Origin of the sequence: [Clostridium] fimetarium (genome assembly GCF_900111235.1) — a bacterium.
In the GTDB taxonomy this organism is placed as follows: domain Bacteria; phylum Bacillota; class Clostridia; order Lachnospirales; family Lachnospiraceae; genus Clostridium_N; species Clostridium_N fimetarium.
The window spans coordinates 115,343-173,013 of the sequence record NZ_FOJI01000008.1; the positions used below are offsets into that span (position 1 = coordinate 115,343).

52 protein-coding genes and 1 riboswitch (1 of these 53 cut by a window edge) are annotated in these 57,671 nt (G+C 32.6%); of the genes, 6 read left to right on the forward strand and 46 right to left on the reverse strand.

Going from position 1 to position 57,671, the window contains the following annotated elements:
- Positions 1-91: 91 nt before the first annotated feature.
- The 7 genes from BMY18_RS11350 to BMY18_RS11380 all read right to left on the reverse strand — a co-directional run bounded on the left by BMY18_RS11350 (position 92) and on the right by BMY18_RS11380 (position 9,956).
- Entirely contained in the window at positions 92-1,348 is a 1,257-nt protein-coding gene (locus BMY18_RS11350; protein WP_092454086.1) for an Nramp family divalent metal transporter, read from the reverse strand.
- A 19-nt stretch (positions 1,349-1,367) separates the two neighbouring features.
- Entirely contained in the window at positions 1,368-2,621 is a 1,254-nt protein-coding gene (locus tag BMY18_RS11355) for a magnesium transporter MgtE N-terminal domain-containing protein (protein ID WP_092454088.1), read from the reverse strand.
- Positions 2,622-2,948: 327 nt separating this feature from the next.
- Positions 2,949-3,109, reverse strand: a riboswitch (M-box (ykoK) riboswitch).
- Positions 3,110-3,192: 83 nt separating this feature from the next.
- Entirely contained in the window at positions 3,193-5,886 is a 2,694-nt protein-coding gene (locus BMY18_RS11360; protein WP_092454090.1) for a calcium-translocating P-type ATPase, PMCA-type, read from the reverse strand.
- A gap of 180 nt (positions 5,887-6,066) precedes the next feature.
- Positions 6,067-7,539 (reverse strand): stage IV sporulation protein A, encoded by a 1,473-nt coding sequence (gene spoIVA / locus BMY18_RS11365; protein ID WP_092454092.1) that lies wholly within the window; start codon positions 7,537-7,539, stop codon positions 6,067-6,069.
- A 102-nt stretch (positions 7,540-7,641) separates the two neighbouring features.
- Positions 7,642-7,926 (reverse strand): DUF2087 domain-containing protein, encoded by a 285-nt coding sequence (locus BMY18_RS11370; RefSeq protein ID WP_092454094.1) that lies wholly within the window; start codon positions 7,924-7,926, stop codon positions 7,642-7,644.
- 172 nt (positions 7,927-8,098) lie between these two features.
- Positions 8,099-8,443, reverse strand: a complete 345-nt coding sequence (locus BMY18_RS11375) for a GIY-YIG nuclease family protein (RefSeq protein ID WP_092454096.1) — start codon at positions 8,441-8,443, stop codon at positions 8,099-8,101.
- Between the two features lie 592 nt (positions 8,444-9,035).
- Positions 9,036-9,956: a CGNR zinc finger domain-containing protein gene (locus BMY18_RS11380; protein ID WP_092454098.1), complete on the reverse strand. Its 921-nt coding sequence runs from the start codon at positions 9,954-9,956 to the stop codon at positions 9,036-9,038.
- 193 nt (positions 9,957-10,149) lie between these two features.
- On the opposite strand from BMY18_RS11380, the gene BMY18_RS11385 reads away from it, so the two are divergent.
- From BMY18_RS11385 to BMY18_RS11400, 4 genes are all read left to right on the forward strand, one after another.
- Positions 10,150-10,503, forward strand: a complete 354-nt coding sequence (locus BMY18_RS11385; RefSeq protein WP_092454100.1) for a CidA/LrgA family protein — start codon at positions 10,150-10,152, stop codon at positions 10,501-10,503.
- Positions 10,504-11,199, forward strand: a complete 696-nt coding sequence (locus tag BMY18_RS11390) for an LrgB family protein (RefSeq protein WP_092454102.1) — start codon at positions 10,504-10,506, stop codon at positions 11,197-11,199.
- Between the two features lie 78 nt (positions 11,200-11,277).
- Positions 11,278-11,862 carry a cytidylate kinase-like family protein gene (locus tag BMY18_RS11395; RefSeq protein ID WP_092454104.1) on the forward strand — a complete coding sequence of 195 codons (585 nt, stop codon included), beginning with the start codon at positions 11,278-11,280 and terminating at the stop codon, positions 11,860-11,862.
- 21 nt (positions 11,863-11,883) lie between these two features.
- A complete protein-coding gene (locus BMY18_RS11400; protein ID WP_092454106.1) occupies positions 11,884-12,567 on the forward strand; it encodes a FadR/GntR family transcriptional regulator in 684 nt (227 codons plus the stop codon).
- Positions 12,568-12,657: 90 nt separating this feature from the next.
- Here BMY18_RS11400 and BMY18_RS11405 read toward each other — a convergent pair whose 3' ends face one another.
- The 14 genes from BMY18_RS11405 to BMY18_RS11470 form a co-directional block, all read right to left on the reverse strand.
- A complete protein-coding gene (locus BMY18_RS11405; RefSeq protein WP_170841381.1) occupies positions 12,658-12,897 on the reverse strand; it encodes a hypothetical protein in 240 nt (79 codons plus the stop codon).
- A 50-nt stretch (positions 12,898-12,947) separates the two neighbouring features.
- Positions 12,948-13,565, reverse strand: coding sequence for a CPBP family intramembrane glutamic endopeptidase (locus BMY18_RS11410; protein WP_092454108.1), 618 nt, complete (start codon positions 13,563-13,565; stop codon positions 12,948-12,950).
- A 29-nt stretch (positions 13,566-13,594) separates the two neighbouring features.
- Positions 13,595-15,679, reverse strand: coding sequence for an ATP-dependent DNA helicase RecG (gene recG / locus BMY18_RS11415; RefSeq protein WP_330385977.1), 2,085 nt, complete (start codon positions 15,677-15,679; stop codon positions 13,595-13,597).
- Between the two features lie 112 nt (positions 15,680-15,791).
- Positions 15,792-16,238, reverse strand: a complete 447-nt coding sequence (locus BMY18_RS11420) for a GatB/YqeY domain-containing protein (protein WP_092454258.1) — start codon at positions 16,236-16,238, stop codon at positions 15,792-15,794.
- A gap of 72 nt (positions 16,239-16,310) precedes the next feature.
- Positions 16,311-17,087 carry a formate/nitrite transporter family protein gene (locus BMY18_RS11425; protein ID WP_242941022.1) on the reverse strand — a complete coding sequence of 259 codons (777 nt, stop codon included), beginning with the start codon at positions 17,085-17,087 and terminating at the stop codon, positions 16,311-16,313.
- Between the two features lie 202 nt (positions 17,088-17,289).
- Complete coding sequence (locus tag BMY18_RS11430) at positions 17,290-18,447, reverse strand: ROK family transcriptional regulator (protein WP_092454110.1); 1,158 nt, start codon at positions 18,445-18,447, stop codon at positions 17,290-17,292.
- A gap of 25 nt (positions 18,448-18,472) precedes the next feature.
- Positions 18,473-19,939 (reverse strand): xylulokinase, encoded by a 1,467-nt coding sequence (gene xylB, locus BMY18_RS11435; protein ID WP_092454112.1) that lies wholly within the window; start codon positions 19,937-19,939, stop codon positions 18,473-18,475.
- Between the two features lie 111 nt (positions 19,940-20,050).
- On the reverse strand, positions 20,051-21,517 hold the full coding sequence (locus BMY18_RS11440) for an L-fucose/L-arabinose isomerase family protein (protein WP_092454114.1): 1,467 nt from the start codon (positions 21,515-21,517) through the stop codon (positions 20,051-20,053).
- Between the two features lie 69 nt (positions 21,518-21,586).
- Positions 21,587-22,207, reverse strand: coding sequence for a DUF4867 family protein (locus BMY18_RS11445; RefSeq protein WP_170841382.1), 621 nt, complete (start codon positions 22,205-22,207; stop codon positions 21,587-21,589).
- Between the two features lie 329 nt (positions 22,208-22,536).
- On the reverse strand, positions 22,537-24,237 hold the full coding sequence (locus tag BMY18_RS11450; protein WP_092454116.1) for a DAK2 domain-containing protein: 1,701 nt from the start codon (positions 24,235-24,237) through the stop codon (positions 22,537-22,539).
- Between the two features lie 44 nt (positions 24,238-24,281).
- On the reverse strand, positions 24,282-24,641 hold the full coding sequence (locus BMY18_RS11455) for an Asp23/Gls24 family envelope stress response protein (protein WP_092454118.1): 360 nt from the start codon (positions 24,639-24,641) through the stop codon (positions 24,282-24,284).
- A gap of 214 nt (positions 24,642-24,855) precedes the next feature.
- Complete coding sequence (rpmB, locus tag BMY18_RS11460; RefSeq protein ID WP_092454120.1) at positions 24,856-25,041, reverse strand: 50S ribosomal protein L28; 186 nt, start codon at positions 25,039-25,041, stop codon at positions 24,856-24,858.
- Positions 25,042-25,164: 123 nt separating this feature from the next.
- On the reverse strand, positions 25,165-27,186 hold the full coding sequence (locus BMY18_RS11465; RefSeq protein ID WP_092454122.1) for an ABC transporter permease: 2,022 nt from the start codon (positions 27,184-27,186) through the stop codon (positions 25,165-25,167).
- A complete protein-coding gene (locus BMY18_RS11470; protein ID WP_092454124.1) occupies positions 27,179-27,946 on the reverse strand; it encodes an ABC transporter ATP-binding protein in 768 nt (255 codons plus the stop codon). Before BMY18_RS11470 ends, BMY18_RS11465 begins: the two co-directional genes overlap by 8 nt.
- A gap of 366 nt (positions 27,947-28,312) precedes the next feature.
- On the opposite strand from BMY18_RS11470, the gene BMY18_RS11475 reads away from it, so the two are divergent.
- Positions 28,313-28,795, forward strand: coding sequence for a zinc ribbon domain-containing protein (locus BMY18_RS11475; protein WP_092454126.1), 483 nt, complete (start codon positions 28,313-28,315; stop codon positions 28,793-28,795).
- A 285-nt stretch (positions 28,796-29,080) separates the two neighbouring features.
- Here the strand turns inward: BMY18_RS11475 and BMY18_RS11480 are convergent, their stop codons facing one another.
- From BMY18_RS11480 to BMY18_RS11585, 22 genes are all read right to left on the reverse strand, one after another.
- Positions 29,081-32,755 (reverse strand): leucine-rich repeat protein, encoded by a 3,675-nt coding sequence (locus tag BMY18_RS11480; RefSeq protein WP_092454128.1) that lies wholly within the window; start codon positions 32,753-32,755, stop codon positions 29,081-29,083.
- Between the two features lie 492 nt (positions 32,756-33,247).
- Positions 33,248-33,655, reverse strand: coding sequence for a GNAT family N-acetyltransferase (locus tag BMY18_RS11485; RefSeq protein WP_139197265.1), 408 nt, complete (start codon positions 33,653-33,655; stop codon positions 33,248-33,250).
- Positions 33,656-33,727: 72 nt separating this feature from the next.
- Complete coding sequence (locus BMY18_RS11490; protein WP_092454132.1) at positions 33,728-34,753, reverse strand: sensor histidine kinase; 1,026 nt, start codon at positions 34,751-34,753, stop codon at positions 33,728-33,730.
- A 42-nt stretch (positions 34,754-34,795) separates the two neighbouring features.
- Positions 34,796-35,467 (reverse strand): response regulator transcription factor, encoded by a 672-nt coding sequence (locus BMY18_RS11495; RefSeq protein WP_092454134.1) that lies wholly within the window; start codon positions 35,465-35,467, stop codon positions 34,796-34,798.
- Positions 35,468-35,827: 360 nt separating this feature from the next.
- Positions 35,828-36,751, reverse strand: coding sequence for a fumarylacetoacetate hydrolase family protein (locus tag BMY18_RS11500; RefSeq protein ID WP_092454136.1), 924 nt, complete (start codon positions 36,749-36,751; stop codon positions 35,828-35,830).
- Between the two features lie 221 nt (positions 36,752-36,972).
- Positions 36,973-37,389 carry a GerW family sporulation protein gene (locus BMY18_RS11505; protein WP_092454138.1) on the reverse strand — a complete coding sequence of 139 codons (417 nt, stop codon included), beginning with the start codon at positions 37,387-37,389 and terminating at the stop codon, positions 36,973-36,975.
- Between the two features lie 12 nt (positions 37,390-37,401).
- Entirely contained in the window at positions 37,402-38,619 is a 1,218-nt protein-coding gene (locus BMY18_RS20755) for a hypothetical protein (RefSeq protein ID WP_139197267.1), read from the reverse strand.
- A 25-nt stretch (positions 38,620-38,644) separates the two neighbouring features.
- A complete protein-coding gene (locus BMY18_RS11515; protein ID WP_092454142.1) occupies positions 38,645-38,968 on the reverse strand; it encodes a hypothetical protein in 324 nt (107 codons plus the stop codon).
- A gap of 23 nt (positions 38,969-38,991) precedes the next feature.
- Positions 38,992-40,416: a hypothetical protein gene (locus BMY18_RS11520; protein ID WP_092454144.1), complete on the reverse strand. Its 1,425-nt coding sequence runs from the start codon at positions 40,414-40,416 to the stop codon at positions 38,992-38,994.
- Positions 40,417-40,674: 258 nt separating this feature from the next.
- Positions 40,675-41,940: a diaminopimelate decarboxylase gene (locus tag BMY18_RS11525; RefSeq protein ID WP_092454145.1), complete on the reverse strand. Its 1,266-nt coding sequence runs from the start codon at positions 41,938-41,940 to the stop codon at positions 40,675-40,677.
- Between the two features lie 212 nt (positions 41,941-42,152).
- Positions 42,153-42,395 carry a spore coat protein gene (locus BMY18_RS11530; protein WP_092454147.1) on the reverse strand — a complete coding sequence of 81 codons (243 nt, stop codon included), beginning with the start codon at positions 42,393-42,395 and terminating at the stop codon, positions 42,153-42,155.
- Between the two features lie 23 nt (positions 42,396-42,418).
- Positions 42,419-42,604: a hypothetical protein gene (locus BMY18_RS11535; protein WP_092454149.1), complete on the reverse strand. Its 186-nt coding sequence runs from the start codon at positions 42,602-42,604 to the stop codon at positions 42,419-42,421.
- Between the two features lie 122 nt (positions 42,605-42,726).
- Positions 42,727-43,572 (reverse strand): lytic transglycosylase domain-containing protein, encoded by an 846-nt coding sequence (locus BMY18_RS11540; RefSeq protein ID WP_092454151.1) that lies wholly within the window; start codon positions 43,570-43,572, stop codon positions 42,727-42,729.
- A gap of 35 nt (positions 43,573-43,607) precedes the next feature.
- A complete protein-coding gene (locus tag BMY18_RS11545) occupies positions 43,608-44,237 on the reverse strand; it encodes a PilZ domain-containing protein (RefSeq protein WP_092454153.1) in 630 nt (209 codons plus the stop codon).
- A gap of 56 nt (positions 44,238-44,293) precedes the next feature.
- Positions 44,294-44,521, reverse strand: a complete 228-nt coding sequence (locus BMY18_RS11550; protein WP_139197269.1) for a hypothetical protein — start codon at positions 44,519-44,521, stop codon at positions 44,294-44,296.
- A gap of 49 nt (positions 44,522-44,570) precedes the next feature.
- Positions 44,571-46,052, reverse strand: coding sequence for a peptidoglycan D,D-transpeptidase FtsI family protein (locus BMY18_RS11555; protein WP_170841383.1), 1,482 nt, complete (start codon positions 46,050-46,052; stop codon positions 44,571-44,573).
- On the reverse strand, positions 45,991-47,358 hold the full coding sequence (locus tag BMY18_RS11560; RefSeq protein ID WP_092454159.1) for an FtsW/RodA/SpoVE family cell cycle protein: 1,368 nt from the start codon (positions 47,356-47,358) through the stop codon (positions 45,991-45,993). The genes BMY18_RS11555 and BMY18_RS11560 overlap by 62 nt, the downstream gene beginning before the upstream one ends.
- A 14-nt stretch (positions 47,359-47,372) precedes the next feature.
- Positions 47,373-49,841: a peptidase U32 family protein gene (locus BMY18_RS11565; protein ID WP_092454161.1), complete on the reverse strand. Its 2,469-nt coding sequence runs from the start codon at positions 49,839-49,841 to the stop codon at positions 47,373-47,375.
- 102 nt (positions 49,842-49,943) lie between these two features.
- Entirely contained in the window at positions 49,944-50,351 is a 408-nt protein-coding gene (gene zapA / locus BMY18_RS11570) for a cell division protein ZapA (RefSeq protein ID WP_092454163.1), read from the reverse strand.
- Between the two features lie 115 nt (positions 50,352-50,466).
- Entirely contained in the window at positions 50,467-51,468 is a 1,002-nt protein-coding gene (ruvB, locus tag BMY18_RS11575; RefSeq protein WP_092454165.1) for a Holliday junction branch migration DNA helicase RuvB, read from the reverse strand.
- 36 nt (positions 51,469-51,504) lie between these two features.
- Positions 51,505-52,110: a Holliday junction branch migration protein RuvA gene (ruvA, locus tag BMY18_RS11580; protein WP_092454167.1), complete on the reverse strand. Its 606-nt coding sequence runs from the start codon at positions 52,108-52,110 to the stop codon at positions 51,505-51,507.
- A gap of 222 nt (positions 52,111-52,332) precedes the next feature.
- A complete protein-coding gene (locus BMY18_RS11585) occupies positions 52,333-53,646 on the reverse strand; it encodes an ATP-binding protein (RefSeq protein WP_092454169.1) in 1,314 nt (437 codons plus the stop codon).
- Positions 53,647-54,138: 492 nt separating this feature from the next.
- On the opposite strand from BMY18_RS11585, the gene BMY18_RS11590 reads away from it, so the two are divergent.
- Positions 54,139-55,428 carry a glycosyltransferase family 2 protein gene (locus BMY18_RS11590; RefSeq protein WP_092454170.1) on the forward strand — a complete coding sequence of 430 codons (1,290 nt, stop codon included), beginning with the start codon at positions 54,139-54,141 and terminating at the stop codon, positions 55,426-55,428.
- Positions 55,429-55,555: 127 nt separating this feature from the next.
- Here BMY18_RS11590 and BMY18_RS11595 read toward each other — a convergent pair whose 3' ends face one another.
- The 3 genes in view from BMY18_RS11595 to BMY18_RS11605 are tightly spaced (each overlapping or abutting the next) and all read right to left on the reverse strand, a layout consistent with a single transcriptional unit that may run on beyond the window.
- Positions 55,556-56,269: an ABC transporter permease gene (locus BMY18_RS11595; RefSeq protein WP_092454172.1), complete on the reverse strand. Its 714-nt coding sequence runs from the start codon at positions 56,267-56,269 to the stop codon at positions 55,556-55,558.
- Entirely contained in the window at positions 56,266-56,946 is a 681-nt protein-coding gene (locus BMY18_RS11600) for a hypothetical protein (protein ID WP_092454174.1), read from the reverse strand. Before BMY18_RS11600 ends, BMY18_RS11595 begins: the two co-directional genes overlap by 4 nt.
- A protein-coding gene (locus tag BMY18_RS11605) for an ABC transporter ATP-binding protein (protein WP_092454264.1) crosses the window boundary here: on the reverse strand, positions 56,943-57,671 show its 3' portion. 123 nt of this gene lie beyond the right edge of the window; 729 of the gene's 852 nt are visible here — the last part of the coding sequence; its start codon lies off the right edge, out of view — the gene reads right to left on this strand; it ends in the stop codon at positions 56,943-56,945. The genes BMY18_RS11600 and BMY18_RS11605 overlap by 4 nt, the downstream gene beginning before the upstream one ends.

Below are 57,671 nucleotides of genomic sequence, written 5' to 3' on the forward strand. Positions count from 1 at the left end.
TAACAAGCACTATTGTTCCATATAAAAATGACCTATTGACTAAATTCAACTTGTCAATAGGTCATAATCAAAGGCTCTCACCTCTTACTTTTTATTGGAACAATGAAATTACCAAAGTAGCTGATAATCCAAATAAGATAACAATTGTAATCCATGAAATTATATTTGAAATTGGTTTGTTTACATACTTTCCCATAACTTCTTTTTTATTAATAATATTAATCATACAAAGAAGTACCACCGGAAGCAGAATGCCGTTAATCCTCTGGGACCACAAGGATATTTGAATAAGTGGAGCATTTGGTATTAAAATAATACCAGCTGATATAACAATAATACTGGTGTATAGCCAATAAAACTGAGGTGCCTCATCCCATTTTTTATCAATTCCTGCCTCAAATCCAAATGCTTCACAAACATAAAAAGCAGTTGCAACTGGTAGAATAACTGATGCAAATATAGAAGCAATGAAAAGTCCAAATGCAAATACTTGCGAAGCCAAAGCGCCCGCCAAAGGTGCCAAAGCTGCTGCCGCATCACTTGCATCATTGATTTGTGTCCCACTTACATTTAATGTAGAGGCACATGATATCATTATAAAAAAGGCAACAACAATTGTACAAATGCAACCTACAAAGACATCCAAAACAGAAAATTTCAAATCTTTTATCTGGAGGCGCTTTTCAATCACCGCCGATTGCATATAAAATTGCATCCAGGGAGCAATTGTCGTACCAATCAGACCAATCACCGTTGAGATATATAAAAAATTCGTTTCTATATCAGGTTTAATGATAGATTTTCCGACTGCGTTCCAATCCGGTTTTCCCATAAGTGCTGCAACCACATATACCAATAGACATAAACTAAAAAATAGAAAAATTCTTTCTGCCATTCGGTATGTCCCTTTTACAACCATAACCCATACCCCAATTGCAACAAGCGGGACAGATATATATTTACTAACATGAAAAATCGCCATACTTCCTGCAACACCACTAAATTCAGTCATAGTATTTAAGATATCTGCACCTAGTAAGAACACGAATATAAAAAACGTAATCTTTACGCCCATATTCTCGCGGATAAGATCAGCCAGACCTTTACCTGTTACAATACCCATTCTTGCATTCATTTCCTGTGTAACGAATAAAACAACAAAAGCTGGAATTAGGGTCCATAGAAGTTTATAACCAAATATCGCTCCTGCGACTGAGTAAGTTGTAATTCCACCAACATCGTTATCCACACTACCAGTAATAATACCAGGACCTAGAATCGCCATAAATAGTGCTAGGTTCTTCCAAAAGCTTTTCTTTTTTACAGTATTTTCAACATTTGCTAACATTCTTAATCACCTCGGTCTTTTATATCCTTCTTCTTGTTGCTCTTAGTAAGTTATAGACAATATCATCAATAACAACCATACCCATCATGATTTTGTCCTTATCGACTACTGGAACAGCAAGTAAGTTATATTTAGAAATTATCTCGGCGATAGAATCTACGTTATCAGTATCTATAACATAAATAGGTCTTTCGCTCATAATTTCGCTTAATGTAGTTTGGGGTTGCGAAACAATGATGTCTCTTAATGATACCGTTGCAACAAACCTTTCTGTCTCATCTACAATGTATAAATAGTAGATAATATCTGATTCTGGCTTGATTTTTCTAAGTTCCATAATCGTTTTTTCAACTGTCATATATTTACTAAATGCTATAAAATCAGTAGTCATTAGGCTTCCGATTTCATTCTCATCATATTTCAAAAGTTCTCTTACATCATCAGAAGCTTCGCTTTCCATCTCTGATAGCAGTTCTTCAACTTTATCCTTCTCCATCTCATCAAAAATATCCGCTACTTCATCCGCAGGCATCTTTTCAAGGACATCAGCTGCTTTTTCAATGGACATACTTTCAATGACATGTATCTGTGCATTGGTTTCTAATTCCTCCAATACATCTGCTGCTTTCTCTTCATCAAAAGAGGCAAAAACTTCAATCTGCATTTTAGCATCCATATCTTCAATAATATCTGCAAGATCTGAAACATGAAGTGTTGAGAGCTTTGAATAAGGAGAAGAAAGCTTTATACCTGCATGACCAAAATCAATCGTTTCTACTTCATCCCAAAGAATCAGTTTGTTTGGTACATTCACTTTGAAAATATCAAAAAACATCTTGACTGGTTTTGCTACCCCTAGTCTTCTAAGTAGACCCTCTAAACCTACATCAACAGCTACTACAAAAATACCGGTTCCCAAGATAGCTAGTCGCAAGTCATTGACTCTTACAAGTTTTCGACCATCAATATCAACCAACTGTCGATCTAAAACATTATTCTTTAAAAACAAAGTGTTTTCTTTCGAATCTTTTAATATATTATTTTCGTTATTGCATTGAAATGCATATTGATTTTTGATTTTTATGATTTTACAGTCTGCAAAGTCTAATATTTTTGATTTGTTACCGGTTTTTAACTTTATTGCTACTACCTGTGGTTTTAGAGATTGAACATCCACTAAGATATCCTGCACTTTACCAATTACTTGGTCGGACTTGGAGAATACTTTTCTACCTAGAACTCTACTAAGATAAAAATTTGTTACATCCAACATGATCTATTCCTCCTTTTATTGAGGAAATGTGTATTTATTAAGCATAAATTAATCATAGATCAATAAATAACGTAACTATCAATTGAAACCTAATAAATACACATTTCCTTAAAATTTTAATTTTATTTGAACCATCCGTTTATTCGGGTCGCCGTCCATTGATTACCATCTCCCTTCATTTTGTTTCAATTCTAAATACAGATAAATTATATCGGATATGTACGTTAATCTGAGTGCGTTTTATTGATTATCACCATATTTTAACGAAAAAAATCCCTTACCAAAAAAATCAGCAAGGGATATAAATTCGAACAAAAAGTACACATACATAAAATACATATCCGTTCAAGTTTTAGCATCGCAGGGCGGTGAAATTGCATTAGATTATGCCTTGTATCGACATGATCTGCTGACCAACTTATAGTGTCTCCACTATTTCGCGGTAGCAATCCGTATCCCTGCGGTAGCCTCACCTACCGTATTTATTCAATTCTTATTTAAACAGTATCACTTGCTAACTGATATGTCAACCCATTAATAACTGTAATTATATAACCATTAATCAATATAATTATATACTTCCTTTCCTCCCATTCATCCTTATAAATACCTTCCTTGCCATATCAATTGGAATGACTGTAAAAGCAAGGAGAAATACGACTTGGAGTTCAAGTAGGTTGAGCCCTGTTGTTCTAAAAAGCGTACCCCCAAAATAAATCAGTAATAATTGAACGATAAAAATAAAGAATATAATGAACATAAATGATTTATTTTTCCAAATATGAGCAAATAAATTCAATCTATATGTACGTGCATTAAAACTATTAAAGATGCTCGCAAAAATAAACAATCCAAAGAATGCAGTCATTAGAAATTGTCTACCTTCTGAACCACGAAACATTTGACTAAATATAGGAAGTTTCAAAAACAGGATACACAAAGAGGCTGTGTAGATTCCTGTGAAAAGTATTTGGTTCCACATATATAAATTAATAATGGGTTCATCTCTACGTTTTGGAGGTTCCTTCATATATTCATCCAGTGGAATTTCGCCAGAAAAGGCAAGCCCGGCTAATGTATCCATAACCATATTAATCCATAACATCTGAAGGACTGTAATTGGTGTTGGTACCCCTATAAATGGACCAATGATTGAAACTACAACGGCACATAGGTTAACTGTAAGTTGAAATATCAAAAACTTTCGAATGCTTTTAAATATAGTTCTGCCATAAAGTATCGCTTTAGAAATAGAAAGAAAATTATCATCTAAAATAACAATATCACTCGCTTCTTTTGCGATTTCAGCACCACTACCCATAGAAAAACCTACATCTGCTTTTTTTAGTGCTGGTGCATCATTCACCCCATCACCCGTCATTCCAGATACCAATCCCATTTCTTGAGATATTTTTATAAGTCTGCTTTTATCTGAAGGCAATGCACGTGCTACAACACGTAATTGGGGTAATATCTGTTTTAATTTATTGTCCCTAAGCATTGTTAACTCACTACTCGTAATGACTGCATTTTGTTGGCCGTCTTTAATCAAGCCAACTTCGCGAGCAATGGCTGATGCTGTTTCTTTATTATCACCTGTTATCATAACTACTTGAACCCCAGCATCCATTACCTTACGAATTGCACCATGTGCTTCTTGCCGTACTTCATCTCTAATTCCAATGATACCAACAAGTGTTAAGTTTTTTAAGTCTGATGCTTTTTTTACTGGAAAATCACTAGTTGCAACGGCCAAAAGTCGTATAGCTTTACCGGACATATCACTCATTATCTTTGTAAGGTCATCCATGTGAGTAATTGATTTGGTTGCCCCATACTTATCATAATAGCTACTGCAGTTTAAAAGTATTTTTTCTGGAGCACCTTTGATAAGTGTGATGTGCTTATTGTTATTCATGATGTCCGCGGTAGAGTATTTATCTGTACTATTAAATGGTATTCTTGAGAGTACTTTTACTTTTCTTTTCTCCAAAAAATGTGCACCACCAAAATCAAGAATGGCTCTCTCTGTCGTATTTCCACCGATAGCTTGAGTTTTATCATCGTTACTGCTTACTGAGGAACTAGTGTTATATACTGCCGAAAGCTTAAACAAATCATATAACCCTTGATTTTTTATTAATTCTGATATAGTGCTATATTGTGTACAATCACCACTTAAAAAAGAGATAACTTGAAGTTTACCTTTTGTAATCGTACCCGTTTTATCTGTAAACAAGATATTTAGGCTGCCAGACGTTTCTATACCCACTAATTTTCTAACAAGAACATTATCTTTCAACATACTCTTCATATTTGACGATAATACTACAGTAATCATCATAGGCAGTCCTTCTGGCACCGCAACCACAATTACGGTGATTGCAAGTGTTATCGCATGGAGAAGATTCCCTAAGATGATAGGTGGACTTTTCAAGATCTCCATAACCTTAACCATATCAAATCCCTGACTCATAAAAATGGAATTAAACAAATCAGCTATTGCTACTGTTCCAGCCCCCAAATAGCCAAAGCTGCTGATTGTTTCAGCAAGTTTTCCTAGTCGTAACTTTAAAGGACTTTCACGAGTTTCTTCTTGAATTTCATATGCAATATGTCCATAAAAAGTGTTATTTCCGACTTGGGTAACAAGCATTACACCTTCTCCAGTACACACGATACTGCCTCGAAAAAGCTTGTTTTTTTGCATGAAGTTTGAGCCGTCGTCGTCTAGTGAAGATGTTTTAGATGGTATTTTAAGAGTTTCTTTCGATTCTCCGTTTAATGCTGACTGGTCTACATTTAACTCTCCAAATACGATTATTCCATCCCCTGGTATTCTTTCACCTGCTTGTAGAATAATATAATCTCCCACCACGATGTCATTAATAGGTAACTCTAATAACCCTTCCGCTCGTTTCACTCTACACTTGGTTTTATCTGCTTCTTCTTGTAACTTTTCAAATGCTGATTCACTACCATATTCAGATAAAGTAGATATAAATGTTGCCAAGAAAATTGCAACAGCTATACCTGCTGTTTCATACCAATCAAAATTTCTAATTAAGAACAAAACATTGACTGCAAGCACTATAAGTAAAATTTTAATAATAGGATCATTAAAGCTTTGAAGAAATTGTCGCAAAAAAGTATTCCTTTTCCTTTTGCCTAACTGGTTATCCCCATATCGATCCTTTGATTTAGATATTTCATCAATAGTTAGTCCTACAAAAGAGTCAGGTAGAACATTTTCTGGATTTAACAATATAAATTCACCTCCTCAAATAAAAATATTCAAAAACCTTGAAAATATAACATAAGGTTTCGATTAATTTATATTTTATTGATATTTAGCTTCCATTAACGAAAAAACTCATATATTTCCTCTTTTATAGTTAAGGAAATATATGAGTTTGGGGGCATTAAAACCAAACTTATTGATTAGTTATACAATCAAACAAACAAGTCCCGAATTCTCATTCATGACTTTTTCAAGCGTCTCACTTATCTTGTTCATACTCTCTTCGGTGATATTATGAGTTTTTTCATTAATACCATCCTCCACAATCTTCTCAATCGTCTTTCCAAATATATTTGTATCCCATATTCCATCTGAATTATTTAAAGTACTCTGTTTTATGTACTCTATCAAATCATCTGCTTGTTGCTTTGTTCCAACGATCGGTGCAATTTCTACATTGATATTTGTTCTTAACATATTAATCGATGGGGCTTGTGCTTTTATTTTAACGCCAAATTTATTCCCATTCTTAATAACAACTGGTTCTTCTAATTGAATTTCTTCTTTTGTTGGAGTTACTACTCCATAGCCTGATAGTTTAACCTGCGAAATAGCATTCGCAACTTTATCAAATTCTTTTTTCTTAGCCGAAAGTGCTTTGACCGTACTAATCAGTTGATATTCATTTGTAATTTCCATACCGGTTAATTCACTTAAGATATCAAAATAGATATCATCCTTCATACGGACATCAATTTTTACTTTGCCATCAGCCATATTAATATTTGATATTTTTATATCTGAAACATATTCGCTATCGTTTTCGTATGGTGACTTTTTAATATCTTTCACATAGGAATAGTTATCTAACATTTGCCTAACAATATTAATGATACTATTCTTTAGCCAATGGTCACTAGATAGCATTTCCATCCATTTTGGTGTATAAAAATCCAATTCAGATATTGGAAATTCATACAATACACTCTCCAAAATTTTATATACATCGTCTTTTTTCAACTGGTCACAGTTAACTGGCAGAACAGCTACTTTATATTTCTCAGAAAGCTGATTGGCAAGTTCTTTTGTATCGTCTGAAAATGGTCTTGAACTATTCAAAATAATTACATAAGGTTTGCTTAACTTACTTAGCTCGCTTACAGTGCGTTCTTCAGCCTGAACATAATTTTCACGTGGTATTTCACCAAATGAACCATCCGTTGTAATTACGATACCAATTGTTGAATGTTCATTGATTACCTTCTTCGTTCCAATTTCTGCAGCTTGCGTAAATGGAATTTCATTTTCAAACCAAGGAGTCTTAACCATCCTCTCTTTTTCATTTTCAATATGGCCTGTTGCTCCATCCACCATAAACCCAACACAGTCAATTAATCTGATTTTAAAATCTACATCGTCAAAAAGCTTAATGTTGGCTGCTTCATTTGGGACAAATTTTGGTTCTGTTGTCATTATTGTTTTGCCTGTTGCACTCTGTGGCAATTCATCTATTGCACGCTGTTTACTATGTACATTTTCCATTGAAGGCAAAACGCATATGTCCATAAATCTTTTTATAAATGTAGATTTTCCTGTCCTTACAGGTCCAACCACGCCTAAATAGATTTCACCATTTGTTCTGGCCTGTATATCCTTGTATACATTGAATTTATCCATAAAATTACCCCTTCCACTATTATATGCTAGTATAATATATGCAAGAGGTGCTCATTTATTCCCGTATTATATTGTAATCAATAATCGTTTCACTTGAATTTTTTATTCCACTTCCGTTTGTTTCATAAATGTCGGTTTTTTCCAGTATCTTGAACCATCAAGCGTTCTGCAAATGTATTGATAATCAATCAACTCCCGTCGCAACAGAAAGTAGTCATTAAATGTATGCCAGGTTTTTATAATCTCATTCACTTCTTTCTCTGTATAATCTATGTCAAATTCAAATTTTTGAGCTAGATAAGTCAATACCTCTTGCTTTATGATTCCTTTTCTTGGAAGTTGTTTAATTCTTCCTTCCGTATCTAAAAATTTATCGATTTCACTCATAACTTTCCTTCCATTAATCCTTACTTACTTACTTACTTACTTACTTACTTACTTACTTACTTACTTACTTACTTACTTACTTACTTACTTACTTACTTACTTACTTACTTACTTATACCTTACTTACTTACTTACTTACTTACTTACTTACTTCAATACATGCTTACTTCCTTCAATACAACACATCAAGATCAATTTTCTCTAACCACATTTCCTTCAGCGTCTTCACATCTTCGCTAAATTCCTTATCCGTCTGTAGATCATTTTTCACCAATTCTTCCAGTATCACAAATTCAAAGACATCTTTCCCAAACTTCTCCCAATCCGCCTTTAGTTTTAAGTCAATACACCCTGAACTACCCTTTGCAAATTCAAAGCGATTCCTATATCCTTGCACATTCGTAACTGCAGCCAAAAGCATTTTCCCATTCACTGTATTTTGAATTGCACATAACCCTCCAATCACCTTCCGCTGCTTATATGCATCCTGTAACTCTCTCTTATCCATATTTTTCATAAACCCTTTCCTTATTATCATGATTTAGTTCACTTTTTTATGTCCTTTTTGATAAACTTTTTTCTGCTTCTTGCAATTTACTTCCTTTTTATTTCTTTTTTATTTTCTATTTATTGGTTTTTAACGCCCTTTTCCTGCTTTTCTATGTTCTTCGTTGATTAAAGTGCCATAACTCACTCCAACATGTAACCAGTGAATAACCATTTATAATGATGCATTTCGCCGCCGACCGGCTGAAAACAGCGCCCTTTGCTGTTTGAAGGAAAGGCAAGGCAAATACATCATTATAAATGATTATTCACTCAACACCTTCAACCCAGTTATGCCCTTTTTTTCGCCCTTCGTTGACTAAAGTGCCATAACTCACTCCAACACGTAACCAGTGAATAACCATTTATCATTATGCATTTCGCCGCCGACCGGCTGAAAGCAGCGTTAATATTTTGTCATGACTCAGATGAAAAATGAGCGAAGCGAGTCTTTTCATCATCTCTGAGGCATGTAAAAAATATGCTGCTTGAAGGAAAGGCAAGGCAAATGCATAATTATAAATGGTTATTCACTCAACACCTCCATCCTCGAGTTACCCCCCTTAAATCTCCCCCTTCTTTCGGCGCCTGCTTTTTTGTACATTCGAACGATTACGACAAGCCGGACTGCAATATTTTTCTCTATTTGACAAAGCAATATAGAAATCCCCACAATGCTCGCAGCAACTTAATAATATATTTTTATCGGTCACAGCAAACGCATAGATTGTCTCTATCGTAGTTTTGAGTGAATCGAATTCCCAAGAAATAAACGTTTTATCCAATTGGTTAATCGTAAATCCTATCTTGTTCGCTTTGAACGCGTCCGCTAAAATTGTAACATCATCGGTAAGATGATTGGTGGAATCTCTATAGACCAAAAGCTGTTTGAAATGTTTTGAAAGCATCCCCGCAAATTCCATGATCCATTCTAATCGCTCACTATAAAACTTTGAGAATATCAAATCCATTACGATTGGTCTTTTACCGTAGAACTTTGGAGAGTCCTCAGCCTTAACCAAATCAATACTATTTTTATAATATTTCAATCGAATATCATCCGGTCCCACAAAAGGGATGAACAAATTTATATAATCTTCAGCATTCATATTTTTTTCTTTTATACTAATGTAATTTTTATCAATAATAAGTATTTCGTTGTCGCCTAGAATATTCTGATTAAATGTACTAGCACTAATCAAACCCAAAAGTCCATATTTTTTTACAAAAATCATAGTAAGTTTTTTTACAATTTCTAATGTGTCTTGAGATTTATTCTCATCATAAATTCTTGATGCATTACCAACTTTCAAAAAGTCTATTATGATATCCTCTGCAACGTCAAATGGATTGTACATTGAAAATGTGGCTTCCTCTGTTGGTGTTATGTAAATATTTCCTTCTAAGTCATTTTTATATTCATAATCACTGTATTTAATCCAATCAGTAGCAAACCCACCAATCAAGCATATTTTTCTTTCCATAAAATTATTCCTTTCATATTAACTCTTATCTCTGTTAATTATTATATGTAATATGAATTCATATGTCAACTATTACATTGATAAATAAGTTCATACTATATCTCCGGACTGCTAAAAATGATATTGACTTATCAATCATTACGTACTAGAATATACAGAATTGGTGCTACCAATTCTAAGAAATGAGGTATTTATGAGGTCTACAAAGCAATTCGGATTAATTTTAGCCGTTACATTTATTGGAGAAATATTGCGATTTTTAATTCCACTTCCTATACCAGCAAGTATCTATGGACTTGTTATTATGCTGATTGTATTAAAGACTGGAATTGTTAAACTTGAACAAGTGAAAAATGCAGCGGGATTTTTGATTGAAATAATGCCCTTGATGTTTATTCCAGCAGCTGTGGGGATTCTGGTCTCATGGGATGCCTTGAAAGATATCTATATTCCTATCATATTCATTACCATAACCACAACCATTATTGTAATGGTTGTTACCGGAAGAATCACACAATTTATTATACGTATAGAAAAGAGAAAATAAATGAGTAATATATTATGTAGTTCAACATTTTTTGGAGTATTTATCAGTATTATTGGCTATGAATTAGGGCTATTTCTAAAAAAGACTTTTAAGAAAGCAATCTTTAACCCATTACTAATCTCAATTATATTTGTCATTGTTGTTTTATTGCTATTCCATGTTGATTATGGTAGCTATAATAATGGAGCAAAGTTTCTAAGTTATCTTCTTACCCCGGCAACGGTATGTCTTGCAATCCCACTGTATGAGCAGCTTGATTTATTAAAGCAAAATTTTAAAGCTATCATTATTGGTATTGTATCAGGCGTTTTGACAAGTTTGGGATGCGTCTTTTTATTTTCACTACTATTTCATTTCTCGCATAATCAATATGTAACTTTGTTGCCAAAATCAATTACAACAGCAATTGGAATGGGAATATCTGAAGAATTAGGAGGCATAGTCACAATCACCGTTGCTGTAATTATAGTTACCGGTGTTCTTGGAAATATAATTGCAGAAACTGCCTGTAAAATATTTCATATTGAAGAACCAATCGCAAAGGGCATTGCCATCGGTTCTGCCGCTCATGCAATCGGTACAGCCAAAGCAATGGAAATGGGAGAAATAGAAGGCGCAATGAGTAGCCTTGCCATCGCAGTCGCTGGGTTATTAACGGTCGTTGGTGCTTCGATATTTGCTAATTTCATTCATTAATTTGAAATTTCTATACTTGTAAGTATTTTGCTACAATATGATTTTAATTGCCATTTTCGGCAGAAAAGAGGAACAAATATGATAATTTCTATAGGACGTGAATATGGAAGCGGTGGGCATGAAATAGGTAAAAAGCTTGCAAAAAAGTATGGGATAAAATTCTATGACAAACAAGCGCTTATTAAAATAGCAAAAGAAAATGGCTATTATGATGAAATAATTTCTTTCTATGAAGAAAAGCCTGTTAATAGCCTTTTATATGCTATTGCTATGAATTCCTATTCCGATGAAATAGGTGAAAAACAATTTGAAATAATCAAGAAAATTACCAAACTTGAGTCGTGCGTTATAATTGGCAGATGTAGCAATTATATTTTCAAAAGAAACGATAACTTTACAAGTGTATTTATTCATGCTGACATCGAAAAAAGGATACGAAGAGTCACTGATATATATGAAAATCATGTAAAAAACATAAGGTCAGTTATTGAAAATACTGATAAACAAAGAGCATCATTTCACAACTATTATACAGATGAGAATTGGGGAGATTCACGCAATTATCAGCTTACAATAGATAGCGGTGAAATTGGAATTGATGCATCCGTTGAACTAATATCCGATTTTATTGAAAACAAAAAGAATAATGATTGGATTAAATAATCTTATACGAGAAGGAACCCTATGGAAAACAGAGAATATTCAAAAGTAATTAATTATATCAAAACAATGATTTCAGAGTCTAGACTGCATCAAGGGGATAAACTACCTACAGAGCGTGAACTTGCCAACACTTTATCCATCGGAAGGTATTCAATACGTGAGGCTTTAAGAATTATGGATAGTATGGGGATGATTGATAGCAGGCAGGGTTCTGGAAACTATCTTGTCCCCAACATTGGCAAGAATCTGGCTGAGTCTGTGAAAATGATGCTTATGGTTAAACAAGTGAATTATCTGGAAATCAGTCAGCTAAGAAGGGCCATAGAACTATATGCCTATGGCTGTGCCATAAATAATCTTACACCAGAAAAAACAAATGAAATGAATCAGATTTTGGAAGAAATGAAAATTGCATCAGGAATTAAACGAGCCAAATTAGACAAACAATTTCATGACGCAATTATATTGGGATCAAATAATAATCTCATTATTAGCATAATGGAATCCCTATCAGAAGTCTGCCAAGGCTCTATAGACAAAGTAGTACATAATTCATCAATGGAACTAAAAGAAAAATTAATGGAAACGCATGTGGAAATGTTAAAATATCTTATAGAAAAAAATATAGAAAAAGGGAAAGATGCAATCAACAAACATTATCATATAGCGGATCTTGAATATTCCAAGAGCCCTAACGATATCTAAATTTATTTAAATCTTTTATAATTAGATTCTATATATCAATTCTATATATTAATTCTATATATTAATTCTAAGAAAAAAAGGGAAAAATAATCAGCACTCCTCCTCGTCAAATTCCGCGATTACAAAATATCCCCTATTGGTTTCTCCAATTTCTTTAACCACACCACTTTTGGACTTTAATCTTTCTATTGTTGTATAATTCCCTGACATTGCAACTGCAGGTTCAATTGTATAATAATAACTGCTTGGTAGTTTTCCCTCAGTGATTTCAACTCTATCTCCTGCCTTCACTAAGTTCGGTCTGCTCATTGTAAATTCCATCTTGCGCATAAATACACTTCCTTTTCTATTTTAAATTAAGATTATGTTTAAGAACAGTGTTACATACTACTTTTCTTGATCCTATATCTTGAAAATCCAATTGCTGATATATTAAACACCATATGCAAAAAGATTGAAGGTAGTATTGATTGAGTAATTAGTACTATATTCGCAAAGAAATATCCTCCTATAAATGCAAATACTACATATCTAATACTCTCTTTTTTAAGTCCAAAATATTGAAAGTGCATAACACCAAACAATAACGCGGATAATACCACTGCATATTTATCATTTAATAATCCAACATTAACAAGAATAAATAATATTACTCCACGAAAAAGTATTTCTTCAAACACCGGAAATATAATACAAAAGTCAAAATCATCTCTCTTATTTACTGTTTTATATCCTGAAACATAACCTAAAACACAGGCAAATACAGCAATTTTTAAAATTTCAATTATGATTTTTTTGTTGTAAAAAAATTCAATTGATATTTTTCTCAATAAACTATCCGGATAAATTAATGCAATAATCAAAATCAGAACTGCCCATATATAAGTATAATACTTTTTAATGAATTTTGTATCTTTTAATCTCATAAGTATTGTATAAAGAATAATATATAGAAAAGATAACATGCAACATCCAATAATGCTAATTAAAGATTCCACCTCATAACTCCCTCCCAATGAAATATAGCTTAAATATTTAATTTGTTAATCAGTTTTTCGGTCTGTTTTAACAATTTTTCTTTTAATATCTGATTTTCATCCCTTAATAATTCTGGATCTATGGTCATTATTTCATTTACAGCATCACTTGCGTCTTTTAGAATCAAGGCATCTGTAAATATATCTCCTATACCAAACTCCATAATTCCACTTTGCCTGATTCCAAAGAAATCACCTGGTCCCCTTAATTTCATATCTTCTTCCGCGATTTTAAATCCATCATTTGATTTGTTTAATATGTCCAAGCGTTCTTTTGTTTTTTTACTCCTAGAATCACTTACAAATATACAATATGATTGATCCCCGCCTCTTCCAACGCGGCCCCTTAGCTGATGAAGCTGTGCCAGGCCGAATCTATCTGCATTTTCTATCAGCATCACTGTAGAATTAGGGACATTTACCCCTACTTCAATAACAGTTGTTGATACTAATACATCAATTTGACCCGCTGTGAATTTTTCCATTATTTCATTTTTCATAGAAGATTTCATTTTTCCATGCAGATACTCAATAGAAACGGTTTTAAATGTTCCATCGCTTGTCATTATCTTTGGCATGCCTTCTTTGAGCATCATTGAATAATCAACCACATTTTCTGCCTCTACATTTTCGCTCTCCTCTACCATCGGACAAATCACATAGGCTTGTCTGCCCTGTGATACCTGCTCTGATATAAACTGATATGCCTTCGGTCTGTAGCTTTCACCTACAACGCAGTTTTTAATTGGTAAACGATTACTTGGCATTTCATCTATAATCGATATATCCAAATCCCCATAAATTATGATCGCAAGCGTTCTTGGTATTGGAGTTGCGCTCATAACAAGAATATGAGGTTCTTTTCCCTTATTTGAAAGAGCTTCTCTTTGATTCACACCAAATCTATGTTGCTCATCCGTAATTACAAGCGCGAGATTATCATATTGAACTTTTTCCTGTATAAGCGCATGTGTTCCAATTACAATCTGAGCTTCTCCTGATTGGATTCTCTCATATTCCAGGGTCTTTTCTTTTGCTGTCAATGAACCAGTTAAGAGTGACAGCTTTATATCTATATTGTATTCTGCAAATAATTGACGAATAGATGCATACTGCTGTTTTGCCAACACTTCCGTTGGAACCATCATAGCTGCCTGATACCCCTTATAAACGGTGTTCATAAGTGCTAATGTTGCAATTATCGTCTTTCCAGAACCAACATCTCCTTGAATAAGCCTATTCATAAGCTTATCACTAGACATATTTTGCTTCACTTCTGCCCATGCCTTTAACTGCGCATTTGTTAATCTATACGGTAACCTCTCAATCATTTTATCCGTTCTATCATCATTTTGTATATGAAAATGATTAGGCTGTAAATCATTATTATCTTTTAACTGTCGAATTGACATAATAAACATAAAGAATTCTTCAAACACAAGCCTCTTTCTGGCTTCACAAAAGATTTCCATATTTTTTGGAAAATGTATATTTTTAATTGCAAAATTATATTCGGTCAATTTATATTTTTCTCTTACATATTGGGGAATATAATCTTTTTGCAAACTAAATATTTCTAGTGCCTGCGCTACAGCCTTCGTAACAATCTTATTTGATAAGCCTTTTGTAAGGGCATATATTGGCTGCATTTCATTTAATAGCTTGGCGTAATCCGACATTGTATACATAACCGGCTGCTCCATTACATATGCTCCATTTTTAAAAATCACGCGCCCTCTGAACACAAATCGATACCCCATACGAAGTGTCGTTTTTAAATAAGGCATGTTAAACCAAGTGGCTTTAATCCCTTGTCCTTTTTCATCCTTAATAATAGTTGAAATAATCATTAAATTACTAATACGTTTCATATCTGGCGTGTTAGCTACTATACCATCAATTGCGATAGCTGGCTTATCCAAATAATCATTTATATCATTAACAAAAATAGTATTTTCATATACATCGTAATCTCGAGGGTAAAAATCGACCAAATCTTCAACGCTGAATATAGAAAGCTTATTTAATAAATCACTTGTTTTCGCTCCAATTCCTTTCAAATCTTTTAATTGCACGTCTATATTTCCCCCTCTAATCCAAGAATAGGCAAGCAATTTAAATTTGCTTGCCTATTCTCTAATTGTATTATCTATTTGTAGTTTTCTATTGTAGTTTTCTTGGTACGGTCTACTGCATGAGTGAAGCCAATAATTGATTCACTAGTTTCCCATCCGCTTTTCCTTTTACTTTAGGCATCAATACTTTCATGATGTTACCCTTGTCCTTACCAGTTGGTACTTCAATTGAAAGTTCTTTCAATGTTTCTTCAATGATAGATTTGATTTCTGCTTCCTCCATCATCTTTGGTGCATACTCTTCCAGTACTGAGATAGAAAAATTACATTCTTCAATAATATCTGTTCTATCTGCTGGCGCTAATGATAAAGTCTCATGAAGCTGTTTAATCTGCTTTAAGATAACTTGATCGCCTTCTTCATCCGTAAGCGGTGTCCTATTGTTAATCTCAACATTCTTAAGGTCTCCTAAAAGCAATGATAATACTTCTTTTCTCTGCTTTTGCTTTGCCTTCATTGCGACAACCATTTCACTCCTAATTTCATCAATTTTACTCATAAATACTCCCATCCTAACTCTAAATTTTATTTCATAGATATTTGCATGCATCAACGATTCTTAATCTCAAAATCACTTATCTGTACTCATAAGTTTCAGCGGTAATGCAAGCAATATTGCGCCACCTATTATGTTACCAATTGTAACACAAATCATATTAATTGCAACCAAATGAAGTGGCAATCCACCCATGAAAAAATATGCAAGTGTAAAAATTCCCATATTCGCAATGCAATGCTCTAATCCAGATACAACAAATGCCATAATAACAAAAAACATAACAATGATCTTGCCACTCTCTGTCTTCATTCTAATACTAGCAAGAACAGCTAAGCATACCATAAAGTTACATAAAATTGCGCGAAGGATTAATTGAATTGGTTCAGCTGTTAACTTAGCCATTACGAAGCTGTTGTAATAATCAGTTAATAATACTTTACATGTTCCGCCGCCAACAAATATAATAGCAATTACAAATGCTCCGATAAAGTTACCAATGTAACTATATACCCAAACACGAATAACATCACTGCGCTTACATGATTTATTATATAAACCCATAGACATTGTCATATTGTTTCCAGTAAATAATTCACCACCAACAAATACGATCAATACAATTGCTATTGCAAACAAAAAAGAGCCTAGCAACTTACCGAACTGTGGAAATGTTGGATATAATACTGCTGCTGATACATTTGACAGTATCGTTGCAACTACAATATAAAATCCTGCTATGATTGCTTTCAAAAAATATTTTCCAGAATTATTCTTTGCTAAATCTGCTTTTGCCACCGCTGAATCCGAAATTATCTCTACGTCACTTTTTAACATCTTTCGTATATCCATCCTATTCTCTATTGTAATTATTTTTGTAGTATAAAGATCACTACAAAACATTCATCATTCTATCATTTTGAATAAGCTTTTGCAATGCTGTTGAACATTGCACTTTATTTTATACAATTAAATCATCAACGTATTCACATCTTCATCAAAAAAACAATATCAAAGTTAATAACATATATTAACTTTGATTATTCTTTACCTATTAAATTTTTTGAATATATTCACCAATAAACATTAATGCTACACCAATACTTGCTTCTTGCTGTTCACATTGTGATAACTTCAAATAATTCCCGTCAGCATCAAATGAATTAAGTGTTTCAAGTTTCTTCTTGATTATATCAAGATATTGTTCAATATAGCAGACAACTTTTCCACCAAGCACTACTTCAGAATCAAACAATGTATAAATATTGTTGATTCCGATACATAATTTATCTATATAAAGATTAAATACTTTTTTATATTCTTTATTTCCGTTTTCCAACTCTTTGAAAAATTCATCTAAAGTGATTTCAAAATCATCTGAAAGTCTTGCTGTTGAAACGTATGCCTCTAGGCAACCTTGTTTTCCACATTCGCATTTTTTCCCACCTGGCACTATAGTCATATGTCCAAATTCGCCTGCTCGATTATGCATTCCATCAAAATGTTTAGCACCTTGAATGATAGCACCTCCAACGCCTCTATCTAATAAAAGATATACCTTAGTTGAATCGCTAAATTGCTCAAACTCTGCTATTTTTTTGGATACATCATATATTCCAATATTCCATATTTCTGCATAAGCACCTGACTTTGCATCATTTACAACGATACAAGGATAATTAATGCATCTACTTAAGATGGATACTTCAAAATCAGAAGCATGTAATGTTGGTGCAACAAGAATATTCTCACCTGATTTATCAAAAACGCCAGGAATAGTGATGCCAACGCCCAATATACGATTGCTCTCAAGCTGATTACTGCTTATAAGTTCATCAACCAGATTTCCAATACTTATGCTATATTTTTCACATACTTTAAAAACGATATTCTTTGACATTGTTGCTATAATAGTGCCATTTAGATTAATTGCCATCGCTACAATAATATTTCTCTTAATATTAATACTAATTGCAAGTTTTGCTGTTTCATTCACAACAATTGTTTGGGCCTTTCTACCACCTGTTGAATCAAAACTACCAACAAAATGTATTAACCCTGATTCTTTTAAACTTTTAAGATTCTGATTGATTGTTGGAAGGCTTAAATCTAATTGGTTCCCAATATCTTGTCTAGATGTCTCTTTCGCATAGTGGATATATTGAAATATCCTACTTTTGTTCATTTTCTTTAAATCTACTGTCGTAATCATATATACCCCTTTTAAACACTCTAAATTATAATACTTTAAATAAATCTTTCACTGTTGGATAAATTTGGATGAATTTATTATACTGTATTTCATATTTTTTAGCAACTTCTTGATCAGGCTCAATTGTATCAATAACCTTTACCAATTGATTCGCTGCAATTTCAACACTTTCATATTCTTTGCATGCAACAGCCGCCAAAATCGCGCCCCCAAGTGCCGGACCTTCTTCTGATTCAATAACATCGACTTTAATATTTAGAACATTTGCAATTATTTTTTTCCAAAGGAGACTTTTCGCCCCACCGCCACAAATTTTTGTTCTTTCTATCTTAATTCCTAATGACTTTGCCACTTCAAATGAATCACGAATGCCAAATGCCACACCTTCAAGAACTGCCTGTGTCATATCTGCTCTGCTTGTATCCATGCTAAGTCCGATAAATGTCCCTCTTGCGCTAGGATCATTATGAGGAGAACGCTCACCCATTAGGTATGGCAGGAAATACACACTATTATCTCCTAGCTTAGAAATACATTCTTGCTCTTTCGCATAATCCTTAGTACCTATAATTTCATCCATCCACCATTTGTTGCATGATGCCGCACTGAGCATACATCCCATCAGATGGTAAGAACCATCTGCATGTGCAAATGAATGTAGCGCATTGTTTTTATCGACTCCAAATTTACTGCTTGAAATAAATATTGTTCCTGATGTTCCAAGCGAAATATTACATCTACCATCACCAACGGTACCAGTTCCAACCGCAGCTGCTGCATTATCACCTGCTCCTGCAACTATTTTTACAGTCTCAGATAATCCTAAAGAATCTGCAACATCCTTCTTCAATGTTCCAGTCACTTCATAGCTTTCATATATTGTAGGTAATTGTTGCTCTTTAATGTCACAGATTTCAAGCATTTCTTTTGACCAACATTTATTTTTAACATCCATTAAAAGCATACCAGAAGCATCTGATACATCTGTGCTGTGAATTCCAGACAGCATATATGCTATATAATCTTTTGGTAACATAATCTTATCGATTTTTCCAAAATTCTCAGGTTCATTCTTCTTAACCCACAATAATTTTGGTGCTGTAAATCCCGCAAAAGCAATATTCGCAGTATATTGTGAAAGTTTTTTCTTGCCTATTACATTATTAAGAAAATCACATTCTTCATAGGTTCTACCATCATTCCAAAGGATTGCCGGACGTATAACTTGATCATTTATATCTAATATTACAAGTCCATGCATTTGTCCACCAAAACTAATTCCAGCTACTTGTGTTTTTTCACAATTTAGAATCAATTCTTTAATACCTTCAATTGTCTGCTTGTACCAATCACTTGGATTTTGTTCTGACCACCCTGGTTTTGGGAAACTGAGCGGATATTCTTTTGAAACAATATTCTTAACACTACCTTTTTCATCCATCAATAATAATTTTACTGCAGATGTTCCTAAATCAACGCCAATATATAACATTTCTACCCCCTTATATTTAATGTTCAAGCAGATATTACTATCTACTTGAACATCATTTTTTACATTTCTCTTAATTGGATTTTCTAAAACGGGTATTCTAAAGTCGATTCTCTAAAATGGATTTTCTGTTTTGTAAAGCATTTCCTTAGGCTGATTAAAGCCAATATTTTCAACTCCAAGATATTTAAATACTTCAAATATAGACTTTCCAAAATGTCCAAATGCAACAGCACCATGATGAGGGAAGTTCTTTTCAATCAATACATGTCTATAGAATCTACCCATTTCTGAAATTGCAAAGATTCCAATTGAACCAAATGAACGTGTTGCCACTGGAAGTACTTCCCCATGCGCAATATATGCACTTAACTGTGCATCTGATGTACTTTGTAATCTAAAGAACGTAATATCACCTGGAACGATATCACCTTCAAGTGTTCCTTGTGTCACTTCTTCTGGAAGCGTACGCGCCATAATCATCTGATATTTCATCTCACAGAATGATAATTTTCCTACCGCTGTATTTCCACAATGGAATCCCATAAATGTATCTTTTATTGTGTAATTATATTTACCCTTAATATCATTTTCATATAAATCTGCAGGAACTGAATTGTTAATATCAAGAAGAGTAACTGTATCCTGACTGATTACTGTACCAATAAATTCACTGACTGCACCATAGATATCAACTTCGCAAGAAACTGGTATTCCCATAGCGGTAAGTCTTGAGTTAACATAACAAGGTACAAAACCGAACTGTGTTTGAAATGCTGGCCAACATTTACTAGCAATTGCAACATAATCTCTTGAACCTTTGTGCGCTTCAATCCAATCTAATAATGTTATTTCGTATTGCGCAAGCTTTACAAGGATTTGAGGTTTTTTATTGCCTGCTCCTAATTCTTCTTCCATACTCTTAACAACAGCTGGAATTCTCTCATCGCCTGCATGTTTATTAAAAGATTCAAACAAATCTAATTCTGAGTTCTCTTCAATCTCAACTCCGATATTATACAATTGTTTGATTGGCGCATTACAAGCAAGAAAATCTTGTGGTCTTGGGCCAAAGGAAATAACCTTTAGACTATTTAACCCAATGATTGTTCTAGCAATCGATGTAAATTCATGAATCATATCAGCACATTCTGTAGCAGTTCCAACTGGATATTCAGGAATATAAGCTTTTATATTACGAAGCTTCAAATTATAGCTTGCATTGAGCATTCCACAATATGCATCCCCTCTACCTTGTACTAAATTATCACCGGTTTCTTCTGCTGCAGCGACAAACATAACTGGTCCATTAAAATACTTTGCAAGTAATGTCTCTGGCGTCTCTGGTCCAAAATTACCAAGATATATAACAAGAGAGTTACATCCTGCAGCATTAATCTCTTCTAACGCCTTTTTCATATGTAATTCATTTTCAATACATATTGAACATTCATAGATACTTCCATATGCCTTTTTGTATACTTCCACAACTGCTTCTCTACGAGAAACAGATAAGCTCATTGGAAAACAATCTCTACTAACTGCAACGATTCCTAATTTCAATTCTGGCATGTTATTCATACTTTCCCTCATTCCTGCACTATTTTTGTGCATATAATTTTATTGTTTTATTGTTTTATAAATTTAACATCAAACAGAAATATTTTCTCCAATAAGTCCAACAAATGCTCCTTTAATTTTTGCATCTTTATGTGCAATCAGCCATTTGTTTTTAGCTACTAGCAATTCATCTTCTTTTACACATTTTTTAAAATCACTAAGCTCTAAATTAGTCGCCTTTGGAAGAACAACAATGGATTTAAAACCTTTTCCATTATAATCACATGGTGCATAGTGAAGTGTAGTTGCATAGCATTCAATCATTGTACCTTGAGGGATAAAAAACGCTTCAACATAGGAAGTATTATAGGTGAAATCCTTACTGACATCTTGTAGACTACCTAAAAGTAAAATCATATCTGTGACAGCAACGTTAATTTCAGATGTTCTATGATACTCCAAACCATTCAGTAATCGATTATGCCCATTACAGTATCCTATCTGAATAGGCATACCGCCGAATATACTTTCACTAATCACTTTAAATATTGGTAATTCTTCTAGTAGCTTATCAGATGGTTCATAAATTACACCTTCTGGAAATGGAGTATCATCCATCTTTTCCAGTAATTCACTTATCTCATATCCACTAATTACCCTTCCGTATTTTCCAAATGCATCTTCCGTAACATTTTTAACTAATATACTCATAACACACCTTTCTTACCTATCACGGTCACATAAAAACTTTTATAAAATGTTTTTCTTAAAGTTATGATACCATTTAAGTGAATATAATTCAATAAATATTCACAAATTTAAAAGTGTTAGATTACGCTTTACTTTTGTAATTGTGTTTTGTAAAAGCTATTTATATTTTAACATTTCTATAGAAAATGTCAATATATTTTTCACTTCTATTCACAATGGTTACCCGTTATTTTTACGCAAAAAAATAATAGTTCGTATGCATTTGCATAAACGAACTATTACATATTTATCTGTATTTCATATGTTTTATGTTTATAAGTCAAAACTTTTTATTCTACTGAAAAAATATAATAATAAATTGGCTGTCCACCAAACTGTAGTTCAATATCTATGTTTGGATATAGTGCCTCTACTTCATCTCTTAGTGCTTCTGCATCCTCTTCTTTGATATCACAACCATAATATAAACTAATAAGTTCCGAATCCGAATCGACTAATTTCTTGAATGCATCAATTAAAGTTAATTTAACGTCTTTGCCTACTGTTATAAGTCCAGAATCACCAATTGCCATTATATCATTACACTTAATTTCAATTCCATCTATGGATGTATCTCTTACTGCATAAGTAATCTGTCCTGATTTCACACTTATCATTCCATCATTCATTGTCGCTTTGTTTTCTTCTACATTCTTGCTGAATTCGAAATTAATCATAGCTGCAATTCCCTGAGGAACTGTATTTGAAGGAATCACTATGATTTTCTTGTTTTCTATAATCTGAGAAGCCTGTTCAGCCGCCAAGATAATATTCTTATTATTTGGAAGTACAAATATAGTATCTGCATTAATCAACTCGGCAGCATTCAAAATATCCTCTGTGCTAGGATTCATCGTCTGTCCACCTTCGATAGCATAATCAACTCCAAGGCCTTTAAATATTTCGCCTAAGCCTTCACCTGCAACTATAGTAACAAAACCAAAATCTTTTTTGGGACCAACTGGGACGGCTTTTACATCTAATACTTCTTGTTGAGTCTTTGCAGCTTCTTCAGCCGCTCTTAAATCAGCTTGTTCAATTACCATCTGACTATGTTCTTCTCGCATATTATCTATTTTCATTCTAGATAATGATCCAAACGTTAGCGCTTTCTGAATTGCAAGTCCCGGATCATTCGTATGAACGTGAACTTTAACAACGTCATCATCCGTTACACATACAATTGAATCACCAATAGATTCAAGAAACGCTTTGAATTTGATTTCTGTATTTAGATTAAATTTCTTTTCTAGCATAATAATAAACTCAGTACAATATCCAAATTTAATATCTACATTATCTAGTGCATAACCTTTTGCAGTATTCAACACTGGCGAAACTGTACCTTGAGGAATCACTTCAAAATCTAATTCCTTACCTAAAAATGCATCAAACGCACCATGTAAAACCTCAACAAATCCCTGGCCTCCTGAATCAACTACTCCAGCTTCTTTTAATACTGGAAGCATCTCTGGCGTTTGTGACAGAACATATTCTGCATGCTCAATGACTTCTCTAATCATCTCTTCGATATCATCTGTCTGTGCAGCCATCTGAACAGCTTTTTCTGCAGCGCCTCTAGCAACTGTAAGAATCGTTCCTTCTTTGGGTTTCATAACTGCTTTATAAGCTGTTTCAGCAGCTCTTTCCATTGCCGCAGCAAGAATATCTGTATTAATTTCAGTTACATTAGCGATTTCTTTTGTAAATCCTCTGAATAATTGTGATAAAATAACACCAGAATTACCTCTTGCGCCTCTAAGTGAACCGCTTGAAATTGCCTTTGCAAGTGTTGCCATATCTGGGTTTTCAATTGCATTCACTTCTTTAGCGGCTGACATAATTGTAAGCGTCATATTCGTTCCTGTATCACCATCAGGTACAGGAAAAACATTCAAATCGTTAATCCACTCTTTTTTTGACTCTAAATTCTTTGCTCCTGCAAGAAACATCTTCTGCAAAAGTTTTGCATCTATTGTACTAATAGCCACAACAAATTTCCTCCTAAACGAAAATAATTTTCTTAGTCATTTTCTTAGTCTATTACTCTAACACCTTCAACAAAGATGTTAATTCTTTTAATTTCTAAACCTGTAAATTCTTCAACTTTGTATTTTACATTCTGAATCAAGTTATCTGATACTGTAGAAATACTTACACCGTAAGAAACGATTACATGAAAATCAATTTCCAACTTGTTATTTTCATCTACTATAACGCTAATACCTCTTGTGAGGCTGTCACCTTTTAGTAATTTCACAAGACCATCTTTCACACTAACAGCTGCCATACCTACAATACCGAAGCATTCGACTGCTGTTGAGCCAGCATATTTCGCAATTACCTCGGGGTCTATCAAAATATTGCCTAACTGACTATCTATATGTCCTTTCATCCGATACCCTCCGTTCATAAATTGTATATTATTTAACATTATAACCTTTTTTCAGTAAAAAAGAAACCATTTTTTTCAAAGTGGTTTTCTATAATGAATATAAGTATATTACATTTAAACACAAAACAAGGCAAACCACACTCACTCATCATAAATAACTCATAACAAGTAAAAAGTATAGTTTACCTTTCTCTGACATTTTTAAATAAAAGCATTAAGCACGTTCAACCTTACCGGAACGTATACAAGAAGTACATACATACATCTTCTTTGTAGCGCCGTTAACGTTAACTCTTACTGATTTTACGTTGGATTTCCACATTTTATTTGATCTTCTATGAGAATGACTCACTGCATTTCCAAAATGAGCACCTTTATCACAAACTGAACATTTAGCCATTTTTGACACCTCCTTAATGGTATTGGGTAATTTTCGAACCCACAACAAGGTACATTGTATCAGATATATTTTGTATTTGCAAGTAAAAAAGTAACTTTTTTTTACTTGCTTTTAATTTTTAATTCAATTTTTTTCTGCTGAGCTTACAATCTTATAATATGATTTTGTTGTTATTATAAATACAGCTCCGTAAACCAAGCAGAACGCAAGCATTGAGCCTATTGTACATAGAATAAAGAGTCCTGCATTAGCAAGTCCTAACAGTAATAACATTTTTTGAATTATTCTAAAAGAAACTGCAATATGAATGCCTGTTACAATAAGAGGAAGGAAAAACACCATAACGACCTGACTTCTGATTGTCTTCTTAACTTCTGAATGACTCATTCCAACCTTCTGCATTATCTCAAATCTAGTTTTATCTTCATAGCCTTCTGAAATCTGTTTGTAGTAGATAATCAAAACAGTTGCCATAAGAAATAGTATGCTTAAAAATAATCCGATAAACAAAAATCCGCCATACATTCCATAAAAGTCGTCTCTTGCTTCATAAATGTTGCGTGCCTCTACAGTCGTACCATCAATATTTACATTTTCAAAAATACTATTAGATAATGCTATACAGGCTTCTCTGTCGCACTTTGTATCAAATTGCACAGAATAATCCATATCATTATATTTTTGTTCATCACTTGGTACTAAAGAATATATAGATTTTAACGTATCCATATTGTTTACAATAATTGTATAACAATCTAACATATTTTCATAATTACTATGCTGAACATCTGAAACCTTATTTAATTTTTCTTTTACTTTAAAAGTTTTGTTTTCATTACCATTTCCAATTATAAATTCACCGAATGCATCAGGTTTCTTTTTGGAATATAATATAACTTCATCACTATTTAAAGTATAATTAGTACTATTAATTTTATTGAATTCATCCAATGGCATTATGGTACATATCTTAACTTTATCTATACTATTTACTCCAAATAAGTTAGCATCTTGATCTAAAAATTTGAATTTACCATCAATATGTTCGCAACTAAGGGTTATAGAATGAAATGCTGTGTAATTCTCAATGTCAATTCCATTTTGCTTAAGTTTATCATTGATTGCTTTATTTATTTCTTCTGTTTTGTCATCGATACCAGGCGCTGTAGATATACGAATATCATTCGGATATTCAGTTTTTATGGAGTCTTCCATTCCTGCATAAAGAGCTAGTGTTGTTGAAAACATGATAAGTACCATTGTTGAAAGTATACATATATTTGCAAGACCTACTGCATTTTGTTTCATTCTGTAAAGCATACCTGAAACACTTGTAAAATGCTTTGTCTTATAATAAAATTTTTTATTTTTTCTAAGAATTTTAAGTACTGCTATACTTCCAGATGTAAATAACGCATATGTTCCTGCAACTACAAGAATTACCGCAAAAAAGAACATACTCATTGCAGAAATTGGTGATTCCACTGTTAAAGCAAATCCATAGCCCCCACCTATACATGCCAACCCAAATATTGTAAGTAAAATTTTGGTTTTCGGCTCTTTTTCACCAATTTCGCCACCATGTAACAATTCAATTGGTTTTGTCAAATGAATCTTTGTCAAATTATATACCAATGTAACAATAAATATGGAACAAAATAAAATCAATGTTGAAATAACTGATGGGATTGGTACATCAAATCCTAATACAACATTAAATGAAATCAGCTTAAGTAGAAATAAAAACATCAGTTTGCTGAATAAGATTCCTAAAGCAATTCCAGTTGTAAGGCTTACAACTGCTATTATTATTGTTTCATAAGATATAACTTTGCCAATATGACGTTTTTCCATACCGAGTATATTATATAGTCCAATTTCTTTTTTTCTTCGTTTCATAAGAAAACTGTTCGTATAGAACAAAAATATTATCGAAAATATTGCTGCAACAAAAAGTGCAATTCCTAAAAGCATTTTTAAATTTTCTGCACCATGTATCTTATCTAAATTGCTGTTATTTCTAATAGCTGACATCATATAAAACATCATTACGGTAAATATACAGGTAAGTATATAAGGATAATAAACCTTTTTGTTTTTATTAATATTAGATAATGCAAGTTTTGGATAAAATGACTTACTCAACCTGCTCACCCCCTGTTGCTAAAACCGTGAGTGTATTTGAAATCTTCTGATACATCTCTTCCTCTTTCATAGATGCCCTATATATCTGATGAAATACTTCACCATCTTTTATAAATAATACACGTTTTGCGGAGCTTGCGGCCTTAACACTGTGTGTGACCATTAAAATTGTCTGACCTTCGTTATTGATTTTTGTAAACAATTCAAGTAGTTGTTCTGTTGATTTTGAATCCAATGCACCTGTTGGTTCATCTGCTAAGATAAGTTGAGGACTTGTAATCAGTGCTCTTGCAACTGCTGCCCTCTGTTTTTGCCCGCCCGATACTTCATAAGGGTATTTAGCCATTATATCCTCAATTCCAAGCTTTACAGCAATTGGAGCAAGCTTTTTTACCATTTCATCATATTTCATTCCTGCTAATACCAATGGTAAAAAAATATTATCCAATAATGAAAATGTATCAAGCAGATTAAAATCTTGGAATACGAAGCCTAAATTCTTTCTTCTAAAAGCCGAAAGTTCTTTCTCCTTAATTGTAACGGTACTTTTCCCATTCAATATAATCTCTCCGCTTGTTGGCTTATCAAGCGATGCTAAAATATTCAGCAATGTGGTTTTACCTGATCCAGATTCACCCATAATAGCTACATATTCACCCTCTTCAACACTAAAATTGACATTTGATAATGCTTGAACCTGATTTGAACCAAGTCTTGTTGTATAGATTTTTTTAAGATTTTTAACTTCTAATAATGACATATTTTCCTCCATCTCGCCTATACTATATCGGCTTCATTGTTTGTTTTTACAAGACTTAGTATATAAAAAAATGGAATGGGCTGCCATAACTTTGGCTTACATTCCATCGGTTTACCTTACAATTTTGTCACATTGCAATCTTTTTATAAAGTTTTACACCTCATGTATGTTAATATACCTTGATTTATCTTATGTTTCTAAGAATTATTCAATTTCACATGGTGTAAATTAATTGTTTGTATAGGATCAAATTATTTCTTTTATTTCCAACTGATTATAAATGTAAATCTGTAATAATCCATTTGATAATTTGGTATAATATGGTATTATTAAATTGGTTTACAAATTAAAGAAAAGAGGGGAAATATGGCACTAATTAAATGTCCCAAATGTGAAAGTGAAATTTCAGATACAGAAAAGATTTGTCCTAATTGTAAAATTGTATTAAGGGAGAACAGTAAAAGACCAATTATATTTTTGTTTGTGGGAATTTCAATATTTATAATTGTACTTTTGAGTGTGGCTTTTTATATGAGTGACACAAAAAGCATGCCAACGGATATGGATACAGATACATATAATCTAGGAGTATCAGCACTTTCGATTACAGATGATTTTATTGATACTAAAATAACATTAAGCGAGGCGCAAACGAAATTAGAGTCAATAACTAGCAGCTTAGACCAATTGTATGTTACTAACAAAAACAAAGTCACATTAAGTGTCAAGGAGGATGTTACTAGTATATCAACAATTATGCAATCAAGTTCAACTTATAAGTATACAAGTTCAACTGTTACCGAAAAAAGAAATTTACTCGCACGTGAAATCTATAAAGACTTAAGATAATGCAATAACGTAAAATGCCTTTCTGCTATCTTAATATGGTCCCTCTAAAGTAGACAGTATAAATACACAAAACTACTTGGGAGGGATTATTTTATGTCTAGAAAATCACCATATACTCTTGACAACGTGTTAATGCAGCTGAAGATTATCTAAATGAAATTCGAAGTGTTTCAGAAATATGTGCTGAACTGGGAAATAATGATACATAAACAATTCGACGATGGGCTGCAAATTATAAATGCATTGGGTTTGATAAGGTTTATCATTGTCAAATATCTAAACATTTTATACTATAATCTCAATGCCCATTATATGACGTTGTATTGCAAGTATATCGTAAATGTCAACCTTTTTATCATTCGTTACATCTGCTGCAGTAATTAAACTTTCTGATATAGTTTCAGTACCTAATATATACCTTTGTAATAACAAAATATCATATATATCTATTGCCCCATCATTTGTAACATCGCCTAATTTGATTTCATGACCCGTGTCTTGAGTTGTAACTACATTCATTGCCGTACTTCTTACTACAGTCCCAGCTGAATCTTTTACATCTACATAAAACTCTCTATTACCTGCACTTCCTGCGGTACATGTAAAACTTGCAGTACTACTATAACCTTGTAAGGTCACCCATTGGTCTGTATCTTTATTGTGCACTGATAATCGATAAGTATAATTTCCCGATCCACCTGTAGCCGATGCTGTAAAAGTTACTTTATCACCTATATTATTTACTGTGGCAGTTGCATTTGCTGTAACAGTTAATGCATTAAACGTAGAAACATTCATCGCATTACTTCTTACCATTGAACCAGCAGAATCCTTTACTTCCACAAAAAACTCTCTATTTCCGGCACTTACTGAGGTCCATGTGAAACTTGAAGCATTGCTATAATCTTGTAAAACCGCCCATTGGTCTGTATCTTTATTATGTACGGTAAATTTATAAATGTAATTTCCTGTTCCTTCGCTACCCATTGCTGAAATGATTAATTTATCACCTACTGTATTAGAATTCACACTTACAGTTGCTGAAATTGCTAAAAATGCCGTAACCACATTGACTGGCGCACTTCTTACTACTGCTCCAGACAGATCCTTTACTTCAACGACAATATCTCTATCTCCTACAGTTCCCGAAGTCCATGCAAAGCTTGAGTCGTTACAACAGTCTTTTAGTGTCTCCCATACGCCTGTATCTTTATTGTACGCAAGATATTTATATGTATAAACGCCTGCTCCACCTGATGCATTTGTGTTAATTATTACTTTGCTACCAACTACGCAAGAGGATTTATCCACTGTGGCAGTAACTACGCATGGATTGTCACTTGACACTCTATAATATGTACCATTCATTATACAATCAAGTACCGTAGTACCAGTTGAATCAATCCAATAACCAATATAATGGTTTGTTGAAATACCACTATGGCTATTATTGATTATTTTAATAAATCTTGTATACGCAAAACTATCTGTGTACAGCTTTTTAACACTAGATGGAATTATTAGCGTACCATTCAATCCTGTACAATTATAAAAAGCATCATAACCAATATCGGTCAATCCTGTTGGAATAGTCAAATCACCCCTAAATCCCGCACAATTAATAAATGCACTTGATCCTATTGTTATTAGTCCTGATGGTAATATTAAATTTCCCGTTAATCCGCTACATCCACCGAACGCATCATTTCCTATTCTTGTTACGCTTTGCGCAATTATTAATGTTCCATTTAAACTACTGCATTGAGCAAATGCAGCCTCTCCAATATTTGTTACTCCGACTGGTATATTCAAATCTCCTGTAAGTCCATTGCATTTCCAAAATGTAAAAGGACTTATACTAGTTATTCCCGTAGGTAAACTTAATTTCCCATTAAATCCACTACATTCAGAAAATGCATATTGTCCAATACTTGTTACACTTGCTGGTATTATTAAATCTCCCGTTAATCCACTACATCCATTAAATGTATATTGTCCAATACTCGTTACACTTGCTGGTATTATTAAATCTCCCGTTAATCCACTACATCCATTAAATGTATATTGTTCAATACTTGTTATTCCTGTTGATAAACTTAATTTTCCATTAAATCCACTGCATCCATCAAATGCATATTGTCCAATACTTGTTACACTTGATGGAATCATTAAATTTCCCGTTAATCCACTACACTGATTAAATGCATCATTTCCAATACTTGTTAATCCTAATGGTAAAGTTAAATTACCTGTAAGTCCAATACATTTCCAAAATGCATACGAACTTATACTTGTTATTCCTGTTGGTAAACTTAATTTTCCATTAAATCCACTACATTCAGAAAATGCATATTGCCCAACATTTGTTACTCCGGCTGGTATATTTAAATCTCCCGTTAATCCACTACACTTATTAAATGCACCATCACCAATACTTTTTAATCCTGTTGGTATATTTAAATTTCCACTCAATCTTCTACATTCATTAAATGCGTTATCACCTATACTTGTCACTCTTGAATCTATAACTAATCCTATATTGCTACCTGTGACGCAGCAAGACTTCCATGGGGAACCTGAAGAAAGATATGAATACATTGCACCAGTTCCACTTACTGTTAATACCCCTGATTTCAGCGAAACAGTTATATCATCACCGGCCTTCCAGAATTTATATGCCGTTCCATTTGAGATAGTTGTAATTGTATTTCCTACTAAATCGGTCCAATAGGAGCTAGTATCATTTTGCAAAGAAAATATTAGCCCTCCATTATTAATTACCTTTGTGAAGTTCGTATTCAAAAAACTTTCTTCATATATTATTAAACTAGTTGGAATTGTAAGTGTATCAGTAAATCCAGTACAATCTGCAAATGCACCGTCACCAATTGACGTTACTCCTTCAGGTAAAGTCAAATCTCCTGTAAGTCCACTACACTTCCAAAATGCAGCCTCTCCTATATTTGTTATCCCCGTCGATATTCTTAATTTTCCATTTAAACTACTACAATCAGTAAATGAATATTTACCAATACTTGTAACACTTTCTGGTATTGTTAAATCTCCCGTTAACCCGCTACATTCATTAAATGCACCATCACTTATACTCGTAACGCTGTTTGGAATAATTAATTTTCCATTGAATCCACTACACTGGTTAAATGCACCCTCAGCTATATCGGTTATTCCTGCTGGTATATTTAAATCGCCAGTAAGCCCACTACACAAATTAAATGTACCCTTAGAAATACTTTTCAATCCCGTAGATAAATTTAAGTTACCGTTAAATCCACCACATCCATAAAACGCAAACTCTCCCACACTCGTAACACTATTTGGTATTGTTAAATCACCTTTTAATCCACTACAACTCCAAAATGCATAATTCTCTATATTTGTTACACTACTTGGAATACTTAATTTACCACTCAACGAACTACATTCATAAAACGCACCCTCACCTATACTTGTAACTCCCGAAGGTATAGTTAAGTCGCCTCTCGTTCCACTACACTTGTAAAATGCATATTGATTTATCTTTGTCATGTTTGAAGATAATTCAATGGAAGTTGTAAAACCAGTGCAATTAGAAAACGCAAAAGCACCTATATTTGTTATTGTATCTGGAAAAAACAAATTATCAAGTGCACTACATCCATAAAATGCGCCAGCCCCAATACTTGTAACACCTGAATTTATATGAAGTAATCGCACATTACTACCATTACAGTACGCACTCCAAGGTCCGCCCGCCGTAGTTTCTGTTATAAATGATGGATACATATCTCCCGTCCCGCTAACCGTTAAACCATTAGCAGATAATGTTACATAAACATTAGGTCCGGCCTTCCATATAAGATCTTGTGCCTTAACTTCTGGCGCATACACAAATAAATTCACAAATAATATTACAATAACTAATGGCGTTGCGACTATTTTTCTAAATTTTCTACTCTTCATTTCTTCCCACCCCTCTAATCCCTTTTAATTTTCAAGATACTTATGAGCCATATTTTTAGACTTATTTTTCATAGGCTACTTATACCTTTTAATGATATAAAACTTGACAGTAAATTACAAGCAGAATATGGAAATATTTACTATAACAAAAATTATAGCTAACATTACAGACTAAAAATTATATCTGGATGTTAGCTATATTAATTTACCTTTTTTGTAACCACACCTATTACAGTGCTTCTTACTACTGTTCCTGTAGAATCCTTCACATCCACCTAAAGCTCTCTGTTTCCTGCACTAAATGCTGTACATGTAAAACTTGATACATTACTAAAATCCTGAGTAAGTGCACATTGAGCTGTATCCTTGTTATAAACTAAGAATTTGTAATTGTAACTTCCTGTTCCACTGCACCTGTGCCCATGATCGTTAATTGATCTCCCATTACAATTGATATTTCACTGTAAAACGAGCACCCAAAAGAGTATCGATTTACCATTTCAATCTATTTGGTGGTGGTAATTCATCTTTTAGACCTGAACTAATCCAACCGATTAGCTCATTTGTCTCCCTTAATATAATTCCTAATCTTAGTGTATGCCTTTTAATATTAAGTACATTCGGTACTGATTCTATAAACTCATTATTCTCTTTCAGTTCATATTTCATTAACCATTCTCTACGTTTCTCTTTTGTTGCAATCCAATCAGGGAAAAATTCAGTTATCTCTTTTTGCAATGTAAGCATATATATAGCATCCAAGTCCTCTAATTGAAACTCTCTCAATATAATATCCTTGCATTCTATCGTAAAGACTTTTCTTGTAGTAATATTCACATCATTTTCTACTACTTCATTGCAGTTGTTTACTCCTATTGTTTCAATTTTCATATCATTCATTTCCTGTTTCCCCATAGTATTCATCACAAAATTCTTCACAATCCTACACTTGAGTCACATTATTTTTCCGAATCACTCATGGATAATATCTACACTAGACATATCAATCATCACCTTAGTTCCAACGCCATACCTAGATTCAATACTTATCTTATGTGAAAGTTTATTAATCGCCTTTTTACATAAATATAGCCCAATTCCAGTTGACTTCTTGTCCAATCTTCCGTTATATCCAGTAAATCCTCGTTCAAATATTCTAGGTAGATCCTCTTCATTAATACCAATTCCTGTATCTTCAATCACAAGAATTTTGTCATTCCTATTAAAAGTTTCCTTTAAATATATCTTAACAGTCCCCTCACTTTTCGTATATTTGATAGCATTAGATAAAAGCTGCTCAATTACAAATGAGATCCATTTCTCATCTGTCAGTACCGATGTATCCAAATTGCCTAGTTCAATTTTGATTTTTCGATAGATGAACTGTGTTGCATATTTTTTCACTGCCTGTTTTACAATAGAATCTAATTTATAGTAATCAAATTTGAAATCAGACGACATATCTTCAAGTCGAAGATACTGCAGCACTGCATCCACATAAAAATCCACTTTAAACAATTCTTGTTTTAATTCTTTTACTTCAACACTGCCTTCTTCCGGATATACTTCCAACACTTGAAACATGAGATTGAGCGCCGAGATAGGCGTCTTTATCTGATGTGCCCACATGGTATAATAATCTTTCATCTCGGTAATGATCTTAGTTTGTCTTTCGTTTAACTCATTTTTTTCTTTCATCAGTTTATCTATTAATAATTGATAATCACTTTCGATAACATTTCTTGATTTAGATATATCAAGGGAATATATTTCTTCTAAGTCAATCTGTTTTAATAACATTTGATGTTTTATATAAAATCGGACAAATCCATATATAAATAATCCTAAAGTAACACTCATGCATAAAATTATCCCATAAAAAAGTGCCTCAAAAGGCAATAAATATAGATAAAAAATAACGCCAAAAATAATTGCAAATATGAAATATAATGCAATGTCTTTGGCCTTTTGTTTTAAGTACTGTAACAATATTTTCATATATTGTTCTCCAAACTTGAATGATATTTAATTTTATCTAATCTAACTTATTATGTACCCAATTCCCTTTTTAGTTGAAATATAATCTGAAATTCCAACTTCTTCAAGCCTTTTTCGAAGTCTTGTGATATTTACAGTTAAGGTATTATCATCGATAAACGATTCATTTTCCCATAGCTTCTCAATAATAGAATCCCTAGGAACTACCTTGCCAACATTTTCCATTAAATGCTGCAGTATTTTAAATTCATTCTTTGTTAATTCCACTTTTTCATTATTAAATATAAATGTATTCTCGTTCAAATTAAGAATCCCACCATTATGCTCAATAATATTAGTCTGTTCGCCAAAAGAATATGTTCTTCTTAACATTGCTTGCACTTTTGCAGTAACTACAGTCAAGTCATATGGCTTAGCAATAAAATCATCACCACCCATATTAATCGCCATTATGATATTCATGTTATCTGACATAGACGACAAAAAGATGACTGGTACCTTAGATATATTTCTAATCTGCGTACACCAGTGATATCCATTATAAAATGGCAATGAAATATCCATCAACACCAAATGAGGTTGAAATTGCGTAAACACACTTAACACTTCTTTAAAATCAGTGACCCCAACAACTTCATAACCCCACTTACCCAAATGCGCAGTCAAGGTCCTTGCTATCACCAAATCATCTTCCACCACCAACACCTTATACATACACTACCCCTCACCAGCATTCCTAACTCGTATATTCCTTCGTAACTTATTCATATGCATACTAGCTACTAGCTTACTTCTTCATATACAAAAAGCTTGTCCTCTTAAAACAAGCCTGTTACTTTTTATGTTTTCTTTTTATGTTTACTTTTTATGATTGCTTTTAACGCCCTTTCAACAAAGTGAATTGTGAATCGTAATTGATGATTATCCATTTTGTCGCAGACCGGCTGAAAGCAGTGCCAATGTTATGTCAAGACTCAGATAAAAAATGAGCGTAAGCGAGTCTTTTTATCATCTCTGAGGCTTGTAAAGAACATACTGCTTGAAGGAAAGGCAAGCAAAATGAATAATCATCAATTACGATTCACCGACAACCTCATTCTTGATCTTTCCAATGCCATCAATTTCACACGCAACCACATCACCAGGCTTTAAAAATCGAGGTGGTTCAAATCCCATCCCGACTCCGCTTGGTGTACCGGTAGATATTATCGTTCCAGCCTTTAACGTCATTCCGCTTGAAAGTTCTGCAATTATATGTGCAATACCAGTTATGAGTAATTCAGAATTACTATTCTGACGAAGTTCACCATTTACATAACTTCTTACAGCAACTTTGGGCGGCATATCAAATTCATCCTTTGTTACAATACATGGTCCCATAGGCGTGAATCCATCCAAACTTTTCCCGAAATACCACTGTGAATGTCTTGTCTGAATATTTCGTGCACTTACATCATTTACAATTGTATAACCAAAAACATAGTCAAATGCTTCAGCTTCGCTAACATTCTTAGCATCTTTTCCAATTATAATAGCAAGTTCACATTCATAATCAAGGCTGTCAACAAGGCCTACATATGCAGGAATTTCACCTCCATCTGCAACTGCCTCATTGACTCTTTTAGAAAAATATACAGGAAATGGTCTAGCACCGCCAAATGCTTCCTTTTTAAATCTCGCTGATTCTTTCGCATGCTCAACATAATTAATCCCAAGACAGATAATATCCTGCGCTGGATAAATAATAGGTGCACAAGCTACAGTGGCTGATTTATCTACAGATTCGATAACCGATTCATTTGATTCGCTACTGCTATCTGAAATAGCGGTGCTTAATCCCGTCAGTTCTTGATCTGTAATATTACCGATAAATTCAGCCATCTGATTAGTAGTATATCCAAACTGCGCTAATGGCAATAATTTACTGTTATCCATTGGTGATTCTACTCCAAGCATCACTTCTGAATTTGTGGTTTTTTTATATGAATAAAATCTCATAATTACTCCTTCGTTTTAGCAATGGCAAAATAAATTATATCCCAAAATAAGCAATGTTATAATAACAAGCAACTTAATAAATAAACTAGTTATAAATAGCATCATTATCATACCGATCGCAATCCAAAACAAAATAAATCCTATTACTCTTCTCAATTAAAATCGGGCTCCTGCATACTATTTTAATATATTATATGCGATATGATTTCACATATTACCTATTATTTCATATCAGTTTTAGCCGTTTTAAAAGTAACATTATCTATTGCTTCGTCAATGTCTTTGTCTTCTTTTACTTTTTTTTCTTTACCAGTGAATTTATTTATAAGATCTGGTACCATATCCAAAATCTTAGTTACCGTATCTTGATTCTTAATATTCACAAGTTTTGTTGCGCCATTTTGAATTACAAGAACTGCACTAGGTGATATTTTACCGCTCATTCCACCACCTGCATTATTTTTCTTATCTCCTCCAAATGCTCCAGCACCTACACCAAATGATACATCAACCAAAGGTAAAATGATTGTATCATTTATTTTAACAGCATCACCTACTACTGTCTTTGCTGATATAAATGCATCCATCCCTTTGAATAAAGATTCTACTGTTTCGTTGAACTTTAAATTTTCTGCCATTTTAAACTCCTCCTATTTAAACTTTTTTATCATTTTCTTAAATTGCTTGTTTCTATAAACTCTAAAGGCTATTATTAGTATCGTAAAAACTCTAATTCTTCCACGTAAATATATTTCGCCTTCTAATACCTGATCATCAAATACTGGTACAAAATTTAAATTTAGATTAAAAAATGCATTCGCAATTGCTACGTATGAGATAACTTTTCCTGTTATATCTGGTTCACCAGCACCATACTTTACATAAATCTTATATTTTCTAGGCGCAATATGTTTGAAAATAAGTTTCACTTGGCTTACAAGAAATTTAATAAGTATTCTGTTCTCTGCCGTATTTATTTTTTCATTAAAATATTTAACCTTATCCGTTATTGTATCCCAAAGATTAATTATTTTATTATATATATTTATTATAGTATCTCTAATTTTCAAAAATATGAACTTGATTTTATTTGAAATTCTTAGAAATATACTATTAATCCGTCTTAATTTATTTCTTATTTTATTTCTTGTCTTTTTGCTTACTTTTTTGCTTACTTTTTTACTTGTTCTTTTACTCGTTCTATTACTTGACTCTTTATTTGCTTCTTTATTTGCTTCTTTATTTGTTTCTTTATTTGCTTCTTTATTTGCTTCTTTATTTGCCTTTATATATGCTTCCATATTTGTTTCATTATGTGTTTCTATTTTTGTTTCTATATTTGTTTCATTATTTGATTCTATATTTGCTTTTATATTTATCTCTTTATTTGTTTCTATTTTAGTTGCTTTGCTTGTATTTAAATTAAGACTACTATTTTTATTTGAGTTCTCAATACTTTGAGATTGCACTGTGAAATCACTATCATCATTTATTGTATATATATCTTCCTCAATAATATGATTATCACGATTGTCTGGCTTGACTTTTTTTTCTTTTTTTTGTTTCCTATGCTTTTTATCTCTTTTAGTTTCATCAACAGAATCTACTTTTAAGCTATTTATAATTGTAAATCCACATATCTTGATTTTATATGACAATTCAGCATTCGTATAATCAATACAGGCACTCACTATATGCAAAAGCCAATGAAGTCTTATGATACCGGTTATTTTTTCGTATTTTTTAGCTTTCACCTTGTATCTTAGCGGTACAAATAGTACCGAAAGTATAATGAGTAGCAAAAGACCTAAAATAATTGCTATAATAATACCAAGTATTTTTAAAATTGTAAATATAACATGAAGCATATATACACCCCGTATTTTTTACTAATTATCCAAAATTATAATATTCTCTCAACTTAAATTCACCAGTTTTCGTATACACCTCTGATATAATCTTTTCTATAACTTGAAATGCTTCCTCGCGACCCTTTGCGATACCTATAACATAAATATCATCAAGGATATGCGTCTTTTTGAAATGTGGTTGAAGCAAAAATTTGGCCAAATATATATCCATCAGATTATTAGGATTATTAGATAATGTAATCAAGTATGTGTCAATCTGAAATTTACTTGTTCTAACTTTACCAATTATCCTATATTTTTCATCTTTTGCATTATCACCTAAATACAATTTTCTATACCATTTCATAGCATCCATCCATTCGTCATAAACTAGTTATCACCATTCATTAATAGGTTCATTACCTCAACACACGCCATTTTTTCAGCTTTATCACTACATTGTATGAGTGAAGAATTAATATATCTTTGAATCTCATCGATATTGTTAAAAAATACCGGTAATTGACTTAATACTGTAGACATAACTGCTCTATTTATAATTTGAGAGGAATCCTTAAATAATGTTTCTAATTCGGCAATCAAACTGTTAAATGCAATATCAACATAATCATTAGATGCGATCTCTTGTTTATCTGTAGAATCATATAATGCAATAAAATCACTTCCTGATTGTAATTTAAATATAATTGAAAGTGCATTATATGCTTTTTCAAGCATAATACTCTGTAATGTAACGCTCTGATTTTTAAGAACATAATCGATTACATACTCATTAGCTATTGTAACTGTAATTATCTTTTCTTGCTTACCTTCGAAACCAGTAAAACAATCTATGATTTTTTCATCATCAGAATCATATTCATTCCCATTAAAGCCTTCTAATGTACTTTTTATAACATATTTACTCTTATTAATTTCGTCAACATTATTAAAAGCATACATCTTTGACAAAATAATTGTATAAACATCATTAACAAGCTGTATCAGTATTACAAATAAATCTGAAGTGTTAGACATGGTCTGTGTTGCAATTAATAACTTGTCCGCTAAAGCCTTATACTCCTCTTGGGTAAGATTCTTATAATCAGCATTCTTTAAATCATTATAAATGTTGTTAACATCTTGAAAGCCACTTTCAAAGCCCTCCGGTTGATCTAACATTGCGGTTGTTCTAAGTGCATATACAAAATCATCAATCGTACCTTTTTGAGCTCCACGATAAAGAGAAAATGAACCAGAAATATAGTCAAAAAACTTGTTCTTTGACAGTCTAATTGGAAGCTGACCAATTATTTCTGCTATTTTGCCATTTGTAACCATACTGTCTTTGTCAGCTAGAATGTAATGCATTAGATCGTTCGTTAAATCATTCATATAATATTCTTCATCAAATTCTTCTTTGGAAAATTTGAATTCTACACGATTCAATATATATTCATAAATTTTTAATCTATCAACGTAGGAAGTTACAACTTCCATTATTTTTATGATTTCATTACGGATATTATCCGTTTCAATAATACTTTCTTCTAACGTCTCAACGCTGCCTTCGTTAATCACTTCTTTTTCAATAATCGTATTCAATCTTTCTAAGAAAGCTTTTATCTTAGCCAAATCTGTATTTTCATACTCTTTATCACTTAACATATCATAATATGTATAATAATTCATAGATAACTTAACATATGCAAGTCCATTATATAAAGACATCATGCTGTTTGCGAACTTTGGTAAGTTCATCTCCAGATTCTTTTCTTTGGTAATCTCACTTGCCACATAACTCAAATCTTTCATTCTTAAATACTCCTAATATCAAATTTCTCAGAAAAAATATATATACAATACGCAAATCCACCTAAAATGAATTCCACAACTTGTATAAATATTATAACAGAAATCTTTATTTTTCACAACTATTACCAATTCTGTTTAAAGTTTATAAATATATTATTTTTTATTTACAAAAAACAAGAGGCCTAGCATTTAGCTTAGCTTCTTGTTCTCAATATATTCTGTAAATCAATAATTTAGTTATTTTTAAAAATCAATAAATTAGATGTTTTTAAAAATATCTGTAAAGTCAAATGTTGCAAAATAATCGGTAGGTGTTTCAGCTCTTCTTATCATCTGCACACTTTTATCTGCCTTTAACAATAGTTCGGATGATTTGAGTTTACCATTGTAGTTATAACCCATTGAAAAACCGTGTGCACCAGTATCATGAATGATTAAATAATCCCCCATATCGATTTTGGGAAGCATTCTATCAATTGCAAATTTATCGTTATTTTCACATAAAGAACCTGTTACATCATATTTGTGATCACATGTTTCATTTTCCTTGCCTGCGACTGTAATATGATGATAAGCACCATACATAGCCGGTCTCATTAGATTGACTGCACTAGCATCACATCCAATATATTCTTTATAAGTATGTTTTTCATGAACAGCCTGCGTTACTAGACATCCATAAGGCCCTAGCATAAATCTACCAAGCTCTGCAAATATGGCAACATCGCCCATTCCATTAGCGGTTAATACTTCTTCATATACTTTTCTTACATTTTCACCAATCACTGAAATATCATTGGGTTCAACATCTGGAAGATAAGGAATTCCTATACCACCTGAAAGATTGATAAACTTGATATCCGCACCTGTTTCATCGCGAAGTTCAACAGCAAGATCAAAAAGGATCTTTGCAAGTGTTGAATAATATTCATTAGATACAGTATTGCTAGCAAGAAATGCATGTATGCCAAATTTTTTAGCGCCTTTTGCTTTCAGGATCTTAAATGCTTCAAAGATTTGCTCTTTTGTCATTCCGTACTTTGCATCACCTGGATTATCCATAATTGATGTGGAAATTTTAAATAGCCCACCCGGATTAAAACGGCAACTGATTGTTTCTGGTATTTTACCAATTGTTTTTTCAAGAAAATCAAGATGGGTAAAATCATCAAGATTAATGATTGCATTTAGTCTGTCTGCAAATTCAAACTCTTCAGGTGGAGTTGTATTTGAAGAAAACATAATATCTGAGCCCTCAAAATCAAGTGCCTCTGCCATCATCAATTCTGTTAAAGATGAACAATCAACACCACAGTTATAATCCTTTAATATATTTAAAATGAATGGATTGGGGGTTGCTTTAATTGCAAAATATTCTTTAAACCCTTTATTCCAAGCAAATGCTTTATTTAACTTTACAGCATTTTCTCTAATACCAGCTTCATCGTATAAATGAAATGGAGTTGGATATGTTTTACTAATTTCTTTTATTTGATCCAAAGACACAAATGTTTTTTTTGACATTTTTATTCACCTTCCTATGTAAAATCATTCTGCTCAACTTATAGCCACTAAGTGAAATCCTATATTAGATAACCTAATTTGTCAAGACCTATATAAGGAAGTTATAAAAAAATAAAGTTGTCGAAAAGAATTTAAAAACGTTCCTTTCGCAACTTTATTTTTATCACTTTATCTATATCATTTTATATTTATCATTTTATATCTATCAATAATTACATAAATATACTTTTTACTTGTTTCACTTCTTCTGCCGTAGCCATTGCAGCTGGCACATAATAACCTTTGTTCTTTGCAATTGTATATAACTCTTCTTGAGACATCTCTCCTTGATTTCTAATCTGTTTAAATGCTTGTTTTAAATCTTTATTCTCTGTCTGAGGAATTATCGTTCCAAAACTGCTTAAATTTGAATTCATACCATGTAGTGCATCTGATACCATTACTTTTTCTTCCATTTTAACTTGCCTCCTATTCTTTATTAATTTAAAAACTGCATTAATTTCTGTTTCGTTTCACCAGCTGACTGTGCGGATGATTGAAAAAATTGTTTCACTGATTGGTCAGTTGCTTGACTTGCATATTCAGTCATTTTGCATTGATTGTTCTCACATCCTCCAATTAAATGACGAAGGTTCTGAAGTTCTAATTCTGAAATATTTGACATAAAAAGCCCTCCTAAGATTATTTTTCTCTCTTAGTATGGGCTTTTATTTTTTAAAATATTCGTTTATTATTTTAAGTTTTTTTATTAATCACAAAACAATCTTCAGTTTTACAATTAATATTTTATATATCAAGAAGCGCAAGTGCTCTAGAATTAAATTTTGCTTGTTGCAATTCGTATAGGCTTTGCTGTTTACTTTGATTGTTTACTTGTTCCTGTACTTTAGAATCTTCAGTTTCTGAATCAGTGCTATTAAATACTGAGCTTGAAAGCTTTTCATACAATTCCAAGAATTTTAAATATCTTTCATAAGAAAATGCTTCTGCAGCTTGAGACTGTGTATTCTGTATTGTAACAGGTTTCGATTTTAAATTTACAGTGGCATTTGTTGTTGAATCTAAAGTAGGATTAGCTACAGTTACATTTGAATTTTTCTTGATCGAAATATTTGTGGTATCCGCTTCTAACTCTCCTCCAAGGATTCCATTAATCTTATTAATATAATTCAATGTCTCTGCATAGGGTGGAACACCACCATACTTGGCAACAGCACCACTTCCAGCATTATATGCCGCAAGTGCTAACGTAGTATTTCCGCCATAGTCGTCTAGCAGATACGCGAGCATTTTAGCTCCACCTGTAATATTTTGTTGGGCATCAAAAACATCTTCTACGCCAAGGGATTTCGCTGTTTCTGGCATAAGTTGCATGATTCCAGATGCACCACAACCCGAAACTGCGTTGGTATCAAAACTTGATTCTGCTTGTGCAACGGCCTTCAGTAATTTTACTGGTACGCCATATTCTGCTGATACATTTTGAAATATATCTTCCAACGATTTTGACTGGCCATTATAAACATCATCAAAGCTAGCCGCTTGGCTACTACTAGCAGCTGATGTATTGCTTGTTGAACTAACTAAAAATTGATTTCCGTCAATCAAATCAATGTTATTAACTTGACTCATTAGTAACCTCCACTTATGTACTTTTATTTTACAACTTATGCAGTTGCTCTTCTTCTTTTTGCCTGCTCTTTTACTATAAAACTACCCAACTCATTATAGAATTCAGGGAATTTACAACCATATGAATAGGTGTGCGTTACAGCATCATAAGTTTTTCGTACAATAAATCCATTCAAATCAAACGATTCATCCTTTGTCCGATATGCAAATGATACCTTCTTATTTATCAATAAATCTTCATTTGTAATAAATCCAAAACCTGTTTCACTAATATCTTTAATATTTACACAATATTCATTTTTATTTCCATTCAAATATACTTCTATTGGCATAGCATTACCAATGTATAATCGAAAAGCTCCACGTCTGTTATATAATTTGCTTTCGATATCAGTATCATTCATACGGTAATAATAATGACCTTTGTATAAAATAGTTTCCATCTTAACCTTATTCCAAATATATAGTTTATTTAACATTTTGAAAATTATATTAACGCCTTGTTCATTTGTGATTTTTAACTTTTTTCCATCTACCTGGATTTCAGCTAATATAAGTATTTCTCTTTGCACGCCTAACACTTTCGTTGGAAATTCATATGTATTGTTGCTAAAAACGATTTGCAATTCAATTGCATTACCACTTTGTAACTCCCACAATTTCATTAGTCATAGCTCCCCTCTGCCATCTAATAATCATCTGAAAACAAACACACCTCGTCTCATATTGTTGCTTCAATCACTGCAATCCCTCCTGCCAATATGGTACGAAAATAATTGATATAAGTATACACTTTTTTGTCTTTGTTATCAATGGAATCTTTTATATATTCAATAATATATTTGTAACTGTTCAGTACCTGAACAATTACACGCTTCGCGATGCACACAAATTGCCATAAAGATGCAAATTGGTGCTGTAAAACTCGGATTTTTGCTAAAACAAGCAAAAACGCCTCGCGGAATACTGCCTTCTGAATAGTTACATATATTTTTACTTTATTTAGAAAAATATGCATCTGTGATTTTTTTTGCTACAACTTGTGCACTGGCTACATTTGTATAACCACCTTCTAGAATGACACTTATTGCAATCTGTGGATTTTCTTCTGGTGCAAAACCAACAAACCAAGAATGATAATTTTCACTGCTATCATATTGAGCAGATCCTGTTTTACCTACCATTGTATAGGATGAATTTTTAAAACTACTGCCCGTTCCCATTGTAACTACTGATCTCATATATCCCGTAAGCGTCTTTGCTTCTTGCTCTGTCATTAACTTCTTATATTCTGTTGGATTATACTGTTGAACAACTTGATTATCAGCCGTCACTACTTTATCCACAAAATATGGCTGCATCATGACACCTTTGTTAGCAATCGTTGCAACTATCATTAAATTATGTATTGGAGTAATCTGGGTTCTACCTTGTCCGATTGAGGTTTCCATTATCTCACTTACATTTGAACTTGTATCAAGTTTAAAACTACTCTTATTGTACTCAATGCCAATAGGCAGGTCATTGTTAAAGGCAAATGATTCACACAGCGTTTTATAGTTTTGAACATTCAATGTCTGACCAATTGTTGCAAATGCTGAATTACATGAATTTGCAAATGCTCGATTTAAATCTTCGTTTCCATGCACCGTTTCATTAAAACAATGAATTGTTGAGGCTCCCTTTGTCGTTGTACTACCCGTACAACTATAATTAAAGCTGTTATATTGAGGATTTTCTCTGATAAACTCAATTGTCGTTAATATTTTAAAAGTTGAACCAGGTGGATAAAGTCCTTGCGTTGCTCTATTTAAAAGCACTGAATCAGCACTGTCATAAGTAATCCATTCATTCATCATTGCATCTGCATCATTGGGATCATAATCTGGCTTAGATACCATTGCAAGAATTTTTCCAGTCGATGGCTCCATTACGACAACAGCGCCCTTATTATTTCCTAATGCGTTATATGCAGCCTGCTGCAATGATACGTTTAATGTTGTTACAACATTATCACCAACTGCTTTTGTACTACTAACATCATTTGCAATCTGTTCTAAAACATTCGCATTAGCGGAAAGCAAAAAAAAGTTGCTTAATTTCTCGATTCCAGATTTACCATGGCTTGCAAGTCCAACAACATGACTAAATACGCTTCCATATGGATATACGCGATTCTCATTGCCATCTGCGTCCGTAGTTGTTGAAGCTAATACATCACCATCCGCGGATAATATTTCACCTCGAACGACTCTCGTTGATAAATCATCAATTCTCTTATTATATGAATTATTAATTACATCAGGCCCAATAAAGGCATTAAAATATATCAAATATCCAGCTAGTATCATAAAAAGCCCCACAAAAATAAAGGAAATCGTATTAGTTTCCTTATTTCTGGCTGCCTTATCATACATATCACTTTCTATTTTTTTCTTTTTCATTGATTTTGACTTTCCCTGTTTTTTTGTCTGCTTCATTGGATTCACCTTCATCCTGTCTCATAATATACATTCCATTTATAATCGCGAATAAAATGATACTGCTAATCATTGAACTACCACCATAACTTACAAATGGTAATGTTACACCTGTAAGTGGAATTAGTTTCATTACTCCACCAACTGTCAAGAACACCTGAAATCCATAAGTTACAGCCAATCCAACTGCAACCAATCTGTAAAAATTTGTCTTACACATTGATGCAATATTCATCATCAGCATCAAGCAATTAAGGCAAATCAATATAATACAAACTGAAAAAACAACACCAAATTCTTCAGTAATTGCAGAAAACATAAAATCTTTTTCAGCAACTGGTATTTTATATGGCATTCCAGAGCAAAGACCAACTCCAAACCAAGAACCCATCCCAATGGAAAAAAGCGATTGTGTAATCTGATAACCTTGGTCATCGATATAAGTCCATGGATCCAGCCAAATCAATACTCGTGTTCTAACATGGCTAAATAATTCATATGCAACACAGGCTGACACCGATCCAGCGACTAAGCCACCCAACAAATACATTGTCTTTTTTGTCGCTTCATATAGCATCATTAAATACACGACAAAAAATATAAGTGCAGCACCTAGATCATTAGAAGCAACAAGGATTAAAACATGAGCTCCTGCAACAACTGTAGTAATTACAATCTGCTTAAAATCTGTAGACTTGTTAAACATCGATGCGATAAACATTACAAAGATTATTTTTACAAATTCTGCAGGCTGGACTGAGACTACACCGATTGTCAATACGAGATTTGCACCAAATATCCTGCTTCCAAGCAAAACGGAAACTAGTAATGCAAGTCCTACGATACAATATAGCCAAGCAAATCTCCTGAAACTTCTAACTTTTTTCAATAACCATGGGATGAAGAAAGCAATGATTGTCCCAGCAACTGCGATCATAAACTGTTTCACACATTTGTCATACGAAAGCCTTGCAAGCATAATAAAACCAATTGACATTAGCATACACATATTATTGATCAGCAATCTTGAAGCCTTTGGGTATACATTGTCATATATCGCAATGATTACAAATAAGAAAACAAATTGCTCAAGGTACAAAATTGCGTAGTCTATATTCTCCTCTTGTAGATAAAGGATCAAATATCCCATGAAATGAAATGTAAACATAATAAAATTCTGTAATTTATATATATATCTTCTCTTATTTTCATTATGTATTGTTGAACCTCTATATGATGCATATGTATAATACATCAATAAAAACGCAAATATATATTTTGATAACTCAAAAAATATCTCTTTCAATATACCCACCTCGACTAATCTACACCTCTTAGGAAGTGTCCTCTTGTGAAATCTTTCAAAGAATTTTCAACATTCTCATGCATTACATATGCTTTAATTGCATCTTCTATTACTTCTCTTGCTGTATTTTTATCTTCATATGTCAAAATAATTCTAACCTTTTTTGGTGCTAATGATAATACTTCTGAAGTTTTATCAATAATATAAATGGGACTTGTATTATATATCGTATTATAACAATACGTACAATTATTCTTTATTGCAAACTTTTTATTTTTTCTGTCCTTTAAATATATCACTGTTTTTTTCGCATCACAATATCCAACGGTTTTATTAACGCACTGCGTGGATATCATCATTGGAATATAACCATACACAACCAATTCAGAGTCAAATATGTTTAAGTGTTTTAACTCTTTTTCATTTAATTCTATTGGAGCGGTATCATATAAAATCCTTAGTTTATCTTGCATTTCAAGTTTCTTATATTCATCCCTTGCAAGACTATTAAATGTATATACATTATAATCCAAAATCAAATTAATAACTATATTATTATCTGTTTTTTCTATGTTCTCTATATAATTTCTAAAATATTGTATTTCTTCAAGATTCTTAATTACAAAGCCGTCCGCCTTCAGTTCAAGTATTTCTTTGATATTATCATCGAAATATTTTTTTGCTTTTAACCTGAAGATATGAGGCATAATGAAATACACTTTCTTTTCCAACTTTTTGCATTCTAAAACTGCATTGGCTAACTCCAAAATATCTTGATACTCTGATAATTCAAGGTATATTCCCTCAATATCTTTATAAGATAATACCGTATCTAATAGACCTTTGTTTTCCAAAGAAACGTTGATTTTAATATTATTATCTGCTTTACTAATATTATAGCCGTCAGCCTTCGCAAAATTTGTCTTTATCAATAAACTATGATCAGACTCGCAGGACCGCTTGTAAGAATCACACAATTGTTTTTCCATAGCTTCTATGGCATTTCTTCTCAAGTCATTTAGTTTTTGAATCGGTATAAATATATTGTCATCCATATGAACAGTCAGATTTTCAAATGTATATCTAGTACCCCCTGTTTTAGAAAGTTGTTTTTTTACTCTTTCAATATCCATTGGTTGTTTCATCGCTGGTTCAATAATATCTTCTCTAGTAGTTGCACTTGCTCTAACCTTTCCATTACTATCTAGCAGACATATCGAAAGACTTGCTGGATCTCCTATGAAAAGTTCTAATTTTCCTTCTAATAATTCCTTCTTCTGCGTATCAATATATTTGGTTTTAATTTCATCCATCAATGCATTATTTTTCGTTCTATAAATAATATCACCATTTTTTAAATCATACTTATGGGGCACATTCAGAATGATTTTATCGTTTTTACTGACTTTATACTTGTTTGTGTAGGCGAAATCATTTCCGATTTCAAATACATCACCACCATCAAGGTCTTCAAGCACTCTGCAATTGATACAGCCTTTGTTATTGCTTATTACTTCTAGTGCCTTTGTACCCTGATGATTCGGTCTCGTCAATGAAATCATTGATTTTCCGGTTTCGTCAACATAATATCCGTTGGTAAAGCCACCTCGATTGTATAAATCTTTTAATGTATTCATATCTGCATCAGATACCTTATATTTGTTTGAACCATTTTCTAAATACTTGTCCACATACTTTCTATACATACTTACAACTCCAGCTGTATACTCACTGCTTTTCATTCTCCCTTCAATTTTGAGAGAATCAACTCCTGCATCAATCACTTGTGGCAATATGGATAATGAACACATATCCTTTGGACTTAGTACATATTTTTCATTGTCATTACCAATTACTGAATCATTCTTTATTACATCGTAAGGAAGTCTGCATGGTTGGGCACATCTTCCCCTGTTGCCGCTTCTACCTCCTATCAAACTACTCATCAAGCATTGTCCTGAGTAACAATAACAAAGTGCACCATGAACAAACCCTTCTATCTCTATATCAACATTATTATCTATATCTTTAATTTCACCAATATTTAATTCTCTTGCTGTAACAATTCTTGATGCTCCTAGTTCTTTTAAAAGCTTCGCTCCTAATGCGCCTGTTGTAGACATCTGTGTACTTGCATGAATGTGCAACTGTGGAAAATATTCCTTCACGAAATTTAACACACCCATATCTTGAACGATAACCGCATCTAATCCATTTTCATAATATGGTTTTAAGTAACTATATAACTGCTCACTCATTTCATTGTTTTTCAACAATGTATTCACGGTTAAATATACTTTTTTGTCATGAATATGAGCTACATCAAGCGCTCTTAATAACTCCTCCTCGGAAAAATTATTTGAAAATGCTCTTGCACCAAATGCACTTCCACCTAGATATATTGCATCTGCTCCAGCATTAATTGCTGCAAGGAAACTATCATATGAACCTGCTGGTGATAAAACTTCAATATTTTTTTTCAAAATATGCTCCTCTAAAATTTCAATATATGAAAATATACAAAAGGGCTCTCAGAGTGTATATACACTCAAAAGATACCCTTCTATAATTTCATTTGTGTAGTTTTATTTTTTTGAATCTTCTAATTCTGTTTCTAATCTTACAATACTTTTCTGATAATTAATAATCTCTTCCCTAAGTTCTTGTATCTCCTTATTAGATGCATCATTCTTTATCTGCGCAGCTATAAGTTCATGCTTGAGGTCATAGATTTCCTTACCTTTATTATCAAGTTCGGCTTCGAGGGTATCCGCCAGCTTCTTCGCCTTAAAATAATCATCCGCAATATTAAGATACAACAGATTACATCTTACTTCAACTGAGTGTCTTCTAAACGAATCTTCTTTGTTAAATTCAGACAGCTTGTTATTAATATATACAGCAACCTTTTGCAAATATTCTTCACTTTCATATCCACTCAATGTGAATACTTTTCCCCCGATTATAACCTCTGTATTATTCTTCGATGACATAACTGTCCTCCTCATAAAAGCCACATATTGTGGTATAACTAAATTATAAAATATTATAACACAATATTATGAGTTGTGACAAGGAAATTATCTATTCTACAATATACTTAATTATCTATTCTGTTATCCTTTGTAGCCCTAGATTCGCATACGCAGCATCCGTTGCAACCCTACCTCTAGATGTTCTATTAATAAATCCATTTTGAATCAAATATGGTTCATAGACATCTTCTAATGTCCCCGCATCTTCACCAATTGAAGCTGCTATCGTATCAAGTCCAACTGGCCCCCCAGCGAACTTATTAATAATAGTAGATAAAATCATTCTATCATTCTTATCCAAGCCATCTTTATCGACATCTAGCAACTCTAATGCATAATCAGTAACTTCTTTTGTTATTTTTCCATCGTACTTCACTTGTGCAAAATCTCTAACACGTTTTAACAATCTATTTGCAAGTCTTGGTGTACCTCTTGATCTTCTTGCTAGTTCATGTGCTCCTTCATAATCAATATCAACACCGATTACTTTAGCAGATCTTGTGATGATTGTTTCGAGTTCCAAAACATTATAAAAATCCAATCGATTAACCACGCCAAATCGATCTCTTAGTGGTGCGGTTAAAAGACCAGCTCTTGTAGTTGCTCCAACAAGCGTAAACTTAGGTAAATCCAATCGAATTGATCTAGCGGAGGTTCCTTTTCCAATCATAATATCAATTGCATAATCTTCCATTGCTGGATACAGTACTTCTTCTACCTGCCTATTTAGCCTATGGATTTCATCTATAAAAAGGACATCGCCTTCTTGTAGATTATTCAGTATTGCTGCTATTTCTCCAGGTCTTTCTATCGCTGGCCCAGATGTTATCTTCATATTAACGCCCATTTCATTGGCAATTATTCCGGCAAGCGTAGTTTTTCCCAAACCCGGTGGTCCATAAAACAAAACATGATCTAACGAATCACCTCTTGTCTTAGCTGCCTCTATATATATCTTTAGATTATTCTTAACTTTTTCTTGTCCAATATAATCATCTAGAGAAAGAGGTCTTAAATTATTTTCAATTTTTTCTTCATCTGCTAATAACTCTGTTGAAATCACTCTTTTTTCCATTCGTTTCTCTCATTCTACCATTAAGTAATCGTTTTCTTATAAAAACGCTAGTTTTTTCAAAGCTTCCTTAAGAATACTTTCTGGATCCTTATTATCTAAATCTTCAACTTGTTTAACAGCCTTAATTGCTTCTGCACTTCCATATCCTAATGCAACCAGCGCTTGAATCGCTTCACTCTTACCGTCACTAGAACCCAACTCTTCATTATTATGTGCAAGTTTCATCTCAAAAGCATCTTCAAGCTTAAGTTTGTCCTTTAACTCAATAATAAGCTTCTGTGCAGTCTTAGAACCAATTCCAGGTGCACTTGAAATCAGCTTGACGTCATCTGCTAATACAGCAAACCTTAGTTCATCAGGTGTAATTGTAGATAGGATTCCGAGCGCCCCTTTCGGGCCTATTCCATTAACAGTAATCAACAGTTTAAAAACTTCTAAATCATCTCTTGTAAGAAATCCATATAGATTCATAGCATCTTCTCTTACGTACAAATATGTAAACACCTTAAGCTCAGTTCCAACTCTTGGAACTCTTGATATCAAAGAGGCTGGAACGCGTATATTATAGCCAATCCCATTACTCTCAACAACAATTGTCACATCAAATACTTCTGTCAGTTCACCTTTTATATATGAAATCATTATGCTCCAATCTGCTGCTTTAGCAGCACTTTAAATCAGGGATGTGAATATGCTTTATCATTCACAATGATCCAGTCTGCTGCTTTAGCAGCACTTTAAATCAGGGATGTGAATATGCTTTACCATTCACAATGATCCAATCTGCTACTTTAGCAGCACCTGTCTAAATGTAATATATACATCATAGCACACTCGAACATATGTTTCAATATTAATTTATTTTCAATTCTCTGCCGTTTTACCAACCATATAATTAATAAATTGCTGCGCTGTTCTTCCTGAAATACCACCATGGCTAAGCTCCCATTTGTTAGCTTCGGCACATAATTCTTCATCCGACAGTTCTAAATTCATCTTTTTTGCGAGATTAACTACTATATTATAGTACTCTTTCTGTGTTGGCTTAGAAAAATTAATTGTAACACCAAATCTATTTACGAGTGATAATTTTTCTTCCATAGTATCAGAGCGATGCATTTCCTCATTGTGTTCCATATCTGAGCGATCATTCCAAGTTTCCTTTATCAGATGTCTTCTATTTGAAGTAGCATAAATCAAGATATTATCTGGTTTTGTTTCTACGCCACCCTCTATAACTGCCTTTAAAAACTTATATTCTATTTCAAACTCTTCAAATGACAAATCATCCATATAAATAATAAACTTATAATTTCTATTTTTTATTTTTGCAATTATTGTAGATAATTCTTTAAATTGATGTTTGTAAATTTCTATCATACGAAGGCCCTGGTCATAATATTCATTGACAATTGCCTTAATACTTGTTGATTTCCCCGTACCACTGTCACCAAACAAGAGTACATTATTTGCTTTGTATCCATTAATAAATGCTTCTGTATTATCTGTAAGTTTTTTCTTTTGCATCTCATATCCTATCAAATCCGCTAACATAACCTTGTCCATATTGTTAATTGGGCAAAATTCAATTTCGTTTTCACCTTTACTATTAATTCTAAATGCCTTGTTAAGTCCAAACATACCAACACCAAAATCCTTGTAAAAACCTGTTACATAATGAAAGAACTCACTTTCATCTTTAGCAGTTTCTAACTTTTCACTTAATGCTTTCACTTTTTCGCTGACATTTTTATTATACATCAGTTCTTTTTTCTCAATCGATTTATAATTTGAGATCATGGTGAAACAATTGATATCGAGTGCTTCCTCAATTATTTTAAAATCAAACTCAAATAAAGACTTGAATACTTTAAAATCATTTTTAGCAAACAGATTAACACTTCCTTCATTTGCGCCAATTTTTTCACATGTAATACTGAAAGGATTTTCATTTGTAATCAGTAAAAACGTCAAATAATTATGCCATAAATTTTTATCAAAGCCATAATTTGTTGATACCTCTAGTAGTCTTTTAATCTGGGCATATATACGTTTCGTTAATTCAGCATTACTTTTTTCTTGCGTTTCAAACTGTCTAAATATTTCTCCTAATTGAAATAATATGCTTTGTTCCTCTAAGTCTCCATATATAATTAAATTTGCGATATTTTTATACATTTCTATTTATCCTTCCTATAATAAGTAATTAAAATACAATTTATTTAAATGCTCACAACCGTGAATATCAATATCAAACGGCATAACTATTATAATATATCAATCACCAATTTTGTCAATATTTAGATAATAAAAAATAATACTTTTAATTTTACTAGAAAGATGATAAAATATCTAATAATAGACTTAACTAAATTAACAAAGGAGGCATGGCATTACAATGTATGCAATCAATGAGTCCATTTATTTTAAATATAACTATTATGTTTTATAAATATCTTTAAATATATATTGCATTTTCTTCAGTGAAAACAGGAAAATAATGTTTAATTTTGGACATTAATACTATTAAATCAGTTCTATAATGGTATTAAACTATTGACACTTAAGAAACTAATGCTATAATCTGTTATGAACTTAATATATTTTTTAAGTTTAATTTTAAAATTCATATAATGATTTTCAACTTGTTATTTATGGAGAGGACGAGAAATGGGATTAATATTAATTAAATATTTCAATTTAGGCATATTTGTTGTTTTGACACTTTTATATTTCTACCAATTATTATACGTTGTTGTTGCCTTAGTAGGTGAAAGACAAAAAGAACATTTTGATAAAGATGCTAAAAAACAACATCGGTTTGCATTTATTATTGCAGCTAGAAACGAAAGTTCGGTTATTGCTAACCTTTTACAAAGCATAAAACAACAGAATTACTCTTCTGAATTAATTGATATATTTGTAATTGCGGACAATTGTACAGACAATACTGCTGAAATCGCTAGAGAATGTGGTGCTATTGTTTACGAAAGGTTTAACAATATTCTTGTTGGAAAAGGATATGCTTTAGATTATGCTTTTGAACACATCGGTAGAGATTGTGGCGATGTAGAAGTATACGATGGTTATTTCATTTTTGATGCAGACAATGTTGTTGATAAGAATTATGTTTACGAAATGAACAAAGTTTTTGATAGTGGTTTTAGAGTTATAACGAGCTATCGAAATTCAAAGAACTATGATACGAATTGGATTACAGCTGGATATTCACTTTGGTTCTTAAGGGAAGCTAAGTTCTTAAACAATCCGAGAATGATGCTTAACACAAGTTGTGCTGTTTCTGGAACTGGTTTCTTAATTAGCAGTCAAATCGTCAAGAAAAACAATGGTTGGAAATTCCAACTTCTTACAGAAGATATTCAATTTTCAGTTGTGAATGCAATTGAAGGTGAACGAATTGGATACTGTGAAAAAGCGATTCTTTATGATGAACAACCTTGTACATTTGCTCAATCTTGGTCACAACGTATGCGTTGGGCGAAAGGCTTTTATCAAGTAATGTTTAAGTATGGCAAAACATTATTTACTACTATGTTTAAACGCAAAGAAAGATTTGTATCTTGTTATGATATGTTAATGACAATAGCACCTGCTACTATACTCACCCTTGTTTGTATAGGTGTTAACTGTTTATTTTTATTATACGGTTTAAATAATCCAAAGTTATTTCGTTATTTGGTGCCAGTCATAATGAATGCTATTTTTTTCTCAGCTGTAAACGGTTATGGACTTATGTTCGTTTTAGGATTAATTACTACGATTACCGAATGGAAGCGAATACAATGTTCACCAATTAAAAAGATTTTATATATATTTTCATTTCCAATTTTTATATTTACATATGTTCCAATTTCAATCATTGCTTTATTCAAAAAAGTTGAATGGAAACCTATTGCGCATAGCGTAGTAAAAACTGCTGAAGATATGCAACGTAGCTAAATATAACATGGAAAAATAAAGTCCGTTAGTTCAGACATTATATACAAAAAAAGAGTATCGTATGTAGATTTACATACGATACTCTTTTTTTGCTACATTTATCTTACATAGATCTTTAATATTTTGCTCATGCTATCTTCTTCTTATATTTTCCATACAAAAACCATATCCACAATACAGTATTACAAAATGTTATACCTATATATATTGTTCCGCCTGTTATAACGTATTTAGCAAGCCAAAATGAAGGCAAAAGTCCAAATACATACTGTATGTCACCTTTTACGAAAAATGGTGCTACAGCTCCAAATAGAAGCATTCCAGACAATTTGCTCACAGCCATTCCTTCTACTTTATTATTAGCCAATGCAACAATAATAAATGCAATTAACATTCCAATAATTGATGCCAATACTGAGATAATAACAGTTGAAAAAACGGAGTGAGGTGTAAGCGAAAAAGTTGTAAGTACAATACCTGTAACAATCATTGCCAAAACACAGGGAATTGCAAATCTAGAAATAAAATATCCTCTTTGGCCAAGCGGCGTTACACATAAATATCTTGATATATTATTATCCATCTCTCCAAGCACAACCATCGCTCCTACGAAGCAAAATAACATTGCAGATAAAAAAGCCATCATCAAATCAAATAGTAGATAATATGGTGTGATTATCTCTGGTTTACCAAAATATTTTGTTAGCAAATTCTCTATAAATGGCAACCCACACTTCATTACAATACCACATAGAAAAGGAGCAAAACACACTACAAACAGCATTGCATCTCCTGCCGTTTCTTTTAACACTTGCTTAAAGGAAATCAATATTGCGTTCATAATTTTATTCCTCCTACGCTGTTAATCATTTTCTTAACTGATTTCACTACAATCTTCCATAAAAGCAAAAACCATATTAGAATTACACCTATGTTTAAATAAATATTTCCTGTCTGAATAATTAAGTTAATACAAGCTGTCCCTGGATGTATTGTAAACAAACAACTGTCAAACCAAAACATTGCAATTATCGGTGGTAAAAAGCAAATAATTTCAAAAGGTACTGTCGCAATCGTAAATTGATTCAAACTAGAAACTTTAGATGCGACTAACAAACCAAGTAAAGTAAAAAATGAAGAACACAAAAATACGGATATTGCAATTTCAAAATAATTTGTTAATCCGGCAATTGCTCCCAGTATGAGTGCTGTTATAACCGATATTATTCCAAGCGATATTATTTTTGATAATATATACTCTTCCGTTTTAACCGGTGATATTGCAATAGAATTCAATACATTTTCACTCTTTTCTAACAAAACAATTGCTCCCATAAAAAACATTCCCATAGCTGCCGGATCAGAATATATCATAATTGCAGTTGCAGGTTTTCTCCAATCTGATGGTAGAATGTATATTATAAAACCATAAAATACAATTAAAATGAAATATATATAGTAAAATCCATATTTTCTCTGAAAATTAATATCACCTAATGTCATATTTTTCAGTCTCATTGCAAAACCCTCCCTGTAACTTCCATAAATATATCATTCAAATTAGGTTCACTACTATGTATTGCAATTAATTTATTGTTTATAATTAGATCTTGAAGCACCATATCGCTTCCAACTTCATCTAATGATACTGTGTTGACCACTTCACTACCTTTCATATTTAGGAAGCTATATGACACCTGACAAGCGCCTCTAGACATAATTAAATGATGTGGAGTATCCATAGCCTCAATATGTCCATCGACAATAAAGGCTACTCTGTCACAAAGTTCTGTGGCATCCTCCATATTATGCGTTGTAAGAATAATCGTTTTTCCAGCTTCACGTTCCTTAATTATAATGTCTTTCAAAATTCTTGCATTTGTCGGATCCAATCCACTTGTTGGTTCGTCTAAGAACAAAATATCTGGGTTATGAATTAATGATTTGATAAAATTCAGCCGACTTTTCATACCTTTTGAAAAGCCAGCAACTTTCTTATCTGCATCATTATGAAGCCCTACTATCTCCAGTAATTCATCAATTGATTTCTTCTTTCCTTTATATAATGATCCAAAATATTTGAGATTATCTTTCGCTGTTAGTTTTTCATATAGGCTGGGAAATTCAAAATCCACGCCTATTTTTTCGTAAAAACTATTCGTATGATTCCTACTTTCAATTCCATCAATAATGGCACTTCCTTTATATTCATTCAATAGTCCTGTAAGAATCTTTTGTAAAGT

Bases quoted from the DNA above. Each gene is read 5' to 3' on its own strand.
- ruvA (WP_092454167.1), bottom strand. From the start codon at position 52,110: ATGATTTCATATATAAAAGGTGAACTGACAGAAGTATTTGATGTGACA.
- BMY18_RS11375 (WP_092454096.1), bottom strand. From the start codon at position 8,443: ATGAAAAATATGGATAAGAGAGAGTTACAGGATGCATATAAGCAGCGG.
- BMY18_RS11385 (WP_092454100.1), top strand. From the start codon at position 10,150: ATGAGGTCTACAAAGCAATTCGGATTAATTTTAGCCGTTACATTTATT.
- BMY18_RS11520 (WP_092454144.1), bottom strand. From the start codon at position 40,416: ATGAAAGATTTGAGTTATGTGGCAAGTGAGATTACCAAAGAAAAGAAT.
- BMY18_RS11445 (WP_170841382.1), bottom strand. From the start codon at position 22,207: ATGAGTATATTAGTTAAAAATGTTACGGAAGATGCATTTGGAAAATAC.
- ruvB (WP_092454165.1), bottom strand. From the start codon at position 51,468: ATGGAAAAAAGAGTGATTTCAACAGAGTTATTAGCAGATGAAGAAAAA.
- rpmB (WP_092454120.1), bottom strand. From the start codon at position 25,041: ATGGCTAAATGTTCAGTTTGTGATAAAGGTGCTCATTTTGGAAATGCA.
- BMY18_RS11480 (WP_092454128.1), bottom strand. From the start codon at position 32,755: ATGAAGAGTAGAAAATTTAGAAAAATAGTCGCAACGCCATTAGTTATT.
- BMY18_RS20755 (WP_139197267.1), bottom strand. From the start codon at position 38,619: ATGCTTCATGTTATATTTACAATTTTAAAAATACTTGGTATTATTATA.
- BMY18_RS11595 (WP_092454172.1), bottom strand. From the start codon at position 56,269: ATGAACGCAATATTGATTTCCTTTAAGCAAGTGTTAAAAGAAACGGCA.
- BMY18_RS11500 (WP_092454136.1), bottom strand. From the start codon at position 36,751: ATGAGATTTTATTCATATAAAAAAACCACAAATTCAGAAGTGATGCTT.
- xylB (WP_092454112.1), bottom strand. From the start codon at position 19,939: ATGTTATATATTGGCGTTGATTTAGGAACATCTGCAGTAAAATTATTA.
- BMY18_RS11555 (WP_170841383.1), bottom strand. From the start codon at position 46,052: ATGAAGCAGACAAAAAAACAGGGAAAGTCAAAATCAATGAAAAAGAAA.
- BMY18_RS11395 (WP_092454104.1), top strand. From the start codon at position 11,278: ATGATAATTTCTATAGGACGTGAATATGGAAGCGGTGGGCATGAAATA.
- spoIVA (WP_092454092.1), bottom strand. From the start codon at position 7,539: ATGGATAAATTCAATGTATACAAGGATATACAGGCCAGAACAAATGGT.
- BMY18_RS11585 (WP_092454169.1), bottom strand. From the start codon at position 53,646: ATGTATAAAAATATCGCAAATTTAATTATATATGGAGACTTAGAGGAA.
- BMY18_RS11485 (WP_139197265.1), bottom strand. From the start codon at position 33,655: ATGAATGATATGAAAATTGAAACAATAGGAGTAAACAACTGCAATGAA.
- BMY18_RS11490 (WP_092454132.1), bottom strand. From the start codon at position 34,753: ATGAAAATATTGTTACAGTACTTAAAACAAAAGGCCAAAGACATTGCA.
- BMY18_RS11370 (WP_092454094.1), bottom strand. From the start codon at position 7,926: ATGAGTGAAATCGATAAATTTTTAGATACGGAAGGAAGAATTAAACAA.
- BMY18_RS11540 (WP_092454151.1), bottom strand. From the start codon at position 43,572: ATGAGTCAAGTTAATAACATTGATTTGATTGACGGAAATCAATTTTTA.
- BMY18_RS11525 (WP_092454145.1), bottom strand. From the start codon at position 41,940: ATGTCAAAAAAAACATTTGTGTCTTTGGATCAAATAAAAGAAATTAGT.
- zapA (WP_092454163.1), bottom strand. From the start codon at position 50,351: ATGTCATCGAAGAATAATACAGAGGTTATAATCGGGGGAAAAGTATTC.
- BMY18_RS11590 (WP_092454170.1), top strand. From the start codon at position 54,139: ATGGGATTAATATTAATTAAATATTTCAATTTAGGCATATTTGTTGTT.
- BMY18_RS11390 (WP_092454102.1), top strand. From the start codon at position 10,504: ATGAGTAATATATTATGTAGTTCAACATTTTTTGGAGTATTTATCAGT.
- BMY18_RS11440 (WP_092454114.1), bottom strand. From the start codon at position 21,517: ATGAATAACATGCCAGAATTGAAATTAGGAATCGTTGCAGTTAGTAGA.
- BMY18_RS11425 (WP_242941022.1), bottom strand. From the start codon at position 17,087: ATGGATATACGAAAGATGTTAAAAAGTGACGTAGAGATAATTTCGGAT.
- BMY18_RS11405 (WP_170841381.1), bottom strand. From the start codon at position 12,897: ATGCGCAAGATGGAATTTACAATGAGCAGACCGAACTTAGTGAAGGCA.
- BMY18_RS11505 (WP_092454138.1), bottom strand. From the start codon at position 37,389: ATGGCAGAAAATTTAAAGTTCAACGAAACAGTAGAATCTTTATTCAAA.
- BMY18_RS11355 (WP_092454088.1), bottom strand. From the start codon at position 2,621: ATGTTGGATGTAACAAATTTTTATCTTAGTAGAGTTCTAGGTAGAAAA.
- BMY18_RS11350 (WP_092454086.1), bottom strand. From the start codon at position 1,348: ATGTTAGCAAATGTTGAAAATACTGTAAAAAAGAAAAGCTTTTGGAAG.
- BMY18_RS11545 (WP_092454153.1), bottom strand. From the start codon at position 44,237: ATGAAATTGTGGGAGTTACAAAGTGGTAATGCAATTGAATTGCAAATC.
- BMY18_RS11475 (WP_092454126.1), top strand. From the start codon at position 28,313: ATGGCACTAATTAAATGTCCCAAATGTGAAAGTGAAATTTCAGATACA.
- BMY18_RS11530 (WP_092454147.1), bottom strand. From the start codon at position 42,395: ATGGAAGAAAAAGTAATGGTATCAGATGCACTACATGGTATGAATTCA.
- BMY18_RS11455 (WP_092454118.1), bottom strand. From the start codon at position 24,641: ATGAAAGGACATATAGATAGTCAGTTAGGCAATATTTTGATAGACCCC.
- BMY18_RS11495 (WP_092454134.1), bottom strand. From the start codon at position 35,467: ATGTATAAGGTGTTGGTGGTGGAAGATGATTTGGTGATAGCAAGGACC.
- BMY18_RS11535 (WP_092454149.1), bottom strand. From the start codon at position 42,604: ATGTCAAATATTTCAGAATTAGAACTTCAGAACCTTCGTCATTTAATT.
- BMY18_RS11470 (WP_092454124.1), bottom strand. From the start codon at position 27,946: ATGTCATTATTAGAAGTTAAAAATCTTAAAAAAATCTATACAACAAGA.
- BMY18_RS11380 (WP_092454098.1), bottom strand. From the start codon at position 9,956: ATGGAAAGAAAAATATGCTTGATTGGTGGGTTTGCTACTGATTGGATT.
- BMY18_RS11515 (WP_092454142.1), bottom strand. From the start codon at position 38,968: ATGAAATGGTATAGAAAATTGTATTTAGGTGATAATGCAAAAGATGAA.
- BMY18_RS11430 (WP_092454110.1), bottom strand. From the start codon at position 18,447: ATGATTACGACAGTAGATTTAAAGAAAATGAACAAAAGTAGGATATTT.
- BMY18_RS11600 (WP_092454174.1), bottom strand. From the start codon at position 56,946: ATGAGACTGAAAAATATGACATTAGGTGATATTAATTTTCAGAGAAAA.
- BMY18_RS11420 (WP_092454258.1), bottom strand. From the start codon at position 16,238: ATGAGTAAAATTGATGAAATTAGGAGTGAAATGGTTGTCGCAATGAAG.
- BMY18_RS11400 (WP_092454106.1), top strand. From the start codon at position 11,884: ATGGAAAACAGAGAATATTCAAAAGTAATTAATTATATCAAAACAATG.